This window comes from Hyphomonas sp. CY54-11-8, assembly GCF_000682735.1.
GTDB lineage: Bacteria > Pseudomonadota > Alphaproteobacteria > Caulobacterales > Hyphomonadaceae > Hyphomonas.
The window spans coordinates 604,478-646,567 of the sequence record NZ_AWFD01000001.1; the positions used below are offsets into that span (position 1 = coordinate 604,478).

Below are 42,090 nucleotides of genomic sequence, written 5' to 3' on the forward strand. Positions count from 1 at the left end.
AGGAGTGTCCGCTGCCGACAGGGCGCACGCGGCGTGCTTCGGCGAGTGCGCTTGCAAGGTCAGCTTCGGTGGCTGGTACTGCGATTTGACTTGGTGTGGATCGCTGTATGCCGGACCAGTTGGACCAGGCCACTTCACCTTCCGGGGCAGGGGGCAGGTCCGGGCTGTATCCGTCGCGCTTGAAATCCTTCATGCTCCAGCTTGCATACTGGACGCCGGGAATGGCGACGGCGGCAGCGAGCCCGGCCGATCCGAGCAGAATGGCGCGCCGGGTGGTGCTCATGACTGGCCCTCCGTTGCCATGAATTCGATGAGTGACTTGAAATCGTCGTCTGTGCAGTCCGGGCAGTACCCCATGGCGGGCATCGTACCGCGGCCGGAGTGAATCGAGGTCAGCAAACCGTCCATTCCACGCTGCTCGAACCGCATTTCCCACGCCGCCGAGTGGCCGGTCAGCGGGGCGCCCAGTCCATTCAGGGCATGGCAGGCCCGGCAGGACCGGTCATAGATGGCGGCGAGACCGGCATCTGCTGGGACCATGGTTTCGGCGAGGGCGATGTGAGCGGCGTCGGGTTCGACGATTTCCGGCGCGGCGATCTCTTCCGCCCCCCGGGAACAGGCACACATACATGCCAGCACCAGCGTCGCTGTGAAAGTCCTCACCATTTGTCTCCCCCGTCCGTTGCCCGGATCGTGTTTTAGATAGCTAATGCTATCATTACAGGACACATCAAAATGAGTCTATCGTGGAAAGAACAGACAATCGAATCTATTCGTTTCTGGAGGAATTCCGGACGTCTTCATTCATGGCAGCAAGGCGGAGACTGACCTCGTAGGCCTTCTTGGTCTCCATGCCAGCGAGAATCATGCCGGCCTGTTCGGAGCGCATGAGACGCAGGAAGCCGGCTGCAAAGTCGGAATCCATCTGGTTGAAGATCGACGCCGCCTGGTCCGGTTTCATCGTGCCGTACATGCGCGCCAGATGATCCATATCATCATTCGAGGCGTCCTGGAGCTGGCCCCACCGGTCCTGAAGCGTTGCTTCGACTGCCTGAAGATCGGACGCACGGCGGTCCAGTTCCTGCTGGCGTGCGAGCAGTTCCAGCTCGAGCTCCTGCAAGGCAGCCTGTTGTTCTTTCAGTTTTTTCTGGTCATCCGCCAGAAGCGCAGCGGTCTCGGCGGTAAAACAGACCTGGTCGATCTGTTTGGTCCCTGCCACAATCGGCGCGGGCGCCGGAGTGTGGTCCCCGGCTTCCGTGGGATGGGCCGTCTTCTGCGGGCTCTCTGCAATCGCCAGATTGCTGGGCAGGAACCTGACGGCGGCACCCAGTGTGAACAGGAATCCCAGGGTAAGCAGGACATAGGATCGGCTGTTGTTGAGAGACTTCATGGCAGGCTACCCGTTTCGTCTTCTGCGAGGTCAGCGCCCGGTGGTCTGGGCGAGGGGGCGATAGTCTTCGTCGGCGTCTTCAGTCATTTCACGCATGTCCTGCATGACGCGGTTCATTTCCATGATGCGGGTCTTGGACTGGTCGAGGATGATCCGCATCATCGTGCTGAGTTCGGCCTGAGAGGCCGTCACCTGGTCGACGGCGTCCTTCTGTGTCGCTTCAAGGGACGCTTTCAGCTTTTCCAGCCGGGCGCAGGTCTGTTTTGCGTCCTCCAACTGCATTGCGAGGCGCGCAGCCATTTCGCCGACATGGGAACGTGTTTCCTTGGTCGAGCTGGACATGGCTGCAATCGATTTGGACATGGCCATGATGGTTGCGCCGAGTCCGTCGCGCGTATCCTGCAGGGCTTTCAGCCGGCGGTTCAGCACGAAACAATACACACAGGCGGCGAAGGACACGAGGATGATGGCGATGTCGGTGGCTTCAATCGGCATGGGGCTCACCTCAGCAGGAATTCTGTGATCAGGACGCCTTCGGAAACACCGCCGCCCAGCACCAGTTCAGAGCGGCGGCTGAGCTGTTCGCGCATGTGGGCGTAGAAATCGGGGTTTTCGAAATCGCTGAGTTCGACGGAACGCAGATAGTTGGTAAATGCATCGATCAGCACGGGTTCGGCTTTGGTAACCATACCCGCACCGCTGTTATCGGTGACAATGGAGACCTTCATCTTCAGATAGCGTGTTGCCGGCTCGCTTCCGATCGTGATCAGGATGTCCTGCAGTTCCACATAGGTCTGGTCTTGTTGCGCGATGGGTTCGAGCGCTGGGCCGGTATCGACCACCGGACAGGCTGGGCCCGTCGGTGGATCGGAGGCCAGGACATAGACGGTTGCGAAAGAGCTGGTCATGGCGCCCACAGCAAGGATCGCCATGCCGACGAACCCGCCACCCGACTTCTTCCCGCTGGTCTGCGCACCGCCGTCCGCGGCTTGGTCGCCAGCTTTCGCAGCATCTTTTTTTGCCATCAACTTCCCGGCTATCCCAAGACTCCCGATGCTCCTTAAACAAGGCTTCGGGTAAAGGAACCGTTAATGATTTTCGGCCAGATATTAACCATTCCAACGATCCGCCCCGATACGGGAAGACCTGATTCATGAATTTCATTGCCAATCTTCGCGCCCTGCCTGTCAGCCGGCAAATCATGCTCGCTGTCGCCATGCTGGGCGTCATCGGAATCATGAGTTTCATGGTGCAAGGGGCGATGAAACAGCCGATGGGACTGCTATATTCCGGACTCGACGCTTCCGTCACGGGTGAGATCATCGATGAGCTCGACAAGCGCGGCACGCGCTACGAAATCAAGGGCGATGCGATCCTGGTGCCGCAGAAAGACCGCGATTCGGTCCGGTTCGCGCTCGCCCGGGACGGGCTGCCGAAACAGTCGGTTCAGGGTTACGAACTTCTGGACAACGTAAACGGGTTTTCCGTCACGTCGGAGATGTACAATGCTGCGTATTGGCGTGCCAAGGAAGGCGAACTGACGCGCACCATCCTTGCCGTTCCGGGAATCCAGTCGGCACGGGTCCATATCGGCGCAAGCCTGCGTTCGGGGTTCGCACGGTCTGATCCGGCGCAGACGGCTTCGGTAACGCTGTCGTCTGCACATAACCTGACGAGCAGTCAGGCACAGGGCATCCAGTACCTGGTTGCTCTGGCAGTCTCCGGACTGAGCCCGGACGAGGTCGCCGTGATCGATCTCAACAAAGGTATTCTGGCCGGGCCAGGCGTTGCATCCGCAGAGCAATCGGGCGTTCAGGCGGAAACCGAGGAATCGCAGCTGGAGCAGAAAATCCTGCGCCTGCTTGAGGCGCGTGTCGGCGCCGGTAATGCGCGGGTGTCTGTGTCTGTCGATGTCAGTCACGAACGCCAGCGGACTTCCGCGGTGACGTATGATCCTGACTCTCGGGTCGTCCGGTCACGCACAACAGGCGATGTGGCGGAGACCAGCGGCGGCACCTCCGGCGCGCTTACTGTATCCAGTAATCTCCCGCAGGGGAGCGCACCGGCCGGTAGCCAGAGCAACAGCACGGTCAAGAATTCCTCTGAGTCTGTCTCCTATGAGATCAACGAAACCCGCACGGAAACCGAACGCCTGCCGGGGCAGGTGGAGCGGATTTCGGTCGCGGTTCTCGTGAATGACCAGGTGCTCGGACTGGATCCTGCCGCACCGGACGCCGCGACGGTCAATGACCAGATGGTTGCCAATTTCCGCCAGCTCGTGACATCCGCCGTGGGGCTCGATGTGGGCCGGGGAGATAACCTGACCGTGGAATTCATGCCTTTCCAGGCCGCGCCCGTTGAGGAACTCGCCACCGCGCCGAGCATGATGGACCAGTTGATGGAGCGCTACCTCTGGTCCGGCATCCAGATCCTCGTTCTGGGACTTGTGGTCATCGTCCTGGCCCTCGGCGTGATCCGGCCGATGATGAAGCAGCCGAAGACGAATGCTTTGTCTTTGGATGATCATGAGCCAGGTAGCCTGGATGCGATTGCGGCCGACCCGTTCGTCTCCCTGAAAGACTATGCATCCGAACGCCAGGACGATGCTGCGGCTATCCTGCAGGAATGGCTCGATGAAGACCGGAAGTTTGCTGTGAATGAGTAACGCGCTTCTCTCCAACCTGCCGCGTTTCGACAGGGATGATCAGACGCATCCTGCCGAGCAGTTGAAACGCATGCTGGGCCAGATGCAGGCAGCTGCCGCACGGCCTGCGGCTGCACCGCCGCAACAGGACGTGTCGGAAGCGGAAGAGGAATTGACGCCTCCCGAAGACCTGGGGCCATCGCTCGCGGAAGTCGAAAGTCTCGTCGCGCAGCTTTCCTCTGCACTGACCCGGATTGAGGGCGAGGCGCGGGATCAGTCCATGCAGGTCACGCAGGCACTCGCAGCACGCCTTTTCCCGGAATTGTCGCGGCAGTTTCTGGCCGACGAGATTGCCCGGCACCTTCCGGTTCTTGTGCCGGCTTCGGTGCCGTCACTTGAGATCCGTGCCCGGCAGGCCATGCTGGACAAGCTTGAACCCATCATCGCGAGCGAGTCGTCTCTGGCTGGCCGCTGCAAGTTGGCGCCTGCAACGTCGCAGGATGAGACGCGTGTGCTTGTCTCGTGGAAGACCGGCGGCGTGACATTTGATTTCGAGGGTCTGCTGGCTGCGTGCCTCGCCCATCTGGACCCCTCCCACACAATGATCGAGGAGTAGACCCATGGCCGTCCCTATGGAAGCCGAACCCAAATCGCCTGAGGTCGAGCGTCGTGACCCGTCTTCAGCAAACCAGCATCGCCGGACGATTTTCAGTGTTCCGGTCACTGTAACCGTTTCGATCGGGCAGGCACGTCTCAGCGTGTCGGAAATCCTTGATTTGCAGCCGGAATCAATTGTTCCGCTTACGTCTCGTATCGAGGACCCGGTGGACCTCACGATCGACAACAAGGTCATCGCGAAAGGTGAGCTTGTGGAAACGGAAGATGGTTCGCTCGGCGTGAAAATTACGGAGATACCGGAGCAATCCTACGATGATCTGGGCTAGGGCAGGGGGCATTTTCCTCCGCTTCAGCATTCTGATGATGCTTGCCGTGGTGGGCGTTTCGCTCGCCGCGCATGCGCAAGGTGCGCCGCAGCTGGACCCGGTTCCCAGCCTGAATGATGTCCTGAACGGAAATGGCCAGGGCGGGCTCAGCCGCTCTGTGATCCAGCTCTTCCTGCTGGTGTCGGTACTCAGCCTGGTGCCGGCGATCGCCATGATGGTGACCTGCCTGCCATTCATGGTGATCGTCTTTTCGTTCATGCGTCAGGCTGTCGGTGTCCAGCAGGCGCCGCCCAACATGATGATCATGGCGCTGGCCATGTTCCTGACCTTTTTCGTCATGGAACCGGTTTTCACCAATGCGTGGGACAATGGCATTTCCCCTTACATGGATGGCGTACTGACCGAAGAGCAGGCCTGGGTAATGACCACGGACCCGTTCCGGACCTTCATGACCAACCGGACCGAACCGGAAACCCTTTACGTGCTGAGCGATGCCCTGAACCGGCCGCTCGCCGAGGGTGAAGCGCCGTCTTTTCCTCTGCTCGCGACCGGTTTCATGCTGTCGGAGGTCAAACATGCCTTCCAGATCGGCTTTGTCATATTCCTGCCATTCATGGTGATCGACCTCGTTGTAGCCTCGGTGCTGATGGCGGTCGGCATGATGATGGTGCCACCCACTGTGGTTTCGTTGCCGTTCAAGCTCGGATTTTTTGTTCTGGCAGACGGCTGGCTTAAGATTACAGAAGCCATTTTGCGCGGATATGCAGGATGAGCTCTGCCCGAACTGCCTCCAACGTGGAAAGCCTTCCAGCGCGCCGCGCGCAAAAAATGGGTGTGGCGCCGCCTCAGCCGGCACCGATCAGTTCTGCCCAGCGCGCTGCGGTGATCATCGCCTTGCTGGGGGAGAGCGCCGCCAAGCCGATTGTTGAAAAGCTGGACGATGCCGCGCTGGCCAAGGTCGCTTCCGCGCTTGAAAACCTGTCCATGCTGACCCGCGATGAACTGGTCGACATCGTCATGGATTTCATAGCCCATCTTCGCAAGACAAATGGCGCGATGCGCGGAGGCCGGACACGTGCCAAGGAAGTCTTGTCCAGCGTGGTCGACTCCAATCGCCTGAGCCTGATCTACAAGGACGACACTTCAGAAGCGGCTGATGACGAGGATGAGGAACAGCTCAGCGTATGGGAACGCCTGGAGCGCAAGGATCCGAAACAGGTTGCAACTTACCTTTCGCGCCTGTCGCCCAATTTGATCGCTCTGATTCTGCAGAAGCTCGACGTGTCCGTCTCGTCAGAAGTTCTGGGCCATATGGAAGGCGATAAGCTGGGACCGATGATCGGCCACATGGTCGAGCCGCGAAAGACCGATCCGGGCGTCGACCAGGTGCTTGGCCGCATGGTCGAGATGGAATTTCTCAACGCCGTTCAGGAAGAAACCGAGGAAGCGGGCAACAATCTGGCCTCTGTCGGGGAGCTGCTGAGCCTCATCTCGACGGAAAAGCGTGACAGCCTTGTCGCGTTTCTCCGCTCCAAGCATCAGGACAAGCTGGAAGGCATCGAGAAATCGATCTTCACGATCGAAGGTCTGCCGGACCTGCTGCCGAAGAATGCCGTGCCGGTCGTGTTCCGCGAAGTGGATCAGTCATTCCTGCTGAAGCTCCTCAGCACGCTTCAGGGCAGCAACAGTGCCGTCTCGGATTACCTGCTCGGGAATATTTCGTCGCGGATGGCAGATCAGTATCGTGACGACCTTGGCGGCATGAAGCCTCTGGAACCAGCAGCCGCCGAGACGGTCCAGCGGGAATTCCTCAATGCCCTGATGGGCCTCAAGCGGCGTGGCCTGATCGTGCTTGAGCGCAGCGCAGAACAGGACGCCTGACGCGTCCTGTTCTCAACCGGCCCTAGTCACACCTTTATCGGATCACCAGTTCAGCGTGGATGGCGCCTGCCGTCTTCATGGAGCGGATGATATCTGCCATTTCCTGCGGTGTGACGCCGAGGGCGTTCAGACCAGAGATCAGTTCCGACAGCGTCACATTCGGCTGGAGCAGGGCAATATTGCCGCTACCCGTCTGACCGATGGAGATTTCGGATCGCGGAAGCACCTGCGTTTCTCCGCGGGAGAATGGCCCGGGCTGAGACGCGACCGGCGTCTCTGATATCTTGATCGAGATATTGCCCTGCGCAATCGCAACGCGGGAGATGGTGACATCGTCGCCCATCACGATCGTTCCGGATTTCTCGTCAATGACGATACGGGCCGGGGCGTTGACCGGCACGGTCAGGTTCTCGATTTCTGCCAGCAGACGGGCAGGGGAGACCTGGAGTGAAGCAAAGTTGAGTTCCACGGTTCCGGGGTCGCGCATGAAGGCGATCGGACTGCCGACCCGGCCATTGATGACATCCTCGATCCGCGCCGCCGTGGTAAAATCCGGGCTGCGGAGCGCCAGGGTCAGGTGGTCGCGCTGGTTGAAGTCATAAGCGAGTTCCCGTTCCACGCGGGCACCGTTGGGAACTGCGCCGGTCGTCGGAGTGCCGCGCGTTTCGCGCGCGCCCGCTGCCTGGACATCGATGCCGCTGACGATGATCGCGCCCTGCGCCACGGCGTAGACTTCATTGTCCGCGCCCTTGAGCGGCGTAAGGATCAGCGTCCCGCCCTCGAGGCTTTTCGCATCACCGATGGAGGCGACAGTGACATCGACGCTGGATCCGGACCGGGAGAAGGAGGGCAACGTGGCCGTAACGAGCACGGCAGCAACGTTCTTCGGCTTGATCTCTTCACCCTGAACGTTCACGCCCAGGCGCTCCAGCATGTAGGAGAGGGAGTCTTCGGTGAAAGGGGAGTTCTTCACCGTATCGCCGGTGCCATTGAGTCCGACAACGATACCATAGCCGACCAGATCGTTCTGGCGAATCCCTTCTACATCCACGATATCGCGGATGCGGGTTTCAGCACTGGCGGAGAAAGCCAGGGTTACTGCTGAAAAAGCTGCGAGGATCAGGGCGGTCCATTTCATGGCACTACCTCATAAAGTTCAGCAGGCTGAGATTGGCCAGCCGTGCAGTAAGTGTGTAGGAGGCTTCGAGACCGGTTTCGAGCTGCTTCAGTTCCGAAGCCGCTTCATATTGGTCCCTTGCCGTCATCTGATTGAAAGCGTGCGTGAGGACGGTTTCCTCAACATCGAGCGCGCTTTTCGAAGACTCGATCTGCGCCTGAAGAATGCCGCGCTCTGCGCGGGCAATCGTCAGAGCTGCCTGACCGTCCGCCAGCGTATCGGTTGCCTGAATGAGGGCATCACTGTTGCCGTCGAAAAGGGCAAGTGTTTCGTCGGCCCCGGACAGCGCGAGAACGGCCAGCCCCCAGACAGTCTTGGTGATCTCAGGGTCGGTGCCTGTCACACTTGCCGGATCGGAGGCTGTCGCAGTGCCGGAATAGATATCGGCCTGCCAGCCGCTGCCTGGCGTGTTGAAATAGGCATCCATCTGCGTCGCGAAGTCCGCGGCATCGGTCGCGGAGGCCGCCATGGCACGGACATCGTCCAGAAATGCGTCCACGTCACTCATCGGCTTGGTGTTGGTGGCGTCGCCAGAAAACAGATAGCGTTCGCCATGACGCGTATTGAGGATGGAGAATGTTGAGGCAATGGCCGCTTTCGCGTCGCGTACAACCGCTTCCCTTGCGGTAAAATCCTCAGAGCCGAGCGCGGCTTTCATGCGAACGCCGAGTTGACCGATATTGTCATCGATTGCTGTCAGAGACTGCTGGATGATGTCCAGCCTGGTCTCCTTGAGGGTCAGCTGGGTCCGCTCGTTCGTGACATCGTCGATTGCTTTCTGTCCGAGCATGGCCTTGCCAATACGACCGGACAGATGCGCGGTCATGTCCTTGTAGCGGCCTGTGACGGCTTCCTCGGATGTCGTGTCGATGCGTTCGCGCAGGCGAACAACCGTCTCACTGAGACCGGATGAGATGTTGTGGATGGGAAGGCTCAGGCGCATGTCATCAGATCTCCATCAGCCGGTCGATCATGTTGCTGGCAATTTCAATCACCCGTGCATTGGCGGCATAGGCCTGCTCGATGATCAGAAGATCCTGCATCTGCTGGTCGACATCGACGCCCGTCTCGGAAATTTCTGCTTCCGCCATGATGCTGTACTGCGATGATGTCGACGAGAGGACTGCTTCATGGCTTACTCGCTTCTGTCCGGTCGTGGATGCAAACTGGGCAAGAAGCTCGCTGGAAGAATAACTACCTTGAAACCCTCCCATATTCATTGGGCGGACGGTTGTGACTGCGTCCAGCATGTTCTGCAGGATGGTCGCATTCCCTGAAGCGCCCTCGCTGATTGCCCCGATACCGTCCCGCAAACGCCACATGCTGCCGCCCTGGCTAGGGTCGATGGCCGGGTTCAGTGCCAGGCGCCCTGCAAGACCTGGATCGCCGGAGCCGTCGGAGTCCACGAACAATCCTTGCGCACCCGGCGTTTTCGTCGGATCGATTGCATCGTCCGAAAGGCGGGCAATCAGATCGCCCGCAAGAGTGTCCAGCTGGTCACTGAACGCGGGAAGGTCGGTATCGCGCAGCGTGAACAGCGCGCCAAACATGCCGCTTGAAACAGCGCCATACGAAGACGTGCCGGGCGTGATGGATATGCCCCCGACGCTCAACCCGGAGAGGCCGCCACTTGCCAGTGTCTGCGAAGGGCCAAACACGGTCGATGGCGTGAATTCAATCTCTTTGGCGGTCGTTTGCAGAAGGTAGACACCTTCCTGCGTGACGATATCGATGCCGCCACTCTGGCGCGGTACGGTTTGTATCGGCAAGTAGTCGGAAATCTGGTCGAGCAGGCGTCCCCGTTCGTCGATCAGCGCGGCCGCCTGGCTGCTGGTGCGGTCAATCCGGGCGATCTTTCCGTTGAGTTCCTCAATGCCCTTCAAGGCGGCATTCACTGTGTCTACGCCGATTGCGATTTCGTGGTCAGTTTCCGCGCGAAGGGACGTGGCGAAATCGGAAAGGGCATTGAATTCCTTGACGAGGGAACTGGCCGCCTGAAGCGTCGCGGTCATATCCGAGCCGGACTCGGGCGATATGGCGAGATTGGACAGGGCGCTCTCGAAGTTCGAAAACAGGCCGAAAAGTCCGGATCCGTCGGCCGTATTTCCGACGCGGGCAGAGATGGTGCTCCAGGTCGATGCGAACAGGTCCGCCTGTGAAAGGTCGCTTCCGAGAGACCTGCGTTCGGCAGACAAGGCCTCGTCACCGGCCCGGGTGATGCCAACGGAGCGGACCCCTGCGCTGTTCCCGCCGAGGATGTTCTCCGCCACAACGAGCGAACGGCGGACATAGCCCGCCGTCGTCGAATTCGAGACGTTCGTGGCGACGACGTCGGCCTTCAGACTTGTGATCCGAAGGCCCGATTGTGCCGCCTGGATAGCGCTGGATATGGTCACTTACGTGCCGTCCCGTTCAAGCGTGAATTAGCGCTTCAGGTTTGTGGTTTCCTGCAGCATCTCGTCGACGGTCTGGACGATCTTCGCGTTGGAAGAATAGGCCCGTTGCGTTTCGATGAGATCGGTCAGCTCGGCCGCGATGTCCGTGGTCGACTCCATAAGAGAGTAACCGGAAACAGTTCCGACCGGCCCAGTGCCGGCATCCCAAAGGTAGAGGCTGCCGGATGAGGACGAAATCGAAAATGCCTGCCCGTCGAGCGCGGTGAGGCCGTTCATGTTCGGGACGTCTCCCACCGGGATCTGGTAGAGCGTGCGGCGCAGGCCCGTATCATAGACGGCCTGAAGGTAACCGTTCTCATCGATCTCGACCTCTGCGAGGTCGCCCAGCGGGGCGCCATCCTTGGTCACAGCGGTCGGGGAGTAGGGACCCGCCAGCTGGGTGATGCCGGCGCTGTCGTCCGGGCGGCCTATGAAAATTTCGACTGGGCCGTGCGCCAGGGTCATCGACAGGCGGCCGGTAGATGCATCGTAAGCGACGCCGCCACCAGCCGTTGCCGTGTCGATCCGCCCGCCATTGGCAGCCGTGTCGTCAAATACGAGATTGAGATCGCCGATCGATGTAAGCGGGTCACCTGCGCTGTCGAAGAACTGGACATCCCATTCGTTTGAGGAACCACTGCCCGGCACCGATGGTGTAAACTCAAGAGTCAAAGTCTGGGCGCGACCAAGATTGTCGAAATACTCGATCGGAAGCAGGTAAGGCTCACCGGAACCGCCGGTATTGGTTGCGTCGGCTGGCAGGTTGATGCCGAGTTCCATGCTGGTGGTCGGCGAAGCAGTGAACTGTGAGGTTGCGATGTTCACAGGCTCAAGGTTCAGGCCGCTGTTACGGCTGACATTGCCGATGTCGCCCGAGGAATCTGCAGGCCAGCCCAGAAGGAACATGCCGCTCTGGGTGCGGAGATAACCGTTCTGGTCGGTGTAGAATGAACCAGTCGGCAGGAGCATGAGCGAACGTTCCGATGGTACGGCGCCGACGCCGCCCTCATTCGTAACCGGGATCAAGCCGCGGCCTCCGACAGCAATATCGGTGGCATTACCTGTCCCTGTCAGCGACCCTGTTGCTGCGATATCCTTGTAGGAACTCACCCGGACACCGCCTGCCGCATAGGCAGAGCTGCGTTGCTGGAGAACCATACTCGAAAAATCGACCTGGCTGCGTTTGTAACCGTAGGTCGACGAGTTGGCGATGTTGTCGGAAATCGTGGAGAGGCGGGCGGAGTTTACATTCAAACCCATCACCCCTGCATTCAGGGACGAAGAAATGCTCATGTCGGTTGCTCCTGCAAAGTGACGCAACCATGAGTAATTATTGTTGGTTAATGACGAGATAACCTCGCTTAACCCTGTAAATTTATTGGGTCAGGATGGTAATCGAAATCCGGCGGTTCTGCGGAGCAGCCGGGTTTTCCGGAACCAGGGGTTCAGAATCGGCCTTTCCTGAAACTTCCCGTATACGGTCAGCCGGCATGCCGGAGCGGACCAGGAGGCGGCGGGCCGTGTTGGCTCGGTCGGCAGACAGGTTCCAGTTGTCGTAGACGGCGGCATTCCTGTAGCTGCGATTGTCCGTGTGACCGACAATCTTGACCTGGTTTTCGAAGCTTTCGAACGATCCGGCGACCTGTCCCATCAGGTCTGCCAGCAATTCGGACGGATGACTGGAACCGACAGGGAAGAGGGGGGTCTGAGCCGAGTCCGTGATCTCCACCACGATCCCTTCCGGCGACATCTTGATCAGCATGTGCTCGGAAATCTGGTGCCCGTCTTCGGTAAGACCCTTCTTAAGGTCCTCAAGCTGCGCGGCGATCGCGCGTTCATCGGTTTTGTCTTTCGTCCCGTGCGAGTCGATGGATTTCGACCGCGATGCGCCAGTCCCCATTTTTGCGTAGGTTTCTTCCGTGAAGATGGACGAGCCATTGAGGCCGTCCGATCCGCCACCGGAGATACGGCTGATCGGAATGGTCGGGTTGAAATAGTCGGCAATACCTTTGCGCTGTTCTTCCGTTGTGGCGTTCAGAAGCCACATCAGAAGGAAGAACGCCATCATCGCGGTCACGAAGTCCGCGTAGGCGACTTTCCAGGCACCGCCATGGTGCCCTTCGCCTTTAACGACCTTCTTCCGCTTGATGATCGTCGTGTGAACGACAGGTTGTTGCTTAGTACCCATTAACCCTAACCACTTGAGCCAGTAGGCACTTTCTAACAGACAGCCGTGAAGGAACGCTGCGGAGTCGATGGTTAACTTGCTCCGGGCTGTTAATGGTTTTTCAACCGGTCACCCACCATCACTGGTTAACGGGACGGTACGTTTTTTTAATAGGTGGCAAACTGTGTCTGCAGTTCTGCGGAAAAAGATCGACGCTGGGGCGGGTATTCCTCCCAGCATCATGCGGTTGCAGCAATTCTGGCTGCAATTGCAGGCCTGCACCCGGGACTGGGCCGCGGACACTTATGGTATTCTTCCAGATATCACACTGAGCAGCCGCCGTGTTATCAACGGCCAGGAGGCTCAGCAGAAGCTTGACGCGGAAACCGGCTTCTATTTTTCAGCCAAGACCTCACCGGGGCTTGCGGGTGTCGCGATGGACGCAGTCGGCGCCATCCGCAATGCATCGGTTCGCATGGACCAGGATGCCGAAAGCCTTGGCGACGCGTCACCATTATTTCTGAAGCTTCTGGCAGAGCAGGCAGGCCTGGAGCTTGGCGGGCAGGTCGCCGCCACCGTGATCAAGACGGGGGAAGGTGTCACCTCCTCAGCTGATCCGGCGGGTGCTATCGGCCGCTTCGATGCGTCCAGCCGTTACCTGCTGGTAGAATTCCAGCTCAAGCTGGGGGAGGAGGTCTCCTGCATCTGGTTGGCCTTCGCCTTTGAATTCATGCAGCAATTCGCTGTTTCCAGCCAGCGGGCAGCCGCCGAGCAGAAAGCGAATGCCCGCGGCAACAGTCAGAGGTCACTTAGTAATAGCATCCTTGCATCGACAACGATGCTGGATGCCGTGCTGGATCGTTTGCCCCTGACAATCGGCGAGTGCGCCAAGCTTGAAGTCGGCACGGTCCTGCCGCTCGCTGGCGCGGATGCCGGCAGGCTCTCCCTGTCGGCGAACACGATCAACGGCAGCGTCGACATCGGGACTGGGGAACTTGGCGTCTGGAAGCGCCAGAGGGCGTTGAAACTCAGAACGCCAATTTCAGAGAATTTTGCACAGGAAATCGTGGATTCATAGCAATCATCCGTATCGGGATTGCTAGATGGGAGTTGAGCAGTGAATGCAGTTATAGGAATGTTGGTGACGGTTGCCATGGTGTTTGGCGGCTACCTTCTGGCCGGCGGCAAGATGGAAATCATCACACATGCCCTTCCGTTCGAAGGCATGATGATCGGCGGTGCGGCGCTCGGGGCGTTTCTGGCCGGCAACGATCTGACAACGATCAAACATACGGTCGGTGACATTGTGTCGGTTTTCAAAGGACCGAAGTGGAAAAAGCAGGATTATCAGGACCTTCTTTGCCTGATGCATGAGCTGCTGAACGTGCTCAAGCAGAATCCGGTCGATATCGAACCGCACATTGAGGCGCCGAATGAGTCCGAGATTTTTGCGAAGTACCCGAAGATCCTGAAGGACCACTCAGCCGTCGAGATGATCTGCGATACGATCCGTTCCATGATCATGAACTTCGATAATGTTCATCAGGTCGAGGAATTGCTGGAAGCTCAGCTAGAAGGCCTGCAGGAGGACAGTCTGCACGGCGCCCACGCGCTGCAGAACATGGCAGATGCGCTGCCAGCACTCGGGATCGTTGCGGCTGTTCTTGGTGTGATCAAGACAATGGCCGCCATCGACAAGCCGCCGGAAATTCTCGGCGGTATGATTGGCGGTGCGCTTGTCGGGACGTTCCTCGGCGTTTTCCTTGCCTACGGGATCGTCGGGCCGTTCGCCAACAAGGTGAAGCACAACCGCACAGAAGAGCATTTCTTCTATGCCACGATTGGCGGACTTCTCGTGTCCAACCTCCATCACAATCCGGTCAACATTTCGGTAGAGGTGGCTCGCCGTCACGCGCCGGCGCGGGTTCGCCCGACGTTTGATGATGTCGAGCAGGCAATCCGGGAGCTGAAAAAGGCGGCATGAAGCGGCTTTGCCTTCTCCTTCTGCTCAGCAGCTGTCTCGCGCCGGTCTCCCTGGCGTTTGAGGACACTGGTGGCGTATCCGGAGTGGAGGAGGGGCAGCCAACTCAGCTGACCAGCGAACTGGACCAGTTCGTTCGTGACGCCATTGATGAGGGCCTGTTGACCCCGAAAGGGGAGGCGGAGACGGAGGTTGAGCCTGCACTGGAAGAGGTGCTGCCGGCCGGCGTACGTCGGCGCCAGGCGGCGCCCTTTCCGGTCGAGGTTGATTGCGACGGACCATACCCGCTGGATTTCGGCGAGTTCGTGCGGTTTGACCGGTATCAGCAGATTTACACGTTCCAGGAAAACGCCTCCGGCATGTCCGGTGACGCCGCAGGACTGGACGGTATCCAGCTCGCCAAAGCCTATCTGGCGCTCGGGCTCTATTCTGAAGCGGGCATGGTGCTGAAGTCGACTCCGGGGCCCGTTGCGGCAGCGTACCGCAAAGTCGCCAGCCTGATGGAGAACCGGGCCGAGGCTGATGTGGACTATTTCCGCAAACTGTCGGAATGCCGCGAAGAAGCGGGCGTCTGGCTTGGAGCAGCGCTGTTGGCAAGCGATCAGGACGAAGGTGTCCAAACCTTCAATGAGAACCTGAACGGCTTCCGCAAATTGCCTTTCCGGCTGCGCGCTGATCTGACCGCAATGGTTGTCCCGCAACTGGATAAGCGCGGCGAGCGGATCCTGCCCGTGAAGCTTCTCGCAGATTTTACGCCGGACCAGGTCGGTGAGGCATCCCAACTGCAGTTCGTCAAAGCGATCATCGATCTCGGTGAAAACCGTCCGGATGCAGACAAGACGGTGAGAGCGTTTCTGAGTGAACCTTTGTTTCAGGAGCAGGCGCTGGCGGTGCTTATGCGGCACGACAAGCCACTGAGCGATGTGCATGAAGAGATTCTGCTGGGCGAACTGATGAAAAAATTCGGTCAGACCGGCAATGACCGGGAGCTCGCAGCCAGCCTTCAATATGCATTGCAAGAATTGAGTGGCAGTTCGCATTACCAGCCAATCATGGAACTAGCCGGCATGCCGGCTTTGCAAAACGACGCAGCGCAGACGGAAATCCGCCGCCAGTTCGTCAATGGATTGGAGCGCGATCTCGCCAGCGACAATCGGCTGCGTAATCTGGCGGCTATCAACGCACTGGTTTCTGATCCGGGGATTCTCGAAGTCGCCCCGGAACGCACAACACTTTACCTATCAGGCGCCACGCTGGCGGTCCGCTTTGGTCTTGTCTCGCTGACGCGCGTTCTGATGAAGCGGGAAGACGCGGATGACGCCGTGATTGCCGAGCTCGCGAACCTCGAGTTCCGGCGCGGGGACTATGACGCTGTGGCGAACTGGGCGCAGGCCTATCCGAAAAATGCCCCGCTGAACCTTCTGGCTGCCGAAAGTGCGATCCGGAAGGGAGATGCGGCGGCCTTGCGTGTTTATGAGCAGCGCATCGACCTGGAGCCGGAAACCGTTCTGGCACTCATAGAACTGGATGCGGCGTCCAATCGCTGGCTGGTCTCTGATGCGATCTACGATGTGGCGGCGAACTTAGCCGACCCGGTTCAAAAACAGCGCTCAGAAAGAGTGTTCGCCATGCGTCAGGCTGCCAGGGATTTGTCGAAGCCGGCACGGGCAAGGCTGGCGATGTCCAAAGTTGCGTCTGTCCTCGGCAAGCCGGATCCATCCTCAGAACAAGTCACCGGAGGCGCGCACTAATGTCAAACGCCATCTACGCTATGCTCGGACGTCAGCAGGGATTGATGCAGGAAATGCAGGTTGTCGCGAACAATCTCGCAAACTCAAGCACCACTGGTTATAAGTCCGACCGCGCCCTGTTCGGAGAGTTTCTTGTTGCTACAGGATCCCAGTCATCCTCACTCTCCATGGGTGGCCTGGCCGGGCACAGTTTTGCAATGGCGCAAGGGGCGCTCAAGATCACCGGCGGAGAAATGGATCTTGCGATCCAGGGCGATGGCTTCTTTCTGGTCAACACGGAGCAGGGGCAACGCCTGACCCGGGCCGGCCATTTCCAACTGTCTACGGATGGTCAACTGGTTGACATGAACGGCAGCGCCGTTCTGAGTTCCGGTGGGACACCCATCAATATTCCTCAAAATGCGAGCGAGATACGCGTTGCTGCAGATGGGACCGTGACAATCAGCGCGGGTGATGGCCTGCCGCCACAAGAAGTCGGTCAGATTGGCGTGGTCACCGTCGACGAGGAAGCCACGCTGGTGCGCGACTCAAACTCCTATTTCTCCGCGCCGGACGGTCACAGACCGGCGGAAAACAATGAAATTGTCCAGGGTGCATTGGAGCAATCCAATGTGTCTCCTGTCCTTGAGGTCGCGCGCATGATCGAAGTGCAGCGCGCCTACGAAGCCGGGCAAGCCCTGTTCGAGCGCGAGGATCAGCGCGTTAGCCAGATCATCAGTGCAATTCGTAATGGATAAGAAGAAGAGCAGCAGGTAAGAGAAGGAGCAGGACGTGAAATCTCTACAAATCGCCGCGACAGGGATGGCCGCACAGCAAATGCGGGTCGACGTCATCTCGAACAATATCGCAAACATGAGTACCGCAGCCTACCGGCCGCGGTCCGCCGAGTTTTCCGATCTCGTCTATCAGCAATATCTGACGCCGGGCACATCGACCTCCCAGGTCGGAACGCTTGTCCCAGCAGGGATCCAGATCGGCACCGGGGTTCGTCCGTCCACGGTCTCGATGGAACTGACCCAAGGGGCGTTGAACCCCACGGACGCAGAACTGGATCTCGCCATCGACGGTTCGGGATATTTCGAGATCACGCTTCCCTCCGGGGAATCTGCCTACACGCGAGACGGCAAGTTCAATCGCGGGCAGGACGGACAGATCGTCACCATGGACGGTTTCCCGCTGACGGACGGCATCATCATTCCGGATGACGCCCAGAAGATTTCCATCAGTAGGGATGGTGAAGTTGTCGCTTACTTCGCTGGCGTCACGGAAGGGCAGGCGATCGGAAACATCCAACTGGTCCGCTTTGTCAACGAGAAAGGCCTGGAAGCCATGGGGGACAATCTGTTCCGCGAAACGCAGGCTTCGGGCACACCAACACAGCTCGTTCCGGGAACGGAAGGCGCAGGCTTTATCCGGCAGGGTTTCCTCGAAGGATCTGGGGTTGACGTTGTGAAAGAGATTTCAGAACTGATCGAAGCCCAGCGTGGATACGAACTGAATTCCAAAGTGATCACCGCCTCGGACGAGATGCTCGCGGCGACGACGAGGGTGAAATAATCGCCATGTCCATTCTCGCTCTCAGTCTTGCAATGATGACCGCCTTTGCGGGGTCATCTTCTCTCGTGGCGGCGGAAGTGATCCGCGCAGGCGATCCTGTGACTGCATACAACGCAACTACCGAAGATGGCGGGAATGCATCCGGCGATCCCCTGGTCGGTCGCGAAGTGCTCCGCACGGTTTATACTGGCAAGCCGATCACTTTCGAAAATACGCGGGCGCCTGTGGTGGTGCGGCGCAATCAGGTCGTTTCAGTCAAGTATATCAAAGGCGGACTGGAGATCACGGCCTCCGGTCGGGCCCTCGGTGATGCGGGCATAAATGACCCTGTGACCGTGTTGAATCAACAATCGAAGCAAATGGTGCAGGGCATCGTTCAGGAAAGCGGATGGGTGCTGGCACAATGAAAAACTTCATCTCAACGGCAATTCTCGCGACAGCTGCCACAGCCTGCGCAAGCTCGCCTCTCTCTGATCCTACCCCAGAGCCGGTTCCGCTCTATGCCGGGCCCTGGGCCGGGGCAGGGGTCGATATGGATGCGGTCACAGAGCCTAATCCGTCCCTTTGGGCAACGTCGCCGAATGCGCTGCTCAGCATGCGACGGGCCAAGGCTGTCGGGGACCTCCTGACCGTCGTGGTGGAAATGAATGATCAGGCCAATCTGAAAAGTTCGCTGTCCCGCAGTCATGGATCCAGCGAAGACATGAGCATCGATGCACTGCTTGGCTTGCCGGATGTGCTGAACAATGCGCTGCCGGGGTCGGCCAGCGTGTCGCCTGCGATCGATTTCCAGCGCAATTCGAATATGGCGGGTAACGGCGCGGTGAATCGGGCCGAACAGGTCACGTTTACACTCGCCGCGCGTGTTGTCGGGGTTGAGCCGAACGGGAACTTAATCATTCAGGGGTATCAGCAGACACGGGTCAGTAACGAGATCCGCTATCTGAGCGTCTCAGGCGTCATTCGCGCCCAGGACATTACCCGGACCAACACTGTAACGTATGACAAGATCGCCGATGCCCAGCTTTCCTATGTCAATCAGGGTGACACAACCGGTCCAAACGGGCGCAAAGCGGTGCCGAAGCTTCTGGACAAGGTGCTGCCATTCTAGGGGTGGGAGACCGGCATGAAGCATGTCATTTCTGCGGTCGTTGCAGTTGTTTGTATTCTTATTGGCGGCATTACCGGCCATTTCGTAAAGACGGGTCTGACGGCGGCGGCGGGTACGAGCGCACACGAGTCAGCAGACAAGCCGGCAGACTCCCATGGCGCAAAAGACAGCCATGGCGACGAGAAAAAGAAAGACTCCCACGGGGCCAAAAAGGCGTCTTCCGGTCATGGCGGCGGTGGCCATGATGGTGGGGCGGCAACCGGGGACGTTGTCTACTTCAAATTCACCCGCGAATTCATTGTCCCGATCATGCATGATCGCAAGGTTGAGAGCCTCGTGATTCTGAACATCAATCTGGAAGCAGATTCCAGCGTTTCCCAGAAACTGTTCTCAATGGAACCGAAGATCCGGGACAACATCATGACCACGCTGATCGAGCTCAGCAATGATGGGCGGACGTTCGAGAATCTCACGGATGTCGAAAGCTATGAAACCCTGCGGGCCATGGTCTTGCTGAATTTGCAAAAAGTTGTGCCGGCAGGGATCCAGAATGTTCTCATCGTGGATATTGCCCAGCAAGACCTCTGACCATGTGAAGAGGTAGGGGCGTAGCGCGCTCTTACCGATTGTATTTCTCGACGTTCGCCATTTCCGTCGTCAGGTTCAGAGATGTTTCCAGCAGCATGGTCCCGTTCTCATCGGCTGTGACGCCGGTCACCGTGCCGATCAGGCGGGGTGAGGTCGTGCGCTGAAGTTCACCATCCTTGTACATCTGGATTTCCAACTGGTAGACGCCGTCTTCGGCGAGCTGGTCTCCGGTGGAAGTTTCGCCATTCCAGGTATACCGGCCGGCTTCAGGGGCCAGCGTTTTCGACCAGATTTCATTACCGTTTGAATCCCTTACCTTCAGGACGGTTTCGTCCGTCGACTCAGGTATGTCGACGACAAAGTCCACACCCTCGCCAGCATAGGGGGCCCAGGACGTATCCACCGCGACTGTTTCACCGAGCCATTGGCCGGCAAGAATGCTGGAGTGCAGTCCGCCAATCATGCCGGCGATGCTTTCCAGATGGGTGTTCGAGGCGACCTGCTGCTCCAGGGTCGAGAAAGTTGCCAGCTGATCGACAAACTGTGTCGAGTCCATTGGTGATAGTGGATCCTGATTCCGGATCTGAGCTGTCAGCAGCTTGATAAAGGCATTGAACTCACTGCCGATTGTTTGGGTCGTTGCGCCAGATACGTCGGACATGGGGGGGAATCCTTACAGTCTGATGTCGAGACCGCCACTTGCCGTTCGGGCAGGGCGGATCGAGTCTGCGGTGATATTTGCAGCGGTGAGAATGGCTGGTTCGGCGACAGGGTCGCTATCGCCCAACAAACGCCCGTCTGCAGGCGTATGGGATTGTTGCTGACCGGACTGGTGCTGTTGGAACGTCATGTTCTCACTTGATAGCCCGTTCCGCTCCAGCGCTTGCGTGAGTTCGAAGTGCATAAGGCGAAGTTGCCTCAGAGCCTCCGGGGAATCGCCGGTCACCGTGATATGCTGAATGCCATGTGCGTCGAATTTGAAATCAATGGACACGCGGCCAAGTTCTGGCGGATCGAGTTGTACCGTAATCCGGTCCGGTGGGTCGTTTGGTGACGAAACGGTATCCGTGATGATCTTTACCGTCTCGGCCGGGCTCGCCGTCACAATCGCGTTGGCAGTCGTCATCTGGATCTGAGACTGTGCCGGCTGGACGGCCGGTTGAGAAACAGGTGACGCACCAAAGCTGGCTGCGGCCAGCTGGCCATTACTATCGGGGGTATGAGCCGTTTGCGTGAGGGTGCCTGTCTTTCCGGTATCTGTACCCGCCTCCGATGAGACTTCCGAAAGCTCAGCCTGGAACGCGTCACTTGCTTTTCCGCTCGCAGGCTCGTCCGCAGGGACCATGCCCTTTTTGCTTTCTGATGCTGCCACCGATTGTTGGGGCAAGGTCTCCGTCGCGGGCTCAGCCGAGCCTTTCACCTGGACCGTGGAATCCAGGCGAGCATCATCGTTTGAAGCGCCAATTATATTCTGTCTGGCTTCTCCTGAACTGGCCGCCTGCACGGTCATGGCCTGAACATCGGAAGGCGGCGGCGAATCCTGTGATTGTGCGTTCGCGAGTTCTTGTGGAACGGCATCAGAATCAGATTTCACGTTTTCCGCAGATTCAGTTTCAACGATTGCCTGAGCGGCATCACTGGGAGCCGGTACTACGTTCGCCAGAAATACTTCCTTACCATCCATGGTTTCTTCAGGCGCTTCGGCTGGTTCCAGTTCGGGCTCGCTTTCTTGAGCGAGAACTTCCTCGGCATTGTTCGGTACAATTGCCGCGTCACCAGAAGCGTCCGGATCGTCTGTTTCGGTCAGGACGTCATCCTTCAGCGCGACATCACTGTCATCGCCCTGCAGAAGAGAGAGCGTGGATTGGGGGTGCTCTGAATCCGGCTTTTTGTCTTTGGCGGATGCCGAGGTGTCGGCACTCTCTTCGGTCGCGCTGCGATCCGCTTGAAGAGAATGGGCGAAGGCGTCTCCAGATCCGGTCTGGGACGGTTTGGGCTCCGCGCGCTCGAAACTGGAATTTGCTTGCGAGGCCGCCAGGCCCGGTTCAATCAAAAATGTCATGATGGGTTACGATTCCCCGTCCCAATGTTAACCAAGTTACAACGAAAGGACATGAAAACAGCGTTAACGAAAATAGGTTTGCGGCAATTAATTCTGCAGCAATCCGGACCCGGAGGATCAGATGCCCCAGCCTGTCTCATTCCAGGCATACAATGTGACGGTTCCGGACACTTCGGAACGTGCTGCGGCGGGGCAGGGGACATCTGAAGCGTCCGAACTGGGAAAGAAGTTCGAGCAGATGCTGTGGACCGAAATGTTGTCCTATGCCGGGCTGGACAAGGCGTTTGCTCAGGATGGCGGTCAGGCCGCCGAGACGTTCTCCAGATATTTGATCGAATCTATCGCCTCAGACCTTGCCGAGTCTCATCCCATGGGACTGGGGGAGGCCGTGGATCGCACTGTGGCGGCTAGCCAATCACTACAACAGGATGCAGCAGAATGAGTCAGCCTTCGATCCAGAGCGAAATTGACGGCCTGAAAGAAACACTGGCCCTGGAGCAGCAATACCTTCTTGCAGGGCGCGCGCGTGAAACCCTTGCTCTGGCGGAGGCAAAACTGTCGGCCATGGACGCACTGGAAACGGCGTTCGGTTCTCTCGAGCCCGGCTCTGCACCTCGTGCCTTTCAGAACGACATGGTGAAGATCGTGTCTTTGGCGAAAGAGAACGCTGTCCACTTCGAGGCGATCCAGAATGGTTTGCGGCGCGCCATTGGACGGATGGAGTCTCAGCATGCGAACGCTTATGTCGGCTCCTATACGCAAACAGGTAGCCAGGTGGCGTTTACGGAAGTGACCGGACAATTCCTCAAAAAGGCCTGACTGGTTAACTGCTTGTACACTCTCCGATTGTATCCAATTCATGAAACCTGGAGGGGTTGGCGGATTTCCGCAGTCAGGACGACACGCAAATTAATCAGGCCGCGATCCGTTCGCTGGCCTCGTTCCTTAGGGATGGGTATAATATGTCCAGTATTCTGACTAATAATAGCGCAATGGTTGCGCTTGACACGCTGCGCAACATCAACAAAGACCTCGCATCGGTTCAAAACCAGATTTCGACGGGTAAATCCGTCTCAAGTGCCAAAGACAACGCCGCTATTTGGGCGATCTCGACCGTCATGTCGACCGACGTCGAAAGCTTCAAGCAAATCTCCGACTCTCTGAACCTCGGTTCTTCGACGGTTGGTGTTGCTCGCGTTGCTTCCGAGAAAGTCACCGAGCTTCTGCAGGACATGAAAGAGCTGATCGTTACGGCTCAGGGCGCAAACGTTGACCGCACCAAGATCCAGACCGAAATCGGTGAGATCCGCGAAAACATCGCTTCGGTTGTGGGCGCTGCTCAGTTCAACGGTCTGAACCTGGTTGACGGTTCTTCCTCTGCCGACATGCAGATCCTGTCGTCGCTCGACCGTAGCTCGTCCGGCACTGTCACGGCTGCGTTCATCGACGTTGCGCGGCATGACCTTTCGATCAGCAACACTGCAACGGGCGCGACCTTTGGCGGAACGGCTGTTACCGATACTTCGATCATCAACAACGGTGGCACGAACGCCGGTACGGCTGCGACCGTGGCTGACGCCGCAACGCAGAATATCACGATCGCTGCAGTCGCAGATGGTAACTCCTACCGCATCGTTCTCGACGATTCGGCGACAACCAACAGCCTTGGTCAGCGCACTTTCGAATACGTTGCTGGCACGGATGACAGTGTGAACTCTGTTGCTGCCAACCTGGCCAACCAGATCAGCACGTTCTTCGCTGCGACCGGCGAGACCAACTATTCGGTTTCGCGTTCCGATGACGTGATCTCCATCACCAACAGCTCGGGCGCAAACCTTTCGGTGACTGCTGCTTCGGCAACGGGCGGTACGGCTGGTACGAGCGCCGGTGGCCTCGGAAACGTCTCTTCTATCGACGTGACCACGGATGCTGGTGCAACGGCTGCCCTGACCTCGATCGAATCGCTGCTCCAGACGTCCATCGACGCCGCAGCCGGTTTCGGTTCTTCTCAGACCCGTATCGAAAACCAGACTGACTTCGTCAGCTCCCTGATCGACTCCATGACTTCCGGCATCGGTGGCCTCGTGGACGCAGATATGGAAGCTGCTTCGGCCAAGCTTCAGGCGCTTCAGGTTCAGCAACAGCTGGGCGTGCAGTCGCTGTCCATCGCTAACCAGGCACCGCAGACACTTCTGTCGCTGTTCCGCTAATAAGATGGATAGCCCGGGGACCAATGGCGGTTCCCGGGCTGTCTCTTCTACAAACCCGGGGAGGGTGCTTTGCAATCACTGGCTTTCAAGGCTTATGGGGAGGTCAAGCAACGCACCGCTGGGGAGAAAGAAATTGAATTCGCGTTGTTCCGTCAGATCACGGACGCGCTCAAACAGGTTTCTGAGACGGAAGATGTTCAGCCGTCCGAATGGGCAGACGCCATTCACCGGAACCAGCAATTGTGGACCACGATTGCAATCGATCTGCTTCACCCTGGCAATGCGCTGCCGGACGAGATGAAGCGGAGCCTTCTCTATCTCGCAGAATTTGTTCGCCAGACCAGCATGAAAATCATGGCCGGTGAAGGTGAGATCGCTGACCTGATCGAAGTCAACCAGACCATCATGAACGGTCTTGGGGGTGCAATCGCCGGAGATGCAGCCGGGGAGGGTGCCTAATGTCGGGACTTGTCTTCAAAGTCGCGCCTGGTGAGCGGTTCATCATCAATGGTGCAACCCTTGAAAATGGCGACAAACCTGCCCGTATTCGAGTCGTCGAAGGGGATGCCCGTGTCCTACGTTGCCGGGATGCCATGCATCCGACGGAAGTCGATACGCCGGTCAAGCAGGTCTATTATGCTATTCAGCTCCTGGTGACAGGGGATCTCAAGGAAGACACGACGGTTCCGGCGATTGATGCCGAATGCGCCCGCCTTGAAGATGTGTTCGATCACATCGATCCTGAACTCATTCCCGTGCTCCGGTCCATGATCAGCCGGGGAAACTATTACTCAGCTATGTGCCATCTGCGTCAGATCATGCCGATTGAAGCAGAACTTCTGGCTCTGTCTGGTCGGAGTGCCGAGCCTTTGCTTCAGGCAAAGGTCGCCTGACCCAATGTTCCAGCCTGCCATTCCGCTCTCCGGTATAGGTGGATGGAAATTCCTGCAGGCGACATATTCGCGCCAGCTGGAATCCTTCAGTGATTCTCCGCAGATCCGGAATGACCGGGACTACATGCTGGACAAGCTGTCCCAGACAATGACCGTCGACGATTTCATGGCGGACAGGCGCTTGCTGCGCGTGACCATGACGGCGTTCGGTCTGGGCGGTGAGGAGTGGAAGGGCGGATTTATCCGAAAGGCGCTGGAAGAGGTCGGAGACCCAGAAAGCACATTCCTGGCCCGCCTGAACAACACCAAATACACCAAGTTCGCTGAGGCACTGTCCCCGATTGACGGCAAGATCATAATGTCTTCGGGAGAGCGGGCGAAGATAGCAGTCAATTTCGAGGCGCAGTCGTTCCGTACCGCGGTCGGCGATGTCGACGACTCGATGCGCCTGGCGCTTAACTACCAGTCCGAGATTGCAGGAATGGTCGGAACTGACTCTAGCGATAAGGCCATTCTTTACCGGATCCTCGGAGATGTGCCGGTTCGTACCGTGATGCAGACCGCCTTCAATCTCCCGGATGGGATCAGCAGTCTCGATCTCGACCGGCAGGCAGAGGTGTTCAAGGAACAGATTAAATCCGTGCTCGGAATCAGCGATATGTCTGAGCTGAGTTCACCAGAAATGACCGAGAAGATGATCCATCGGTATCTGGCTATGGAGTCAATCGAAAACGGATCGGCTTCCTATTCGTCCGCATCGGCGGCGCTGACCCTGCTCGGCAATGGTGTGGGCAGCCAGGCGAGTCAGAACCTGTTCCTCAGCCTTCTGTCGTAGGCGTGTTTTCTGCCGGGGGCATTTTGTCATCCGGGCCGAGGATGATCAGCAATTTTTCAAATGCCGAAGCAATTCCGTCCGGGCTTTTTGTACCCATGAATGCGTCCAGCAACGGGAAAAGTGCGATGGCGTTGTCGCTGTCCATGTCTTTGCCGAACTCATAGAGGTTCGCTCGCAGCATGGGTTCAAGTTCTTCGTAGAGCGCCAGTGTCCGCCGGCACCGGCGGATGAGGGCGTTCTCGTCATCGGTGGCAGCGTGGGGCAGGGCCCGAGACACGGATCGCAACACGTCAATGGCCGGGTAGCGCTGCCGCTCAGCAATCTGGCGGGACAGGATGAAGTGACCGTCCAGGATCCCGCGGATCATGTCGGCGACGGGTTCTTCCATGTCAGATCCGGCGACGAGGACGGAGTAAATAGCTGTGATGTCACCTTTGTTGCCAAGGCCGGGGCCAGCCCGTTCAGCGAGTTCCGAAATAACCCTGACCGTCGAGGGTGGGAAAGCATTCAGGGCCGGAGTTTCACCCGCCATGAGGGCCGTTTCGCGGTGCGCCTCGGCAAAGCGTGTGATCGAGTCGAACAGGAAGAGGACGTTGTGCCCTTCATCCCGGAAATGTTCGGCGGCCGTAATGGCGCAGTAAGCCGCGCGCTTCTTGGCGCCTGGCGGTTCGCTCGCAGTTGCGGCGACAACGACCGTCTTGGACATAATGGATTGCGGCAGGGTGTTGCGGACAAACTCGTTTACTTCGCGTGAGCGTTCACCGATCAGGGCGATGACGACCCGGTCAGCTTCCAGTCCGGCGGCGAGTGAGCCAAGAAAAGTGGACTTGCCGACGCCGGAGCCTGCGAACAGGCCAAGCCGCTGGCCCTGGCAGATCGGCAGCAACGTGTCGGTCACCATCCAGCCGGTCGCAACACGGCTGCCGATGCCACGGCGGGCATGAGCGGGCAGGGGTGCGGTGTTCAGCCGGCGATTCGTGGCCCGCATGGGTACGGCCGGTGATGTGGCGCCGGTGATGTCCCCGCGATAGTTGATAATCTGCCCCAGCCAGTGATCGCCAGGTTCGATGCGTGGTTCTTGTTGGATCTGGACAGCATCTCCGATCCGGATCGCGTCGCAGGGGGAATAAAGGAGCGCGGTGACGCAATCGCCGGAAATGGACAGGATTTCCCCGAGAATGCTTGTGTCCTGTTTTTCGATGATGATTTCATTGCCGACACCGGCCAGTTCGCTGATCCCCGCGATCTTGACCATGCCGGGGGCGACCTCAGTGATGGTGCCCCAGAGGCTGTAAAGTGTGAACGAGGGCGAGGCGGCACCCATCGGCATGGTGTAAATCCTAACAAAACGGGTCGATCGGTTAACCCTTTCTTCAACTTATCGCCTGAAGTCTTGTTAACGAGTTAACCAAGACGAGTCTGTCATGATTTCCCAGCTTCCGCTTTTCGAAATCTACGGCGCGATGGCCCGTTACGCCGCGGAGAGCCAGAAGGTCAGCGCGACCAATATCGCGCATGCCGATGAGCCTGGTTACAAGGCCAAGCAACTCGAGTCTTTCGAGTCCTACCTCGCACGTGCTGCCAACAGCGCATCACACACAGGGCTGAACACCTCTTTCAAGGTGGTCGAGTCGGATGGACCTGTCTCGCCGAGTGGCAACTCGGTCAGCATCGAAATGGAAATGTTCAAATCTGCCGAGGCGGCCGGGCAGCACGAGCAGGCCATGACGGTTTATTCCAAATCGCTAGACCTGCTTCGCACCGCGCTCGGCAAGTATTGAGGGAGGTCTGATTGAACCCGCTCAAGCAAATCATGATGCAGGCGGTCTCCGGCATGTCGCTGGAGCAGCAGCGTGTCACGCTCGCATCTGAGAATATCTCGAACGTCGACACACCGGGATACCGCCGCAAGCTGCTGCTGCAGGAAGCACTGCCCGGCAAGGGCGCTGATTTTGCGGCAACCAAGGTCATGCTGGATGAGACACCGGGTCAGAGGGAGTATGACCCGTCCCATCCCATGTCCGATGAAGACGGTTACGTCACCATGTCCAACGTTTCCCTGATCACGGAAATGGCGGACCTGCGCGATGCCAACCGCACTTACGAGGCCAACCTGAATTCGTTTCAGCAGGCCCGCACAATGTATCAGTCGTTACTGGATGTTCTACGCCGCTGACGCGGTAAGAGGGGAGATGGGTCATGTCGATAGTGGGGTTCAACGCCTATACGGCGCTTAATACCACGCGGCCTGCAGATGCCGCCGGTTCTGCTGGGGCCGCCGCGAAGACGGGTGATGACAAGAATGTTGTTGCCGAAGGAATTTCAGACTTCAGGGCGGCCCTTCAGCAAGCGGAAGGTTCGGCCATGGACACGGCCGTGTCCGGCGCTGATCCACATGCCATGGTCGCTGCGCTCGCGAATGCCGAGATGATGCTCGATGCCGCGGTGACGATCCGCGACAAGGTCGTCGAAGCTTATCAGGAACTGCTGCGGATGCCGGTCTGAGGCCGGAGGGTACGGCATGTCTGAGGCAGAAATCTTCGAGGTTCTGAGAGCGCATATCTGGGGCGCGGCCATGATGGCTATGCCGATCCTGATTACAACGCTCATCCTGGGCTTCGTCATTGGCCTCCTGCAGGCACTCACCTCTATCCAGGAGATGACGCTGACCTTCATCCCGAAGATCTTCGCCGTTGTCGTCGTGTTCTTCCTGTCGCTTGGCTACATGACCCGTATCGCTCTCGACCTTTTCAATAATTACGTCCTGCCGCTCATTTCAGAATAGGCCTCGCCGTGGAAACTCAGAAACTTTTCGGGCTTTCTAACCCAACCGCGCTTCTGGCGATCGGTTTGATGATGGTCATCCTGGTCATGATCCTGCCGGTTCCGGCCTGGGTCATGGACATTGGTTTGACCTGTTCGTTTGCCTTTGCGATTCTGATCTTCACTACGTCGATCTTCATCGAGAAGCCGCTGGATTTCTCGTCCTTTCCGAGCGTGCTGCTCGCGTCTCTGATCCTGCGCCTCGCCTTGAACGTATCGTCGACCAAGCTGATCATCGGCGATGGTCATACGGGTACGGACGCTGCGGGCGGCGTGATCCAGGGTTTCGCCATGTTCATCATGGGCGGCAACCTTTTCGTCGGACTCGTCGTGTTTGGCGTTCTGGTGATCGTGAACTTCATGGTGATCACAAAGGGTGCGGGACGCATGGCGGAAGTTGGGGCCCGCTTTGCTCTCGACGCCATGCCGGGCAAGCAGCTCGCCATCGACTCCGACCTCGCGGTCGGCGCAATTTCTCACGAAGAAGCCAAGAAGCGCCGCCAGAAGGAACAGGAAGAAGCCGCCTTCCTCGGCTCCCTCGACGGTGCGTCGAAATTCGTGAAGGGTGATGCGATCGCGGGCCTGCTGATCACCGCGCTGAACCTGCTGGCAGGAATCGGTATCGGCCTGACGGTGCATCACCTCAGCTTCTCCGAAGCGCTGAGCAATTATTCGATCCTGACAGTTGGTGACGGTCTCGTCTCCCAGATCCCGGCCGTGATCGTGTCCGTCGCTGCCGCGCTCCTGCTGTCGAAGGGCAGGGAAGACGGAGCAATCGACCTCGCACTGGTGGCCCAACTGGGTGCCAACGCAACTGCGCTGTTCATCGTCGCAGGCATTCTCGGCGTGTTTGCCCTTTTCCCGGGCCTGCCATTCCTCCCGTTCATGGTGGCCGCAGTCGGTTTTGCGACGGCTGCCTGGTTCATCCACCAGCAGCATCAGAAAGCTGAAGCCGACAAGGAGCTGGCGCTTGAGGAAGAAGTTCCGGAACCGGTCAAGTTTGGCGACTCCATCCATTCGGACGAGATCCACCTCGAAGTCGCGCCAGACCTCGTGAACCTTGTCCTGCTTGGAGATAACGGGTTCGAAAGCCGTATCCAGAAGATCCGAAGGTACATCGCGGAGGAGTACGGGTTCGTCCTTCCGCCGATCCGGATGACGGACAATCCGATCCTGAAGAAGAATGAATACCGTATCCGCATTCAGGGTGTGCGGATCGATTCCGGCTTCCTGCGGCCGGGCTCAGTCCTTGCGCTGCTCGAAGACGACCAGCTGCCGCATCTCGATGGCGAGAAGGTCAAGGAGCCGGTCTACAAGGCTGCTGCGCGCTGGCTCGCCTCGGGCAAGAAGCAGGAACTGGCTGCTTCTGGCATCCCGGCAGTCGAGCCGATCGAAGTTCTGGCGACCCACATGCTGGAAGTCATCCAGTCAAACTTCTCGCTCATCTTCACGCGCATGGTGATGCTCGACACGCTGGATGCCCTGACCAAAGTGTCCGATTCAGACCGGGCTGCCTCGAATCGGCGATTCCTCGACGAGTATATTCCGGGTAAAGTCACGCCGGAACTGCTCCTGTCGGTCATCCGTCTTCTGCTGGAAGAGCGCGTATCAATCCGCAACCTGTTTCTCATCATCGAAACACTGGCAGAGGCCAAGCAAGCTGGGGCCAATATTCAGCGGTCTGTGGAAATGGTGCGGCAGCGGCTTGCCTTCCAGATTGTTGATCGCCTTCAGGATGAGCAGGGGCGCCTGCCGCTGGTCCAGCTTTCCACGAACTGGGAACAGAAGTTTGCCCAGTACGAAATCACCAATGAAAACGGCAACAGCGATATTGCGCTGCCGCCGGAACTGTTTGGTGAGCTGACGAACCTGGTCCAGACGAAACTGAACGAAGCGGCGCGCAAAGGCGTGATCGCCTCTGTTGCAACCACATCACGCCGGCGCCGTTTCCTGCAGACCGTGCTCGTCAGCAAGGGCATTCGCAATGCCGTGCTGGCTTATGAGGAAATCAACGCCAAGACCAAGCCGTATATTATCGGCGTTGTCTGATGCTGGGGGACGTACCCGTCCCCGACGCGCTGTCCGCCTGGATCGCGCTGGTCATGGTGATTGTTGCCCGGCTGAGCTTCATTATCTTCTTCATGCCCGGCATTGGTGAGCAGACCGTACCGCTCCAGATGCGGGTGATGATCCTGCTGGCCCTCTCGGCAATGTTCTCCATCTCCGGATTTATCACGCCGCCGCCCACAGACTCTTTCGCGTCCTATGCGGGTGTGCTGGCGACAGAAGTGGCCATTGGCTTCTCGCTCGGCGTTGTGTTGCGCGCGACGATCTGGATGCTCAGCATTGCCGGTACCGTGATCTCTCAATCCATCGGCCTGTCGCAATTGCTGGGGATCGCGCTGGAGCATGAACAGCAGACCATGACGGCCAACCTGCTGTCGATGGCCGGGGCGGCGCTGTTGCTTTCCGCAGACTTCCACATCAAGGCGATTGCCAGCCTGCTGCGTCTCTATACGGATGTGCCGATCGGCGCGCTGGAGGCGATGAACCAGGACATGCTGATTCAGGCGCTGCTCTCAGCCTTCGGGCTCGCCATCATGCTGGCCTGGCCCTTTGTCGCAGTGAACCTGTTGTACAATATTTGCCTCGGCTTCATCAACAAGGCGCTGCCCTCGCTGATGGTGGCCTTTGTCGGTGCCCCGCTGATGATCGGTGCGGGCATTATCCTTCTGGCATTGTCGATCATGGGCATGCTGGTGGTGTGGGAAGGCCGTATTCCTGATATCGTGGTCTGGCAGTGAGGTAGACCATGGCGGAGCAGGATACAGACAGCGGCGAAAAGGAGTTCGAGGCTACCGAGCAGCGCCGCCAGCAGGCGCGCGAGGAAGGTAATGTTCCGCAGTCCAAGGAAGCCAACACGTTGGCGCTGATCGTCGCCACAATGGTGGCGGCTGTCGTGCTCCAGACGGCGATTGGCAGCTCGGTGTTCCAGGACTTTTCGTCCATGTTGTATCATGCTGATGCCTTCTCTGAGGACATCTTCGATTCCGGCGGGGCGGAGACACGCAGCTGGCTCTCGACCACGTTGATCAAGTTCGCCCCGGTCCTGCTGATCCTCGGCGCGATTGTCATGCTGGCGCTCGTTGCCCAGCGTTCCATCTCCTTTTCGGCCAAGAAGGTGCAGGCTGATCCTAAAAAGCTGTCGCCGATCGAGAACCTCAAGAAGAAGTATGGCGCAAAGGGCCTCCTCGACTTCTTGAAAGATACGGTGAAGCTGACATTTGCAGCCACGATTGCCGTGGTCTTCCTCGTCCAACTCGCGCAGGACTATTACGCCTCCAGCTCTATCCAGCAGGGCCAGTTCGCTGAGTTCACTTTCGCACAGGTGCTGAAGCTGATTTTCTGGTTCCTCCTGTTCCAGGCCGTGCTGGCGGCGATCGATTTGCCGCTCCAGCGCCGTCTCCACGCCAATCAGTTGAAGATGACGCGTGAGGAGATGAAGAAGGAACTGAAGCAGTCTGAAGGCGACCCGCAGCTGAAGCAGCAGCGCCGGCAGAAGGCGCAGAAAATCACCCGCGGCCAGATGCTGACCAATGTGAAGGACGCAACCGTCGTCATGGTGAACCCGGAGCACTATGCCGTTGCCCTGAAATGGGACCCGGACTCCAGCAAGGCACCGGTGTGTGTCGCGAAGGGTGTAGACCATCTGGCCGCCCGTATTCGCGAAGTCGCGACTGCGAATAATGTACCCATCTATCGCGATCCGCCGGCGGCGCGGTCGATGTACAGCCTGGTCGAGGTGGATGAGGAGATCCGTCCCGAACACTTCGCCGCCGTGGCCGCCGCGATCAATTTCGTCGAGCGCGTGAAAAAGCACATGGAGTAGGGCATGGCGCAGAAAGGCCCACCCCTTCAGAAGCTCGTCGCGCTCAAACGCCAGCGGGCCGAACAGGATTTGCTGAGCGTTCAGCAGGAGCTGACCGCTCTCAAGACAGACCTTCAGCGCCTCGAAGCCGACCTTGCAGCGCTCAATGGAGAAGCTGGGGGGATCGAGTCGCACATCCTGTCCTATGAGCATGGCTATGCCCAGCGGCAGACTTTCGCGATTCAGGCCTGCCGGGCAAAGATCGCCGAGAAGGAAGCCGAGTTTGTCGCGGCCCGGGAGGCGCTGAAACGAGCATTCGATTCCGAACAGCGCCTTCGCCGGGAGTCCGGCAGGCCCTGACCGGGATGCTTGATCTTTGAAGGCAGCCTCGCCACAAGTCCGCGCATGCTAGACTATCGTTTCTCCGTGGCCCCCATGATGGACTGGACCGACCGGCATTGCCGGGCGTTTCACCGGTGCCTGTCGAAACGGGCGCTGCTATGGACAGAAATGGTGACGGCGGATGCGGTGATCCATGGCGACCGCCAGCGACTGATCGGCTTCAATGAAGCAGAGCACCCCGTGGTACTGCAGCTCGGCGGTAGCGAGCCGTGGAAGCTGGCCGAGGCGGCGCGCATCGCTGAGGGCTTCGGCTATGACGAGGTGAACCTCAATTGCGGCTGCCCGTCCGAGCGCGTGCAATCCGGCGCATTCGGCGCCTGCCTGATGGCGGAGCCGGATCTCGTCGCGGATTGTCTGGCCGCGATGAAGGCGGCGGTCTCGATTCCCGTGACTGTGAAGTGCCGGATCGCCATCGACGACCTGCCGGCGCGCGAGACGCTGTTCACTTTTGTCGACAAGGTCTCTGCGGCCGGGTGCGAGATCTTCACCGTGCACGCCCGCAGGGCCTGGCTCAAAGGCCTGTCGCCGAAAGAGAACCGGGACATCCCGCCGCTCGATTATGACCTTGTCGCGGAACTGAAATCTGCTCGGCCGGATCTGATGATCATCCTGAATGGCGGCATTCCGGACATTGAGGCGTGTACAGAACACCTGAAACGGTTTGACGGCGTCATGCTCGGCCGCGCAGCTTACCAGACGCCAGCTCTTCTGGGTGAAGTCGACGCGGTGCTGTTCGGGGAAGGGGAGGTCTGTTCGCCTTTCGAGGCATTGGAGGCTTATCGCCCCTATATGGCGGCACGGCTGGAAGAGGGCGTCGGCTTGCATGGCATGACCCGGCATATGTTGGGTCTGTTCAATGGACGGCCGGGCGCGCGCCTCTGGCGGCGTACCCTGTCGGAGCGTGCACCGCGGCCCGGCGCGGGGTTGGAAGTCCTTGATGCAGCGCTGGAAGCCGTGCGGGATCGCGCTCCTGTCTGATCGTCCTGATCGACCATTTCACTGGGCGCGAATTGTGTTCTGGAGATCGCTGCGACGGGACGGCTGAACCTGACGGCGCGCGGTTATTCCCGTGTCCTGAAAGTTACCCGCTCCATTGCAGACCTTGATGGATCAGATGGTGTACGCCGCGTACACATAGTCGAAGCGCTCTCTTACCGCCAGCGCTCGGCGGGGGAGGGTGAGGGCATCGATGCGCAGGCCATGGCGCGTTAGGAAATCGGACATGAAACACGTGCGCGATTTAAACAAATCCTAAAGCGTCTGCTGCAGGATACCGGCATGACCAAGCCACCCCTGCTGCCGGGCGAACCGCGCCCCCAAGAAACCTTCCTCGCCGCGGCGAGCCACGAGATCCGCACGCCGCTGAACGGAATTCTCGGCACTGTATCGCTATTGCTGGAGACGGAACTGGAACCGGCCCAGCGGGAATATGCTGAAGCGATCCGGCTCAGCGGCTCGCGTCTGCTGGACCTGTTGAACAACGTGCTGGACTATGCGCGTCTTGATGCATCGGCCATTGAGCTGGAGACCGAAGCGTTCTGCCCGGTGCGCCTCGGCCGTGAAGTGGTGGAATTGCTGAGCCCGCGCGCGCATGCCGCCGGGCTGGATATCGCAGCGCGCGCATCGGACCTGCCGATGCCGTCCTATTCCGGCGATGCGGGCCGCATCCGGCAGATCCTGTTCAACCTTGTCGGCAACGCGTTGAAATTCACTGAAACCGGCGCTGTCCTGCTCGATATTCTCGCGCATGAGGACGGGCTGGAATACCGCATTATCGACACTGGCCCCGGCATCGCGCCGGAGGATCGCGAGCGTCTGTTCGAAGCCTTCCGCCAGTCCAGCCGCCAGGATGCTTACAAGGATGGGGGGGTCGGCCTCGGCCTCGCCATCGTCAAACGCCTGACCGACCTGCTGGGTGGTCAGATCGAAGTGACGGGCGAGCCGGGCCTCGGCACCTGCTTCTCCGTGAGCTTGCCCCTGAAGAAGGCCGATCTGCCGGCGACGCACGACCTGCCGGTTCTGGATGCCGTCGTGGGTCTGGCCGGTCTGCCGCCGGCGACCTGCCTGTCGACCACGGCGGCGCTGATGAATGCCTCGGCCCGTCCTGTACGCATCGACGTATCGTCCGGCTATGTCCCGCCAGAGGTCGATGTCCTGCTGATCGGGGCAGAGCAGTCGGAAGAAACGGTCCGGGCTCTGGCCCGCAAGGCGCCGGCCCTGATCGTATTGCGTCCGGAAGACCGCGGCGCCATTGCCCGCTTCAAGGCGATGGGGTGTGTCGGCTGGCTGGTGCGGCCGCTCCGGGCGTCGTCACTGGTCGAGCGGGTGTTCGTCGTGAAGGCCGGTGGCCTGCCGGTGGAGGAACCCGAAAAGCTGACGGGGGCCGGTCGCGTCCTGATCGCCGACGACAATCCCGTCAATGCGATGATTGCACGGCGCGCCTTGGAATCGGCCGGATTTACCGTCACAGTCGCCTCAACAGGTATTGAAGCGCTGGAGGCCGCGAAGAGCATGAATCCCGCCCTGGTCCTGATGGATCTCCGCATGCCCGAAATGGACGGGTTCGAAGCCATGCGCCAGCTGCGCGCCGAAGGGTCGAATGTTCCGGTGATTGCCGTTTCCGCCGAAGTGAATGGCGATATTGAGCGTCAGGCCAAAACAGCCGGGGCCAATGACGTGGTTGCCAAGCCGATTGAACCGCAAGCCTTGCGGGCGCTCGCCATCCGCTGGACGGGCGCTGAAAACAAGGCCGGCGCCGCATGACGGAAACGACCGCGAGCGCAGAGCAGGCAGAGCACAAGCCGCCGCGCGCGCTGAGGGCGTTGAAGGCCCTGAAAGACCGGCGCATGGCCGCGATGCTGATGCTCGCCTTCGCCGCCGGCCTGCCTTATGGCGCAGTGCTTGGCACGCTGAACGCCTGGCTGACGCAGGAAGGCATCAAGCCGTCCACGATCGGTACCTTGTCGATCATCACGCTTGGCTATTCCTTCAAATATCTCTGGGCACCTGCGTTCCAGGATGCGTCCTTTCCCATCCGCTGGCTGGGGCCGCGGCGCATGTGGCTTCTGGCGTTTCAGATTCCGATTGCCATCCTGCTTGCCGTTCTGGCGTTCAGCGATCCTGCGAACGCCATCGGTCTCGTCGCTTTGGTTGCGCTGAGTGCGGCGCTTCTGTCGGCGACACACGACATCGTGCTGGATGCCTGGCGGATCGAGGTGGCGCGTTCGGATGAAGACAAGGACCTGATGTCCGCGATCTACCAGCTGGGTTATCGGGCTTCCGGCTTCGTGACCGGCTTCGTTGCGTTGCTGCTGGTCGGATATATCGGTTGGCCGCTGGTCTACGGCATGATCGCCCTGATGATGCTGTTCGCGGTGGCGGGCACGTTCGTGGCGCCCGAACCCGAGCAATCCGACGATCCGGCAAATGCCCGGCCGAGCTATCAGTCGAACCTGCCCGAGTCGGAGCGGAACCTTGTGACGTGGGGCATTGCGGCCGGGTGGCTGGCCGCCTTGTGCATGATCGTCTGGTTTGTCTTCGGTGCCCTGACACAGGATCCGCCGCCAAGCGCACGGGCGTTCGTGACCCAGCAGGGGCCCATTATCGTCTCGTTCACGGTCCTTTTCCCGTCACTGATCGCGGCGACGCTGCTTTTCCGGCATGGGCGCGAGCCAGGCACCGTGCTGATCGATGGACCGGGGACAAGCCGGTTGACCCGTACGGTCCGCGTGCTGTTCCGCGCGATCTTCGATCCGCTGATGGACCTGATCGGCCGGCTCGGCTGGGGCGCGCTGTTCGTGTTGCTTCTGGCGCTGACCTATCGATTCACAGACGCGGTCTGGGGCGCCTTTGCCTATCCATTCTATCTCGATGACCGCTTCGGCGCGCTGCATCACTCCACGGCGGATGTTGCGATTGCCTCGAAATTCTTCGGCATCCTGATGATCATGGCAGGCGCCGCACTGGGCGGTGTCGTTATGGGCATTATCGGCCGCATGCCGGTTCTGGTGGCCGGGGCCGTGCTGGCGGCAGTGACCAATCTCCTGTTTGCAGACCTTGCTGCGGGCGGGGCGGCCATCGATGCATTCCTCGATTTCACCCATATGGGAGAGCCTCTGCGGGCCTTCGCTGCGGTGGCGGCAGACATATCGCCGGATGCGCATGGTGCAGATGCGGGCCCACGGCTGGCGCGCCTGATGATGGCGATTGCGGGGGAAAATCTCGCTGGCGGGTTCGCCAGTGTTGCCATCGTTGCGTATCTTACCTCTGTCGTGAATCCGCGCTTTGCAGCCGTCCAGTATGCCTTGCTCGGGTCTTTGACGATGCTGATCGGAACACTCGGCCGGCCGTGGCTTGGCGAGATCATCGAACAACAGGGCTATTATACGGTCTTCATCATCACCTTCTGGCTGGGCGGGGTTGCGGTCCTGCTCAGCATTCTGGAATGGTGGCGGCAGGCGCGGGAGGCCCGCGCTGCAAAGCAGCAGGGAGCGAGCTGATGGAAACCAAACGGCCTGAAGGCCTTGGCGGCCACTGGTGGCTTTATGTGGCGATGGGGGTGCTGTCGCTGCTGGGCGGCGTGTTCGCGCTCATGAATCCCTATGTCGCCTCTGTGTTCGTGCTTCAGCTGGTGGCCTTCCTGTTCATCCTGCTTGGCGTGATGCAGGTGGCGTTCACACTGCGCTCGCCGTTTGGTTTCTCCTGGTTTGATCTCGGCATGGGCGTCTTGCAGATCCTGCTGGGCGTCATGCTGGCGACAAATGTCTTCGGCGGTCTTGTTTCACTGACGCTGATCCTCGCTTTCCTGTTCATGCTGGAAGGCGTGATCCTTGTTCTGGCAGGGACAAATTTGCGTCCGTTCCGGCCCTGGCTCTGGCTGGTGGTTGGCGGGACGATCTCGATCCTGCTGGCGGTGTTCGTGCTGATGAATTTGCCGGAAGCGGCAGCCGCCTTGCTGGGGCTCCTGCTGGGCATAGACCTGATGTCGAACGGGCTCTGGCTGGTCGCGGCGGGCTTGATGCTCCGCGAGTTCAGGGACTGAGTGGGAAGGGGGCTGGCCCCCCGGACCGGCGCACACTAGGCTCGGCATTCCTCTTCAAAAGCCGGAGCCGTCTCATGAAAATTCTGTTCGCTGCCGCCGCGGTCGCCGTCTTGCCTCTGGCCGCGTGCACGACGCAGGCTGGTGCGCCGATTGCCGCCGGAGCCTCCCAGGTCGAGACGGAAATTGCCGCCATTACCGCCATGCTCGAAGCTCAGGATGCCGCCTGGAACCGGGGCGACATTGACGGGTTCATGGAAGGCTACTGGAAATCGCCCGATCTGCGCTTTGCCTCTGGCGGCAATGTCACGCGCGGCTGGGACGAGACCAATGCCCGCTATCACAACACTTATGGCGGCCCGGCGACGATGGGCACGCTGCTGACCGATGATTATGAAATCGTGCTGTTGGGTGCGGACGCGGCTGTCGCCCATGGCCGCTGGAAGCTGGAAGGCCGCGAAGGCACGCCGTGGGGGCTCTACACGCTGGTCCTGCGCAAGATGGGCAGTGAATGGAAGATCGTTTCGGACACGACCACGTCGGCTGAGTGAGGCCACCGGCCTGCCATGAAATGACCCCAGGCTGACGGCTTGGCAGGCCTGCGCTTTGGCGGCACAAAGCGGGCAGTCGGCCCCGCGCGGCCGCAGGATCAGGGGACCAGCATGAAGCGAGCGACACTCGATCAGGACACATCGAACTTTGCCCTGGAGCGCTCGATCGAGCGGCCCTGGTTCCGCAGCTTCATCACCGGCCTCATCATCTTCAATGCAGCGATCCTGGGTGTCCTGACCTATCGGCATTCGCTGCCCCGGGATCTGGTTCTGGCGCTCGAGATCATGGACCACGGGATCACCTACATTTTCGCGGTGGAGATCCTGCTGAAACTGGTGGTCTACCGCTTCCAGTTTTTCCGGGTTGGCTGGAACTGGTTCGACTTCATCGTTGTGGGTATTTCGCTGATTCCGGGTGGCGGCGCGTTCAGCGTGTTGCGTGCATTGCGGGTGCTGCGGGTGTTGCGCCTGCTGCACGTCGTGCCGGTGATGCGCCGGATCACCGAGGCGTTACTGAAGGCCCTGCCGGGCATGGGCGCCATCGTTGCTGTGCTGGCGCTGGTGACTTACGTCGCCGCGGTGATGGCCACCAACATGTTCGGCAATACCGAAACCGAGGAAGTGCGCCAGCTGTTCGGCGACCTGCCGAGCTCCGCCTTGTCGTTATTCCAGGTGATGACCATGGATGGCTGGCGGTTCGAAGTGATGCAGAAGGTGATCGATGACGGCCACCCGATGGCGTGGGTGTTCTTCCTGATTTTCATCTTCGTGGCGAGCTTTGCCATTCTCAACCTGTTCATCGCCCTGGTCGTGGATTCGCTGGCGGCGGAGCAGAAAACCCTTCTGGAAGAAGGGCTTGAGGAGCTGGAGGAGGAGTTCGAGGAGGAGCGGGAAGAGGCTGACGATGCGCGCCATGAAATCCTGGCTGTCCTGAAGCAGTTGCAGCAGGAAGTGGCGGACCTGAAGGCCGCCGTCGCGGCGCAGCCCGGCCCGCGGGAGTAAAAATGCATTAAGCCTGCTTCACGTAACTGTCAGCAACGCGGCCTCCCAAGATCACAAAATCCTGCTATAAAGCGTCAACAATGAGCCTGTGGACGCGACTTCTTGAAGGCGGCAGACGCCTTTTTGACCCCGACATCACGCATGAGGACGAATCCCGGGAGCCGGGAGAGGTTCCGTGCGCGCCGGACCCGAATGATGTGGGCTTTACCGCCGCGGTTGTGGGCCTGGGCGCAAAGCTCGCCAAGGCGGACGGCACCGTGTCCGACAAGGAGATCATGGTCTTCTCTCGCGTCTTCCGTGCGCCGCCAGAAGAGGCTGACAATGTGCGCCGTGTGTTCAATCTCGCCCGCCAGACGGTGCGTGGCTATGAAGGCTATGCCCGTCGCATCGGGCGGCGCTACCACGACCGGCCCTGCCTGCTGGAAGGGGTGATGGACGGCCTGTTCCAGATTGCGGGCGCTGATGGCGTCATTACACAGGACGAGCTGACCTACCTGCAGAATGTGTCAGAGGCATTCGGCTTCAGCGAGGCGACGTTCCGCCGGATCAAGGCCGCGCATATGGGGCCGGACCGGAACGACCCGTATCACGTGCTGGGCGTGGCGCATGATGCGGAATTCGATGTTATCCGCGCAGCCTATCGCCGTCTGATGGCAGATCACCACCCGGACCGGGTGATCCAGATGGGCGCACCGCGCGAGTTCGAGGATGCCGCCCACGCCAAGGCCGCCGCCATTACAGCCGCCTATGCGCAGATCCGCACCGAGCGCGGCCTGCTGATCCGGCACGATTCCTGAGCGGTAACACACGTTTCTGTGAAGCGCCGCGCGGCTTTCGTTGACGGGCGGCCATGATGCCGCCATGTTGAGAAGGCAAAAGGATTTTGCCATGACTCAGACAGCGCCCCATCCCGCCGGATTCGATTTTGCCGCCACTTTGCGGGCAGGCCTTGCCCTGTTTCTTCAGGTGATGATCGGGATGATGCTGGTGCTGACCGCCGGGATCGTGGCCGTGATGACCGCGATCGCGGGCGTGCTTCTGGGCACGACCGCTCTGGTCATGCGATTCGCCGGCAGCCGCCGCACGCGCCGCCGGACGGAAGACACCGGCGAGGAAACGCTGACGCTGGAAGCCCGGCGCACGCCGCGCGGCTGGACGGTGGAATAAGTCCGCTTCCGGACCATGAACAACACCGTCTAAAGACCATGTATACACCATGAATACGGCCCGTTTCAGACGGGCCGTTTGCTTGCGCGCGCGTGTCTCTTGACGCGAAAGCGCTACAAGTGTAGTGAATCGGCGTCAAACATAGTGAGGCGCCATGTCCCAACCCAATTCTTCCGAGCTCGCGGTGCTGAAGCACCTCTGGTCCGCCGGACCGCAGAGTGCGCGTGAAGTGCATGACGCCATCGGCCCGGGGCAGGGCTGGAAACCCTCCACCACGCGTACTGTCATCGCGCGCATGGAAGAGAAGAGCTGGGTCACCCGCGCCGACGTGCACGGCATGGCTGTCTTCTCCGCCGCGCTGGACCGGACCGCGACGCTGGGCGGGCTTGTCCGCCATCTCGCGCGCCAGGTGCTGGATATGGACGGGCCGATCCCGGCGGCCCTGTTTGCCGAGAGCCCGCACCTTTCCGATGCCGAACTGGACGAACTGGACGCCATCATCAATGCGGCGGAGGACGAGAAGAAAGGGCGCAAGTCATGAGCCCGCTCGGCCTCGTCCTGATCGCCCTTGGCTGGAGCGCCGCCGTCTGGGCCGGCGCGAGCCTGATCTGCCGCATGAAGCCTGCACCGAAACTGGCGCAGGCCATCTGGCGCGGCGCCGCGCTGGTCATGATCGCGCCCTTTGCCGCTTCGCTCGTGCTGCCGGGCCTGCCTGTCCGGGTCGAGGCACAGCTGGCCGAGCTGCCGCTGATGGAGCCGTTGGCCGTGGCACCCATGGACGGGGCAGCGGCCGCCGCCCCGTCGCAGGCCTTTCAATTGCCGGACACCGGCACGCTGATCCTTGGCGTGATCGCAGCTGGCTGGGCCGTGCGCTTCCTGCTCTGGAGTATCAGCCAGGTCCGCTTGCAGCGGCTGAAGGCGCGCGCCATGCGGACGAACCGTCCTATCGGTCACTGGGCGGAGGCGGTCGGCCTCTCCCGCACGCCGCTGGTTCATGTCATCCCGCGCGGGGCGCCGTTCCTTGCGGGCATTCTGAAACGCTCCGTCTACGTCCCGGCGGCCCTGATCAATGGGGCAGGGGCGAGCCAGGTGATCGTGCACGAACTCGTCCACCTGAAACGGGGCGATCTTGCCACACGGCCGCTCGAGCGTGTGATTGCGGATATATTCTGGTTCTCGCCATTTGCCTGGTGGATCCGCGGCCAGCTCGATTTCTGGCGGGAGGCCGTGGTCGATGACGAAACAGTTGAGCTGACCGGCGACCGGATCGCCTATGCCCGGACCCTTACTTCTGCTGCGCGCGTGTCGCGCGATGAGGCGGTGCTGCCTGTGGCGGCATTCATCCTCCGGAAGAAAGGAACCCTGAAGATGCGTCTCAACGAATTGCTGACCGAGAAAACCCGCCCGCGCCGGCTTGGCCTTGTCCTGGCCGCGGCGCTTGTCTGTGCCGCCCCGCTTGCCATCGCCCAGGGCATGCTGATCAAGGGCGCTGCCGCCGCGCCGGGTGCGGATATCAGCTACAGCCACGCCGTGCTGGACAAGGCCCGCCTGACCAGCGCGTTCGGCCTGCGCAAACATCCGATCACGGGCGAAAAGAAAACCCATAATGGAGT

Annotated in this window: 51 protein-coding genes (1 of these 51 running past the window's edge); 38 read left to right on the forward strand and 13 right to left on the reverse strand. The window is 59.6% G+C overall.

Annotation, left to right across the window (positions count from 1 at the left end):
- The 5 genes from HY17_RS03170 to fliL all read right to left on the reverse strand — a co-directional run.
- A protein-coding gene (locus HY17_RS03170) for a D-arabinono-1,4-lactone oxidase (protein ID WP_034762066.1) crosses the window boundary here: on the reverse strand, positions 1-283 show its beginning. 1,142 nt of this gene lie to the left of the window's left edge; 283 of the gene's 1,425 nt are visible here — the first part of the coding sequence; the start codon lies at positions 281-283; the stop codon falls past the left edge of the window.
- Positions 280-666: a cytochrome c5 family protein gene (locus HY17_RS03175; protein WP_081812936.1), complete on the reverse strand. Its 387-nt coding sequence runs from the start codon at positions 664-666 to the stop codon at positions 280-282. The genes HY17_RS03170 and HY17_RS03175 overlap by 4 nt, the downstream gene beginning before the upstream one ends.
- Positions 667-769: 103 nt before the next feature.
- Positions 770-1,390 carry a MotE family protein gene (locus HY17_RS19135; protein WP_051599580.1) on the reverse strand — a complete coding sequence of 207 codons (621 nt, stop codon included), beginning with the start codon at positions 1,388-1,390 and terminating at the stop codon, positions 770-772.
- 30 nt (positions 1,391-1,420) lie between these two features.
- Positions 1,421-1,885: a hypothetical protein gene (locus HY17_RS03185; RefSeq protein WP_034762069.1), complete on the reverse strand. Its 465-nt coding sequence runs from the start codon at positions 1,883-1,885 to the stop codon at positions 1,421-1,423.
- A 5-nt stretch (positions 1,886-1,890) separates the two neighbouring features.
- Positions 1,891-2,415: a flagellar basal body-associated protein FliL gene (gene fliL / locus HY17_RS19140; protein WP_051599582.1), complete on the reverse strand. Its 525-nt coding sequence runs from the start codon at positions 2,413-2,415 to the stop codon at positions 1,891-1,893.
- 128 nt (positions 2,416-2,543) lie between these two features.
- Between fliL and fliF the strand changes: the two genes are divergently transcribed.
- Genes fliF through HY17_RS03215 form a run of 5 tightly spaced genes read left to right on the forward strand, consistent with a single transcriptional unit; the run spans position 2,544 to position 6,859 of the window.
- Positions 2,544-4,055, forward strand: a complete 1,512-nt coding sequence (gene fliF, locus HY17_RS03195; protein ID WP_034762072.1) for a flagellar basal-body MS-ring/collar protein FliF — start codon at positions 2,544-2,546, stop codon at positions 4,053-4,055.
- A complete protein-coding gene (locus HY17_RS03200) occupies positions 4,048-4,650 on the forward strand; it encodes a hypothetical protein (protein ID WP_034762090.1) in 603 nt (200 codons plus the stop codon). Before fliF ends, HY17_RS03200 begins: the two co-directional genes overlap by 8 nt.
- A 4-nt stretch (positions 4,651-4,654) precedes the next feature.
- Complete coding sequence (locus HY17_RS03205) at positions 4,655-4,978, forward strand: FliM/FliN family flagellar motor switch protein (protein WP_051599584.1); 324 nt, start codon at positions 4,655-4,657, stop codon at positions 4,976-4,978.
- Positions 4,965-5,750 (forward strand): flagellar type III secretion system pore protein FliP, encoded by a 786-nt coding sequence (locus tag HY17_RS03210; protein WP_034762093.1) that lies wholly within the window; start codon positions 4,965-4,967, stop codon positions 5,748-5,750. The genes HY17_RS03205 and HY17_RS03210 overlap by 14 nt, the downstream gene beginning before the upstream one ends.
- Positions 5,747-6,859 carry a FliG C-terminal domain-containing protein gene (locus tag HY17_RS03215; RefSeq protein ID WP_081812937.1) on the forward strand — a complete coding sequence of 371 codons (1,113 nt, stop codon included), beginning with the start codon at positions 5,747-5,749 and terminating at the stop codon, positions 6,857-6,859. The genes HY17_RS03210 and HY17_RS03215 overlap by 4 nt, the downstream gene beginning before the upstream one ends.
- A 34-nt stretch (positions 6,860-6,893) precedes the next feature.
- Here HY17_RS03215 and HY17_RS03220 read toward each other — a convergent pair whose 3' ends face one another.
- The 5 genes from HY17_RS03220 to HY17_RS03240 form a co-directional block, all read right to left on the reverse strand.
- The gene (locus HY17_RS03220) at positions 6,894-7,997 is read right to left on the reverse strand and encodes a flagellar basal body P-ring protein FlgI (RefSeq protein WP_034762098.1); all 1,104 of its coding nucleotides are present in this window, start codon (positions 7,995-7,997) and stop codon (positions 6,894-6,896) included.
- 4 nt (positions 7,998-8,001) lie between these two features.
- A complete protein-coding gene (locus HY17_RS03225) occupies positions 8,002-8,979 on the reverse strand; it encodes a flagellin (RefSeq protein ID WP_034762101.1) in 978 nt (325 codons plus the stop codon).
- Positions 8,980-8,983: 4 nt separating this feature from the next.
- Entirely contained in the window at positions 8,984-10,432 is a 1,449-nt protein-coding gene (gene flgK, locus HY17_RS03230; RefSeq protein ID WP_034762103.1) for a flagellar hook-associated protein FlgK, read from the reverse strand.
- A 27-nt stretch (positions 10,433-10,459) separates the two neighbouring features.
- Positions 10,460-11,764 carry a flagellar hook protein FlgE gene (locus tag HY17_RS03235; RefSeq protein ID WP_034762104.1) on the reverse strand — a complete coding sequence of 435 codons (1,305 nt, stop codon included), beginning with the start codon at positions 11,762-11,764 and terminating at the stop codon, positions 10,460-10,462.
- An 82-nt stretch (positions 11,765-11,846) separates the two neighbouring features.
- Positions 11,847-12,659, reverse strand: a complete 813-nt coding sequence (locus tag HY17_RS03240; protein WP_051599585.1) for a flagellar motor protein MotB — start codon at positions 12,657-12,659, stop codon at positions 11,847-11,849.
- A gap of 163 nt (positions 12,660-12,822) precedes the next feature.
- On the opposite strand from HY17_RS03240, the gene HY17_RS03245 reads away from it, so the two are divergent.
- From HY17_RS03245 to HY17_RS19145, 8 genes are read left to right on the forward strand one after another with little or no spacing between them, the layout of a single operon-like run.
- Positions 12,823-13,716: a FliM/FliN family flagellar motor switch protein gene (locus tag HY17_RS03245; protein WP_065382859.1), complete on the forward strand. Its 894-nt coding sequence runs from the start codon at positions 12,823-12,825 to the stop codon at positions 13,714-13,716.
- Positions 13,717-13,755: 39 nt separating this feature from the next.
- Positions 13,756-14,622 carry a flagellar motor stator protein MotA gene (gene motA / locus HY17_RS03250; RefSeq protein WP_112073505.1) on the forward strand — a complete coding sequence of 289 codons (867 nt, stop codon included), beginning with the start codon at positions 13,756-13,758 and terminating at the stop codon, positions 14,620-14,622.
- Positions 14,619-16,370, forward strand: coding sequence for a lipopolysaccharide assembly protein LapB (locus tag HY17_RS03255; RefSeq protein ID WP_034762110.1), 1,752 nt, complete (start codon positions 14,619-14,621; stop codon positions 16,368-16,370). The genes motA and HY17_RS03255 overlap by 4 nt, the downstream gene beginning before the upstream one ends.
- Positions 16,370-17,107, forward strand: coding sequence for a flagellar hook-basal body complex protein (locus HY17_RS03260; RefSeq protein WP_034762112.1), 738 nt, complete (start codon positions 16,370-16,372; stop codon positions 17,105-17,107). The genes HY17_RS03255 and HY17_RS03260 overlap by 1 nt, the downstream gene beginning before the upstream one ends.
- 34 nt (positions 17,108-17,141) lie before the next feature.
- Positions 17,142-17,927, forward strand: a complete 786-nt coding sequence (gene flgG / locus HY17_RS03265) for a flagellar basal-body rod protein FlgG (RefSeq protein ID WP_034762114.1) — start codon at positions 17,142-17,144, stop codon at positions 17,925-17,927.
- 32 nt (positions 17,928-17,959) lie between these two features.
- On the forward strand, positions 17,960-18,334 hold the full coding sequence (gene flgA, locus HY17_RS03270; RefSeq protein WP_233348596.1) for a flagellar basal body P-ring formation chaperone FlgA: 375 nt from the start codon (positions 17,960-17,962) through the stop codon (positions 18,332-18,334).
- Entirely contained in the window at positions 18,331-19,038 is a 708-nt protein-coding gene (locus HY17_RS03275) for a flagellar basal body L-ring protein FlgH (RefSeq protein ID WP_233348597.1), read from the forward strand. Before flgA ends, HY17_RS03275 begins: the two co-directional genes overlap by 4 nt.
- Positions 19,039-19,053: 15 nt before the next feature.
- On the forward strand, positions 19,054-19,626 hold the full coding sequence (locus HY17_RS19145; RefSeq protein WP_051599587.1) for a flagellar basal body-associated FliL family protein: 573 nt from the start codon (positions 19,054-19,056) through the stop codon (positions 19,624-19,626).
- A 31-nt stretch (positions 19,627-19,657) separates the two neighbouring features.
- On the opposite strand, the gene HY17_RS03290 is transcribed toward HY17_RS19145, so the two are convergent.
- The gene (locus HY17_RS03290; RefSeq protein ID WP_034762124.1) at positions 19,658-20,287 is read right to left on the reverse strand and encodes a flagellar hook assembly protein FlgD; all 630 of its coding nucleotides are present in this window, start codon (positions 20,285-20,287) and stop codon (positions 19,658-19,660) included.
- Positions 20,288-20,299: 12 nt separating this feature from the next.
- On the reverse strand, positions 20,300-21,688 hold the full coding sequence (locus HY17_RS03295; RefSeq protein ID WP_034762126.1) for a flagellar hook-length control protein FliK: 1,389 nt from the start codon (positions 21,686-21,688) through the stop codon (positions 20,300-20,302).
- A 121-nt stretch (positions 21,689-21,809) separates the two neighbouring features.
- Between HY17_RS03295 and HY17_RS03300 the strand changes: the two genes are divergently transcribed.
- The 6 genes from HY17_RS03300 to HY17_RS03325 all read left to right on the forward strand — a co-directional run bounded on the left by HY17_RS03300 (position 21,810) and on the right by HY17_RS03325 (position 25,626).
- Positions 21,810-22,130, forward strand: a complete 321-nt coding sequence (locus tag HY17_RS03300; RefSeq protein ID WP_034762129.1) for a hypothetical protein — start codon at positions 21,810-21,812, stop codon at positions 22,128-22,130.
- Complete coding sequence (locus HY17_RS03305) at positions 22,127-22,507, forward strand: hypothetical protein (protein ID WP_034762132.1); 381 nt, start codon at positions 22,127-22,129, stop codon at positions 22,505-22,507. The genes HY17_RS03300 and HY17_RS03305 overlap by 4 nt, the downstream gene beginning before the upstream one ends.
- A 143-nt stretch (positions 22,508-22,650) precedes the next feature.
- Positions 22,651-23,898 (forward strand): flagellin, encoded by a 1,248-nt coding sequence (locus HY17_RS03310; RefSeq protein WP_034762617.1) that lies wholly within the window; start codon positions 22,651-22,653, stop codon positions 23,896-23,898.
- 69 nt (positions 23,899-23,967) lie between these two features.
- Positions 23,968-24,357: a flagellar biosynthesis regulator FlaF gene (gene flaF / locus HY17_RS03315; protein ID WP_034762134.1), complete on the forward strand. Its 390-nt coding sequence runs from the start codon at positions 23,968-23,970 to the stop codon at positions 24,355-24,357.
- Positions 24,357-24,791, forward strand: coding sequence for a flagellar biosynthesis repressor FlbT (locus HY17_RS03320; RefSeq protein ID WP_034762136.1), 435 nt, complete (start codon positions 24,357-24,359; stop codon positions 24,789-24,791). The genes flaF and HY17_RS03320 overlap by 1 nt, the downstream gene beginning before the upstream one ends.
- Positions 24,792-24,795: 4 nt before the next feature.
- Positions 24,796-25,626 carry a DUF1217 domain-containing protein gene (locus HY17_RS03325; protein ID WP_034762137.1) on the forward strand — a complete coding sequence of 277 codons (831 nt, stop codon included), beginning with the start codon at positions 24,796-24,798 and terminating at the stop codon, positions 25,624-25,626.
- On the opposite strand, the gene HY17_RS03330 is transcribed toward HY17_RS03325, so the two are convergent.
- Positions 25,610-26,956 carry a FliI/YscN family ATPase gene (locus tag HY17_RS03330; protein ID WP_051599589.1) on the reverse strand — a complete coding sequence of 449 codons (1,347 nt, stop codon included), beginning with the start codon at positions 26,954-26,956 and terminating at the stop codon, positions 25,610-25,612. The two genes, HY17_RS03325 and HY17_RS03330, sit on opposite strands and share 17 nt — an antisense overlap.
- 94 nt (positions 26,957-27,050) lie before the next feature.
- Here HY17_RS03330 and HY17_RS03335 point away from each other — a divergent pair, with 94 nt between their 5' ends.
- The 19 genes from HY17_RS03335 to HY17_RS03420 all read left to right on the forward strand — a co-directional run.
- Positions 27,051-27,407, forward strand: a complete 357-nt coding sequence (locus HY17_RS03335) for a flagellar biosynthesis protein FlgB (RefSeq protein WP_034762139.1) — start codon at positions 27,051-27,053, stop codon at positions 27,405-27,407.
- An 11-nt stretch (positions 27,408-27,418) separates the two neighbouring features.
- Positions 27,419-27,802, forward strand: coding sequence for a flagellar basal body rod C-terminal domain-containing protein (locus HY17_RS03340; protein WP_112073506.1), 384 nt, complete (start codon positions 27,419-27,421; stop codon positions 27,800-27,802).
- A 23-nt stretch (positions 27,803-27,825) separates the two neighbouring features.
- Complete coding sequence (locus HY17_RS03345) at positions 27,826-28,131, forward strand: flagellar hook-basal body complex protein FliE (RefSeq protein WP_034762141.1); 306 nt, start codon at positions 27,826-27,828, stop codon at positions 28,129-28,131.
- Between the two features lie 16 nt (positions 28,132-28,147).
- Entirely contained in the window at positions 28,148-28,411 is a 264-nt protein-coding gene (locus tag HY17_RS03350) for a flagellar biosynthetic protein FliQ (RefSeq protein ID WP_034762145.1), read from the forward strand.
- Between the two features lie 68 nt (positions 28,412-28,479).
- A complete protein-coding gene (locus HY17_RS03355; protein WP_051599620.1) occupies positions 28,480-30,498 on the forward strand; it encodes a flagellar biosynthesis protein FlhA in 2,019 nt (672 codons plus the stop codon).
- Positions 30,498-31,253: a flagellar biosynthetic protein FliR gene (locus HY17_RS03360; RefSeq protein ID WP_081812939.1), complete on the forward strand. Its 756-nt coding sequence runs from the start codon at positions 30,498-30,500 to the stop codon at positions 31,251-31,253. Before HY17_RS03355 ends, HY17_RS03360 begins: the two co-directional genes overlap by 1 nt.
- A gap of 8 nt (positions 31,254-31,261) precedes the next feature.
- Complete coding sequence (locus tag HY17_RS03365) at positions 31,262-32,338, forward strand: flagellar biosynthesis protein FlhB (RefSeq protein WP_034762149.1); 1,077 nt, start codon at positions 31,262-31,264, stop codon at positions 32,336-32,338.
- A gap of 3 nt (positions 32,339-32,341) precedes the next feature.
- Entirely contained in the window at positions 32,342-32,677 is a 336-nt protein-coding gene (locus HY17_RS03370) for a hypothetical protein (protein WP_034762152.1), read from the forward strand.
- A gap of 45 nt (positions 32,678-32,722) precedes the next feature.
- Positions 32,723-33,697: a tRNA dihydrouridine(20/20a) synthase DusA gene (gene dusA, locus HY17_RS03375; RefSeq protein WP_034762629.1), complete on the forward strand. Its 975-nt coding sequence runs from the start codon at positions 32,723-32,725 to the stop codon at positions 33,695-33,697.
- 45 nt (positions 33,698-33,742) lie between these two features.
- Complete coding sequence (locus tag HY17_RS20470) at positions 33,743-33,931, forward strand: hypothetical protein (RefSeq protein WP_255342736.1); 189 nt, start codon at positions 33,743-33,745, stop codon at positions 33,929-33,931.
- A gap of 66 nt (positions 33,932-33,997) precedes the next feature.
- Positions 33,998-35,482, forward strand: a complete 1,485-nt coding sequence (locus HY17_RS03380; RefSeq protein WP_051599590.1) for a response regulator — start codon at positions 33,998-34,000, stop codon at positions 35,480-35,482.
- Positions 35,479-37,218, forward strand: a complete 1,740-nt coding sequence (locus tag HY17_RS03385; protein WP_034762154.1) for an MFS transporter — start codon at positions 35,479-35,481, stop codon at positions 37,216-37,218. The genes HY17_RS03380 and HY17_RS03385 overlap by 4 nt, the downstream gene beginning before the upstream one ends.
- Entirely contained in the window at positions 37,218-37,760 is a 543-nt protein-coding gene (locus tag HY17_RS03390; RefSeq protein WP_051599593.1) for an HdeD family acid-resistance protein, read from the forward strand. The genes HY17_RS03385 and HY17_RS03390 overlap by 1 nt, the downstream gene beginning before the upstream one ends.
- A gap of 74 nt (positions 37,761-37,834) precedes the next feature.
- Positions 37,835-38,308: a DUF4440 domain-containing protein gene (locus HY17_RS03395; protein WP_034762157.1), complete on the forward strand. Its 474-nt coding sequence runs from the start codon at positions 37,835-37,837 to the stop codon at positions 38,306-38,308.
- A gap of 111 nt (positions 38,309-38,419) precedes the next feature.
- Entirely contained in the window at positions 38,420-39,310 is an 891-nt protein-coding gene (locus HY17_RS03400; RefSeq protein ID WP_051599622.1) for an ion transporter, read from the forward strand.
- An 80-nt stretch (positions 39,311-39,390) separates the two neighbouring features.
- On the forward strand, positions 39,391-40,107 hold the full coding sequence (locus HY17_RS03405; protein WP_034762159.1) for a molecular chaperone DjiA: 717 nt from the start codon (positions 39,391-39,393) through the stop codon (positions 40,105-40,107).
- Positions 40,108-40,198: 91 nt separating this feature from the next.
- Positions 40,199-40,477, forward strand: coding sequence for a hypothetical protein (locus tag HY17_RS03410; RefSeq protein WP_034762162.1), 279 nt, complete (start codon positions 40,199-40,201; stop codon positions 40,475-40,477).
- Between the two features lie 154 nt (positions 40,478-40,631).
- A complete protein-coding gene (locus tag HY17_RS03415; protein WP_034762165.1) occupies positions 40,632-41,018 on the forward strand; it encodes a BlaI/MecI/CopY family transcriptional regulator in 387 nt (128 codons plus the stop codon).
- Positions 41,015-42,090, forward strand: a 1,076-nt coding sequence (locus HY17_RS03420) for a M56 family metallopeptidase (protein ID WP_034762168.1), incomplete at its 3' end; no start/stop codon positions are given. The genes HY17_RS03415 and HY17_RS03420, both read left to right, overlap by 4 nt.

Coding starts and splice junctions, on each gene's coding strand:
- HY17_RS03260 (WP_034762112.1), top strand. CDS start 16,370: ATGTCAAACGCCATCTACGCTATGCTCGGACGTCAGCAGGGATTGATG.
- HY17_RS03415 (WP_034762165.1), top strand. CDS start 40,632: ATGTCCCAACCCAATTCTTCCGAGCTCGCGGTGCTGAAGCACCTCTGG.
- HY17_RS03385 (WP_034762154.1), top strand. CDS start 35,479: ATGACGGAAACGACCGCGAGCGCAGAGCAGGCAGAGCACAAGCCGCCG.
- HY17_RS03235 (WP_034762104.1), bottom strand. CDS start 11,764: ATGAGCATTTCTTCGTCCCTGAATGCAGGGGTGATGGGTTTGAATGTA.
- HY17_RS03350 (WP_034762145.1), top strand. CDS start 28,148: ATGTCTGAGGCAGAAATCTTCGAGGTTCTGAGAGCGCATATCTGGGGC.
- HY17_RS03395 (WP_034762157.1), top strand. CDS start 37,835: ATGAAAATTCTGTTCGCTGCCGCCGCGGTCGCCGTCTTGCCTCTGGCC.
- HY17_RS03240 (WP_051599585.1), bottom strand. CDS start 12,659: ATGGGTACTAAGCAACAACCTGTCGTTCACACGACGATCATCAAGCGG.
- HY17_RS19135 (WP_051599580.1), bottom strand. CDS start 1,390: ATGAAGTCTCTCAACAACAGCCGATCCTATGTCCTGCTTACCCTGGGA.
- HY17_RS03390 (WP_051599593.1), top strand. CDS start 37,218: ATGGAAACCAAACGGCCTGAAGGCCTTGGCGGCCACTGGTGGCTTTAT.
- HY17_RS03345 (WP_034762141.1), top strand. CDS start 27,826: ATGTCGATAGTGGGGTTCAACGCCTATACGGCGCTTAATACCACGCGG.
- HY17_RS03410 (WP_034762162.1), top strand. CDS start 40,199: ATGACTCAGACAGCGCCCCATCCCGCCGGATTCGATTTTGCCGCCACT.
- HY17_RS03205 (WP_051599584.1), top strand. CDS start 4,655: ATGGCCGTCCCTATGGAAGCCGAACCCAAATCGCCTGAGGTCGAGCGT.
- HY17_RS03405 (WP_034762159.1), top strand. CDS start 39,391: ATGAGCCTGTGGACGCGACTTCTTGAAGGCGGCAGACGCCTTTTTGAC.
- HY17_RS03330 (WP_051599589.1), bottom strand. CDS start 26,956: ATGCCGATGGGTGCCGCCTCGCCCTCGTTCACACTTTACAGCCTCTGG.
- HY17_RS03275 (WP_233348597.1), top strand. CDS start 18,331: ATGAAAAACTTCATCTCAACGGCAATTCTCGCGACAGCTGCCACAGCC.
- HY17_RS03335 (WP_034762139.1), top strand. CDS start 27,051: ATGATTTCCCAGCTTCCGCTTTTCGAAATCTACGGCGCGATGGCCCGT.
- HY17_RS03225 (WP_034762101.1), bottom strand. CDS start 8,979: ATGCGCCTGAGCCTTCCCATCCACAACATCTCATCCGGTCTCAGTGAG.
- HY17_RS19145 (WP_051599587.1), top strand. CDS start 19,054: ATGAAGCATGTCATTTCTGCGGTCGTTGCAGTTGTTTGTATTCTTATT.
- HY17_RS03400 (WP_051599622.1), top strand. CDS start 38,420: ATGAAGCGAGCGACACTCGATCAGGACACATCGAACTTTGCCCTGGAG.
- HY17_RS03210 (WP_034762093.1), top strand. CDS start 4,965: ATGATCTGGGCTAGGGCAGGGGGCATTTTCCTCCGCTTCAGCATTCTG.
- HY17_RS03355 (WP_051599620.1), top strand. CDS start 28,480: ATGATGGTCATCCTGGTCATGATCCTGCCGGTTCCGGCCTGGGTCATG.
- dusA (WP_034762629.1), top strand. CDS start 32,723: ATGCTAGACTATCGTTTCTCCGTGGCCCCCATGATGGACTGGACCGAC.
- HY17_RS03365 (WP_034762149.1), top strand. CDS start 31,262: ATGGCGGAGCAGGATACAGACAGCGGCGAAAAGGAGTTCGAGGCTACC.
- HY17_RS03370 (WP_034762152.1), top strand. CDS start 32,342: ATGGCGCAGAAAGGCCCACCCCTTCAGAAGCTCGTCGCGCTCAAACGC.
- HY17_RS03290 (WP_034762124.1), bottom strand. CDS start 20,287: ATGTCCGACGTATCTGGCGCAACGACCCAAACAATCGGCAGTGAGTTC.
- HY17_RS03325 (WP_034762137.1), top strand. CDS start 24,796: ATGTTCCAGCCTGCCATTCCGCTCTCCGGTATAGGTGGATGGAAATTC.
- fliF (WP_034762072.1), top strand. CDS start 2,544: ATGAATTTCATTGCCAATCTTCGCGCCCTGCCTGTCAGCCGGCAAATC.
- flgA (WP_233348596.1), top strand. CDS start 17,960: ATGATGACCGCCTTTGCGGGGTCATCTTCTCTCGTGGCGGCGGAAGTG.
- HY17_RS03200 (WP_034762090.1), top strand. CDS start 4,048: ATGAGTAACGCGCTTCTCTCCAACCTGCCGCGTTTCGACAGGGATGAT.
- HY17_RS03310 (WP_034762617.1), top strand. CDS start 22,651: ATGTCCAGTATTCTGACTAATAATAGCGCAATGGTTGCGCTTGACACG.
- HY17_RS03220 (WP_034762098.1), bottom strand. CDS start 7,997: ATGAAATGGACCGCCCTGATCCTCGCAGCTTTTTCAGCAGTAACCCTG.
- HY17_RS03255 (WP_034762110.1), top strand. CDS start 14,619: ATGAAGCGGCTTTGCCTTCTCCTTCTGCTCAGCAGCTGTCTCGCGCCG.
- fliL (WP_051599582.1), bottom strand. CDS start 2,415: ATGGCAAAAAAAGATGCTGCGAAAGCTGGCGACCAAGCCGCGGACGGC.
- HY17_RS03380 (WP_051599590.1), top strand. CDS start 33,998: ATGACCAAGCCACCCCTGCTGCCGGGCGAACCGCGCCCCCAAGAAACC.
- HY17_RS03185 (WP_034762069.1), bottom strand. CDS start 1,885: ATGCCGATTGAAGCCACCGACATCGCCATCATCCTCGTGTCCTTCGCC.
- HY17_RS03320 (WP_034762136.1), top strand. CDS start 24,357: ATGTCGGGACTTGTCTTCAAAGTCGCGCCTGGTGAGCGGTTCATCATC.
- HY17_RS03175 (WP_081812936.1), bottom strand. CDS start 666: ATGGTGAGGACTTTCACAGCGACGCTGGTGCTGGCATGTATGTGTGCC.
- HY17_RS03360 (WP_081812939.1), top strand. CDS start 30,498: ATGCTGGGGGACGTACCCGTCCCCGACGCGCTGTCCGCCTGGATCGCG.
- HY17_RS03215 (WP_081812937.1), top strand. CDS start 5,747: ATGAGCTCTGCCCGAACTGCCTCCAACGTGGAAAGCCTTCCAGCGCGC.
- HY17_RS03305 (WP_034762132.1), top strand. CDS start 22,127: ATGAGTCAGCCTTCGATCCAGAGCGAAATTGACGGCCTGAAAGAAACA.
- HY17_RS03295 (WP_034762126.1), bottom strand. CDS start 21,688: ATGACATTTTTGATTGAACCGGGCCTGGCGGCCTCGCAAGCAAATTCC.
- HY17_RS03300 (WP_034762129.1), top strand. CDS start 21,810: ATGCCCCAGCCTGTCTCATTCCAGGCATACAATGTGACGGTTCCGGAC.